The organism is Amycolatopsis sp. NPDC058340 (assembly GCF_042723975.1).
Taxonomy (GTDB): Bacteria; Actinomycetota; Actinomycetes; order Mycobacteriales; family Pseudonocardiaceae; genus Amycolatopsis.
In genome coordinates this window covers 1-56085 of sequence record NZ_JBHXIB010000040.1, presented here as the reverse complement: position 1 = coordinate 56085, position 56085 = coordinate 1, and the positions used below count along the sequence as shown (strand labels likewise).

Here is a 56085-nt window from a genome sequence, read left to right as displayed (position 1 = left end):
GAGACGGTCAGCGCTCCCTGGCGACGCGCGGTTTCGGTGACCTCGATGAGATCCGGGGAACCGCCGCTTTGGCTTACTGTGATGAAGAGAACGTCCCGCAGATCGGGACGGGCGCCGTACAAAGTCGCGGTGGAGGGTGAGACGAGACCGCAGGGGAGACCGAGGAGTACTTCGATCAGGTACTTCGCATACAGGGCGGCGTGGTCGCTGGAGCCGCGGGCGGCGAGGAGTGCGAACCTGGGCGGGCGCTTGGAGATGGCTTCGGCCACCTCGGCGATTTCGGCCTGTCGCTCCACGATTCCTGCCAGAATGGCGGGTTGCTGGGAGATCTCCGCGGCCATGTGCTCGCCGGGGCGCTGTTCGGTCATCTCGTTCCCTTCCACCGGGACGTACTTCGTCCCCCGAGTAGGTCTAGACCAATGCTAGCCCGAATGGACGTTTGTGGAGAAGGGTACGTTTCCTAGCGGGGACGGTGCGCGTTCGAGTGGGAAGGCTTAGGGAGTCGGTCATGTTGGAGACAACCACCGCGAGTGAGGCGGGCGCTACGGCAGGGATGCGCGGACAGCGCGAACCCAAGTACTGGGCGCTGAAACAGCATCTGCTCGATCTGCTCGACGCGCTGCCCCCGGGCTCGCCGATTCCGACGGAACGGGCACTGGCGGGGGAATTCACCGTTTCGCGCACCACCGTCCGGCAGGCGCTCGCCGACCTCACGGCCGAGGGCAGGCTCCACCGCGTGCAGGGCAAGGGCACCTTCGCCGCCGAGCCGAAACTCGCGCAGCGCCTGCAGTTGTCGTCCTACACCGAGGACATGCGCAAGCAGGGACTCAAGCCTTCTTCCAAGCTCCTGGAGATCGACGAACTGCCCGTCGAAGCCGATCTGGCGAAACTGCTCGGAATCCGGGTGGGTGCGAAGATTCTTCGCCTTCGCCGCCTCCGGCTCGCCGATTCGCAGCCGATGGCCCTCGAGACCACGCATCTCCCGCTCGGCCGGTTCCGCGGTTTGCGCAAACACGTTTCCGCAGGTGGCTCCCTGTACGCCGTGTTGAGGGAGCACTACGGCGTCGAGCTCGAAAGGGCCGAGGAAACCATCGAGACCGCCCTCGCCGGACCGCACGAGGCGGAGATGCTCGGCGCCGACGTCGGAATGCCGATGTTGCTCCTTTCGAGGCATTCCTTCGCCACCGACGGAAAACCGGTCGAGTTCGCGCGCGCGATCTACCGGGGCGACCGTTACAAGTTCGTCACCACGCTGCTTCCTTGAGCGCGCGCTGACGGAAACGTTTCGCAGGGCGCGGGCGCCCTGCAAAACGTTTCCGTGGCCTTCGGCCGAAAGAGGGCGCGCGCTGTGCGGACTCCCCTTCGCGCTGGCGCGCGTCGGAGAGTCAGGTCTCCCGGTTCCGTGGATTTGGTCGCCTTTTGCCTGACGCGTCAGGCAATTTGCTGTGGCTTGGTGCCGTTCGGCGTGATTCAGTCGTGGGGTGACTGATCTAGGGGCGGGGATTCGGTGGGGGACGCCGGTGGCGCGCGGCGTGCTCGCCACGACCATCGTCGGCTCGGGGATGGCGATGCTCGACGGGACGATCATCAACGTCGCGCTCCCGAGGATCGGCGAAGAACTCGAAGCGTCCGTCGCGGGCCTTCAATGGATCCTCGACGGCTACCTCCTCGCGCTCGCCGCGCTGATCCTCGTCGCCGGATCGCTCGGGGACCGCTACGGCCGCCGTCGCATGTTCGTCGTCGGCGTCGTCTGGTTCGGTGTCGCCTCCGGGCTGTGCGCCGCCGCGACGACGACCGAGATGCTCGTCGCGACCCGGATCCTCCAAGGGATCGGGGGAGCTTTGCTCACGCCGGGCTCCCTCGCGATCCTGCAAGCGTCCTTCGCCCACGACGACCGGGCCCGCGCGATCGGCGCCTGGTCCGGGCTCGGCGGTATCGCGGCGGCGATCGGCCCGCTGCTCGGCGGCGTCCTCGTGCAGGTGTGGTCGTGGCGGCTGGCGTTCCTGATCAACCTGCCGCTGGCCGCCGTCTGCGTCCTGCTCGCCCGGCGCTACGTGCCCGAGTCCCGTGACGAAGAGGCGACCGGGCATCCCGACTTCCTCGCCGCCGCCGTCGGCGCGATCGGTCTCGCCGGACTCACCGGCGCGCTGGTGGAGGCGCCGGGACGCGGCATCGGTGACGCCGTCGTCCTGGTGGCGATCGTGCTCGGCGTCGCGGGGCTGACGGCGTTCCTGGTGATCCAGCATCGCTCCGCCGATCCGCTGGTGCCGCCGAAACTGTTCCGCGACCGGACGTTCAGCCTCGCCAACGCGCTGACCTTCGTCGTCTACGCGGCCCTCGGCGGCGTGATGATGCTGATGGTCATGCAGCTTCAGGTGTCGCTGGGCTATTCGCCGACCGCGGCCGGTCTCGCCGGGCTGCCGATCACCGTCATCATGCTGCTGTTCTCCGGCCGGTCGGGTGCGCTCGCGCAGAAGATCGGGCCGCGTACGCAACTGGTCGCCGGCCCGATCCTGGTCGGCGCCGGCATGCTCCTGCTGATGCGCGTCGGGCCGGGATCTTCGTACTTGGGATCGGTGCTGCCCGCGGTCGTCGTGTTCGGCGCCGGGCTGGCGACGGTCGTCGCGCCGGTGACCGCGACGGTGCTGGCCGCCGCGCCCGACCGGTACGCCGGCGTCGCCTCCGGGGTCAACAACGCCATCGCCCGGTCGGGTGGCCTGCTCGCGATCGCCGTCCTGCCCGCCGTCGCCGGACTGTCCGGTGCCGCGTACACCGATCCGGTCGCGCTGACCGCGGGCTGGCGGACGGCGTTGCTGGTGTGCGCGGCACTGGCGATCGGCGGCGGCCTGATCGCGCTCGGCATCCACAACGGCGTTCTCGACACCCCTTCCGACGGCGACGCCGACGAGTCACCGCATCCGGGCGAATGTCTCCATTGCGGGGTCGACTCGCCCCCGACGCACGTCCGCCCCGGGCATCACACGTGATCAGACGGACGACACGCGTGACTGGGTGGACGTCACGCGTGTCGTCCTTCCAATCACGTGTGTCGTCCGTCTGGACACATGTGTCGTCCTAAGCGAGCAGGGAAGCCAGGGTCGCCGGGTCCAGGTTGCCGCCCGAAACGACCGAAACGACCTTGCCCGGCGGAAGTGCGTCACGGTGGGAGAGGAACGCGGCGGTCGCGGTGGCACCGCTCGGCTCGGCGACCAGCCGCGCGCGGTGCGCCAGCGTCCGGACGGCCTCCCGGATCTCCTCCTCCGAAACGGTGATGACGTCGTCGAGCACCGACTGGAGGTGGGCGAAGGTCAGGTCCGACGGCTGGGCGCGCAGGCCGTCGGCGCTGGTCCGCGCCCGCAGGTTCATCGGCCACTCGATCCGCCTGCCCGCGCGCAGGCCTTCGGCGGTGTCGGCCGCCAGCTCCGGCTCGACGCCGATGACCTTCGCGTCCGGCAGCAGCGCCTTGATCGCCGTGCCGACGCCCGAGGCCAGCCCGCCGCCGCTGAGCGGGACGAGGACGACGCCCGCGTCCGGCAGGTCTTCGGCGATCTCCAGGCCGACGGTGCCCTGTCCGGCGATGACGTCACGGTGGTCGAACGGCGGGATCATGGTCAGCCCCCGTTCCTCGGCGACGGCGAGCGCGGAGGATTCTTGGGCGTCGATCGGGACTTCGATGACTTCGGCGCCGAGCGCCTTGGTGGCTTCGACCTTGGCGCGCGGGGCGACGTCCGGAATGAGGATCACCGCCGGAATCCCGAATCGCTTCGCCGAGTAGGCGACCGCTTGCGCGTGGTTGCCACTGGAGAACGCGACGACGCCGCGGGCGCGCCGATCTTCGGTCAACGCGGCGATCGCGTTGTAGGCCCCGCGTACTTTGAAAGCGCCGATCGGCTGAAGGCTTTCCGGTTTGAGCCACAACGGCGCCCACCCCTGTGCCAGCAACGGTGTGCGCACCGCGACGCCTTTGACACGGCTCGCCGCGTCACGGATTTCCTCGATCGATACCAGATCCATACGTCCGATTATGTCAAGGAGTTGTGAACCGTGGACAGTCCTTTTTGGACGGACAGCGTGGCGCTCCTCACGTGCGGACAACGAAGGGAGCATCCCGTGCGCCTTACTCGTTAGGACGGGTGAGGACCGACTAGCAGCAGAACGGGATCATGACCAAGGAGAGCTCGGAGAAGACCGAAAAGACGGAAAAGCAGGGCCGGATCATCCAGGTGACGGCGGCGGCGATGGCCGCGATCACCGCGGCATTGCTGGGTTCCACGCTCGGCGTGGCCGGAACGGTGGCGGGTGCCGGGCTGGCGAGTGTGATCACGACGCTCGGCGGCGAGCTGTACCTGCGTTCGCTTCAGCGGACGAAGGACGCGGCGCTCAAGGCGCGAGTGGTGCTGACCGTGCCGGGACGGCGCCGGGTGCTCGACCCGGCGGAGCAGGAGACCGTCCGGTTGAAACCGTCCGAGGACGAAGAGGAACCCTCCGGCCGGAAGTTCAAACCACGCTGGGCGGTGATCGCCGGGGTCAGCGTGGTGGCGTTCGCGGTGGCGCTCGTCGCGATCACCGGCTTCGAGGGCGCGACCGGGAAGACCTTCGGTGGCGGGACCGGGACGACCATCGGGAAGATCATCGGCGGCGGCCAGGCCGAGGAGCGGCACGACAAGCACGACGCCCCGCCCGCGACGTCCCCATCGGAACCGAAGGACGACAAGCCGGAGACGACGCCGACGAACACTCCGACCCCCTCGACGACGCCGACGGCTCCCACGACCACACAGGCTCCTCCGACGACGCCGTCCACCACGCCTTCGACCTCGAAGGTGCCCTCGACGACGCCGTCGGCTCCTCCCGCCTCGAACACCCCCGCGCCCTGACCGCGTTTCGTCCTCTGGATGCGGTAGTTCGCGCTGCCGACTACCGCGTTCAGAGGACGAAACGCACGGGGTCAGGAGAGGGCGGAGCGAAGGGTGCGAGCGGCCGCTTCGGGGTCTTCGGCCTCGGTGATCGCCCGGACGACGACGATCCGCGACGCCCCCGCGTCCAGCACCTCGGGCAGCCGCTCGGTGTCGATCCCGCCGATGGCGAACCACGGCCGCGTCGTCCCGGACGCGGCCGTCGAGCGCACCAGGTCGAGCCCCGGCGCGGACCGGCCGGGTTTGGTCGGGGTCGGCCAGCACGGGCCGGTGCAGAAGTAGTCCACGCCGGGCTCGCCGTCGGCGGCCGCGGCCTGTTCGGCCGAATGGGTGGACCGGCCGATCACCACGTCGTCCCCGAGCACGCGGCGCGCGAGCGACACCGGGATGTCGTCCTGACCCAGGTGCAGCACGTGCGCGCCGACGCCGAGCGCGACGTCCGCGCGGTCGTTCACCGCCAGCAGTTTGTCGTGCTTCTCGCACGCCTCGGCCAGCACTTCCAGTGCGGCGATCTCGTGTTTCGCCTCGATCGGCGTACCGCCGGTCTTGTCCCTCAGCTGGATGATGTCGACGCCGCCGGCCAGCGCCGCGTCGGCGAACTCGGCGAGATCGCCGCGGTCGCGGCGGGCGTCGGTGCAGAGGTACAGGCGGGCGTCCGCGAGCCGGGCGCGGATCAGCGAACCAGACAGGGTGGGCATGGCGGCGACGGTACTCGCGCGCTACGGTGGGGTGGTCCGCACGGGAGCCCGAGGACGGGCTGAGAGGGAGCCGAGACCGCTCCGACCGTGGAACCTGATCCGGGTCATGCCGGCGCAGGGAGCGTGATTCGTATGGCAGAACTTTCGGTTGTCGGCGGCGGGGTCATCGGCCTCTCGGTCGCTTGGCGCGCGTCCGCGCGCGGTCATCGCGTCACCGTGTACGACCCCGATCCGGGGCGCGGCGCGTCTTGGCTCGCGGGCGGCATGCTCGCGCCGGTCACCGAGGCATGGCCCGGCGAGGAGGACGTCCTCGCGCTCGGTGAAGCGTCGCTGCGGCGCTGGCCGGATTTCGCCCGTGACCTGGCCGGAGAGGGCGTCGATCCGGGCCTTTCCCCGCATGGCACGCTCGTTGTCGCGCTGGACAGCGCCGACGCGGGCAATCTCGAAATGCTCGCCGCGTATCTCACCGAACTCGGTCGCGAGGTCGGGCGGCTGACCGGCCGCGAAGCCCGCCGCGCCGAACCCGGCCTCGCCGGATCCGTCCGAAGTGGACTCCTGGTGCCCGGGGATCTGGCCGTGGACAACAGAAGGCTGCTGCACGCGCTCAGACACGCTTGCGACGAGCGCGGCGTCGAGTTCCGCCAAGAGACCGTCACGGACCTCAGTGGATTGGGCGACGTCGTCCTTGCCGCGGGTGCCTGGACCGGACGTCTGCACCCCGCGCTGGACGGCGCCGTCCGGCCGCTCAAGGGCGAGATCCTCCGCCTGCGTCCGCGAAGGGGCTGCCTGCCGCCGCCGAAGCGGACCGTCCGCGCGATGGTCGAGGGCCGCCCGATCTACCTCGTCCCCCGCGAAGACGGTCAGCTCGTGCTCGGCGCGACCCAGTACGAGGCCGGTTTCGACGAGACCGTCACCGTCCGAGGCGTACGTGAGCTGCTCGAAGGCGCGGAACGCGTCTTCCCCGGCCTCACCGAATACGAACTCGTCGAGACCGCCGCCGGGCTTCGCGCGGCGAGTATCGACACGATGCCCTTCATCGGTGAGCTGGGCGAAGGCGTCTTCGCCGCTACAGGCCACCATCGCAACGGTCTCCTGATGGCCCCGGTCACCGCGGACGCCGCGGTCGCCTGGCTGGACGGACGGCCGTTGCCGGACGAGGTCGCGGCGGCAACGCCGTCGCGGCGAAGCGAGGAGCGGGTGTGATGGAGATCCAGGTCAACGGCCAGTGGCGCGAATTCCCCGACGGGACCACCGTCGAGGGCGTGCTGGAGGCGCTGGGAACGGCGACACAGGGTGTCGCGGTCGCGGTGGACGGCGTGGTCGTCCGGCGCGGCGAATGGCCGGAAGCGGTGGTGCGCAAGGGCGCCAGCGTCGACATCCTGACCGCTGTGCAAGGAGGCTGACATGAACGGTGACGAACTCGTCATCGGCGAGCACAAGCTCTCGTCGCGGCTGATCATCGGCACCGGTGGCGCGGGCAACCTCGCCGTGCTGGAACGCGCGCTCGTGGCGTCCGGCACGGAACTGACGACCGTCGCGATGCGCAAGGCCGACGCCGAAGGCGGCTCCGGCGTCCTCGAACTGCTGCGCCGCCTCGGCATCCGCCTGCTGCCCAACACCGCCGGCTGCCGGACGGCCGCCGAAGCGGTCCTCACCGCGCAGCTCGCCCGCGAAGCGCTCGAAACCGACCTCGTCAAGCTGGAGGTCCACGCCGACGACCGCACGCTGCTTCCCGACCCGTTCGAGACCCTCGAAGCGGCCGAACAGCTCGCCGCGGACGGCTTCACCGTGCTCGCGTACACCAACGACGACCCGGTGCTGGCGCTGCGGCTGGAGGAGGCGGGCTGTGCGGCGGTGATGCCGCTCGGCGCGCCCATCGGTACCGGTCTCGGCATCCGGAACCCGCACAACATCGAGCTGATCGTGTCGCGCGCGGGGGTGCCGGTGATCCTCGACGCCGGGATCGGCACGGCCTCCGACGCGACCCTGGCGATGGAGCTCGGCTGCGACGCCGTCCTGCTCTCCACCGCCGTGACCAGGGCCGCGGACCCGGAACGGATGGCGTCGGCGATGCGGGCCGCCGTCACCGCCGGACGGCTGGCCGCCGGCGCGGGCCGGATCCCGCAGCGGTTCTGGGCGCACGCCTCGAGCCCGCCTCGATAACCCTTTTGTACGGTTCACGGCCTTAACAGCGAGTACGCACCCGGAGCCCGTATGGTTGACGGCACTTTCCGGAGGCGCACCCGCCGCCGTGTACCCAGAGGAGCCAGTCGTGACCACGTCAACGGTCCAGGACGTTTCGGGCAGGTTGTTCCTGGCGGTGGGCAGGCTGTCCCGGTCACTGCGCCAGGCAGGCGTGCCAGGGCCCGGCCACGGCGCGATTTCGGCGCTGGCCACGCTCGTGCACTACGGCCAGCTCCGCCTGGGTGATCTCGCGGCGAAGGAAGGCGTCGCCGCGGCCACCATGTCGAGGATCGTCGCTTCGCTGGTCGAAGCGGGCTACGTCAGCCGTGAATCGGACCCGGTCGACAGGCGCGCCTGGCTCGCGGAGGCCACCGAAGAGGGCGAGAGGCTGGTTTCCGGCGTCCGGTCGACGCGGGTGAACGAACTCGGCAAACGCCTCGAACGGCTGAGCCCGGAGCACCAGGCGGCCCTCGCGGCGGCCCTTCCCGCGCTCGAAGCGCTTATTGCCGACGAAGAGCGCTGACTTCGGCCCGAAGCGCGCGGATCTCGTCGAGGATCTCCTTGTTCGCCACAGCCTGGGTGGCGGCCTGCTTCGCCTCTTCCTCGCGGATGTCCTGGCGAAGTTCGTCCTCCATCCCGCTGACCACGACGGCGATGAAGAGGTTCAGCACCGCGAAGCTGGACACGAGGATGTAGACCACGAAGAACACCCAGGCCATGGGCGCTTCCTTCATGATCTCCTTCGCGATGTCCGGCCAGGCCTCGCCCGTCATCACCTGGAACAGCGTGAACAGCGAGGTGCCGAGGTCACCGAAGTTCTCCGGCGAGATCGCGCCGAACAGTTTCGTCGCCATCACACCCGCGACGAAGATGATCAGCGCGAGGAGCGCGGCGATCGAAGCCATACCGGGGATCGACGCGAGCAGGCCGGTGACGACCTTCCGCATCGACGGCACGACCGAGATCAGCCGCAGCACGCGCAGGACCCGCAACGCCCGCAGCACCGCGAACGGCCCGGTCGTGGGGATCACCGCGATACCGACGACGATCAGGTCGAAGATGTTCCACGGATCGCGGAAGAACTTCGCACGGTAGGCGTAGAGCTTCGCGCCCAGTTCGAGGACGAAGATCCCGAGCGCGACGTAATCCACCGTGTGCAGCAACGGCCCGTACTCGGCGACCATTCTGGTCGAGGTCTCCAGGCCGAGGGTGACGGCGTTGACGACGATCACCGTGATGATGAAGTGCTGGAAGCGGCGGTCTTCGACGACCCTGGCCACCGTTTCGCGTCCGGTCACGGCGCAGATCGTAACCGGGCGAGTGCTCAGTGCTCCGGCGCAAGCCGCCAAAACGCCGAAACCGGACCGACCTTCGCGCCCATGGGATAAGCGTTTTCGACCGCGTGTGAGACGAACCACTTGCCGTAGCGGGCGGCCTCCACGACGGACATCCCCTTCGCGAGACCGGCTGTCAGCGCCGACGCCATCGTGTCCCCGGCGCCGTGCGTGTGCTGCGTCGCGTACCGCTCGCCCGGCAGCTCGACGAACGTGGAGCCGTCGAAGAGCACGTCGACGCATTCCGGGTCGGAGACGAGGTGGCCGCTCTTCACGAGCACGTATTTCGGCCCGAGCCGGTGCAGGACGACGGCCGCCTGGTGCATCTGCTCGCGGGTGGTGACGGTCATCCCGGTCAGCAGGCGGACCTCGTCGAGGTTCGGCGTGAGGACGGTCGCGCGCGGCAGGAGCTCGTCGCGCAGCGCCACCAGCCCGGCCTCGTCGAACAGCGGATGCCCGTGCATGGACGCCGCGACCGGGTCGACCACGAACGGCACCTTGCTGTCACGGCCGATCTCGGCCTTGTCGCAGGCCGCGGCGACGGCGTGGATGATCTCGGCGGAGGCGAGCATGCCGGTTTTGGCCGCGTTGACGCCCATGTCGGCCGCGACCGCCTCGATCTGCCCGGCGACGATCCGCGCCGGGATGTCGGTGCGGTCGTGCACGCCGAGGGTGTTCTGGACGGTCACGGCGGTGACCGCGACCAGACCGTGCACCCCGCAGGTGAGGAAAGTGCGCAGGTCGGCCTGAAGGCCGGCGGCGCCGCCGGAGTCGGACCCCGCGATGGTCAGCGCCGACGGCGGGCTCGGGTTCTCGCTCATGGGTTCATTTTCCCGGCTGGTCCTTTTGGCGCGACAGGGGTTCGGCCGCAGGCCACCACGGTGGCACAGCGCGTGAGTCATCGCACTCCGCGCGGTATCCCTCCAGTCACGCGAAACCCCTGCAGGGGCGAAGGGGCCCATCGCCGCATCGGACGCGGCGAAGGACGCTTTCGGCCCAGCCGGTTAGACCGTCAGGACGAGCTTCCCGGTCACCCTGCCGCCTTCGCCGACTTCGTGCGCCTTCGCGACGTCTTCCAGCGGGAAGGTCTGCTCGACGTGGACGCGCAATTCACCTTTCTCGATCAGGCCGGTCAACGCCAGGAGACCGATCTCGTCCGGTTCGGCGAGCATTCCCGACGTCCGCACGCCGAGCTTCTCCGCCTTCGCCACGACTGCCTCGCTCGGTCCGCCGGGGACCGCGATCAGCAGGCCGCCCGGTTTCACCGCGTCCAGCCAGCGCAGGTCGCTCTCCTCGCCGACCAGCCCGAACACGACGTCCACATCGGACACCATCGCGGCCTCGTCGCGGTAGTCGATCGGCTCGTCGACGCCGAGCTCGCGGAGGAAGTCGTGCTTCCCGGCGCTCGCCGTGCCCAGGACGTACGCCCCGCGCGCCTTCGCCACCTGGACGGCGAGGTGCCCGACCCCACCCGCGGCGGCGTCGATCAGCACCCGCTGCCCAGGCTGGACGGCGGCGATGTCCACGAGGCCCTGCCAGGCGGTGAGCCCGGCGAGCGGCAGCCCGGCGGCCTGCTCGTGGGTGAGGTTCGCGGGTTTGCGCACGAACTGGCGGGCGGGCGCCGTCACGTAGTCGCCGTAGCCGCCGGCCTGCCGTGGGAACCACGGGAAGCCGAGGACCTCGTCGCCGACGGCGAACCGCGTGGTGCCGACGCCGAGCTCCTCCACCACCCCGGAAACGTCCCAGCCGAGGACGAACGGCGGCTCGCCCATGAAGACGCCGTAGGCCCGGGTCTTCCAGTCGACCGGGTTGATCCCGGCCGCGCGCACGCGCACGAGCACCTCGGTCGGGGCGGGGGACGGCCGATCGGTTTCGGTCACCTCCAGCACTTCCGGGCCACCAAGCCGCTGCTGGGTCACGACGCGCATCGAAAGCTCCTTCGTTGTTGGTGCTTCCATGCTCGGGCGCTTGCTCTCTTTTCGCTAGAAGGCACTTGTAGGTAAACTAGGTACCTGATGGAAACCACCTGTGAAGTGCCGGAATCCCCGTGGGACATCTACCTGCGGAACTGCCCGTGCCGAGACGTCCTCGATCTGCTCGCCAACAAGTGGACCGCGCTCGTGCTCGGCGCGCTGTCGCGGCGGCCGCACCGGTTCGGTGAGCTGCGCCGCGCTGTCGGCGGGATCAGCCAGAAGATGCTGACGCAGAACCTGCGCGCCTTCGAACGCGACGGCCTGGTCACGCGCACGGTCTTCCCGACGACGCCGCCGACCGTCGAGTACGCGCTGACCGAGCGAGGGGCGAGCGCGGGCACGCTGCTCATGGCGGTCAGCGAATGGTCGGTCGCCAACTTCGACGGGATCCTCGAATCGCGCAAGGAGTACGACTCGCGGGTGATGGAGCCCGTCGGCTGAAGTCCTCCGCGGCGGCACGCGGACTTCATCGGGAAGACAGTTCGGCGCACTAACTTGACGAACAATTGGTTCGAACAAGTTATCCGGAGGCTTTCGTGCGCAGAACGCTTTCCCTCCTGTCGGTTTTGGTGGCCGTCGCCGCATTGACCCCCGGCGTCGCCGCCGCCGCGGCCAAGACGCCGAAGGTGCTGGTCATCGGCCTGGACGGGGCCCGGTTCGACAAGCTGATGGCCGCCGACACCCCGAACGTCCACGCGCTGGTGGAGCGCGGCTACGCCTCGCGCAGTTCGCTGTACGGCAGCGGGATGGCGCCGACGGTCAGCGGTCCCGGCTGGTCCACGATCCTCACCGGTGTCTGGCCGGACAAGCACAAGGTGAAGGACAACTCCTTCGCCGGCAACGATCTCGTCTCGCATCCGAGCTGGCTCGCCCGCGCCGAGACGGCGAACCCGGCGCTGGACACCTACGCCGCGGTCGACTGGACACCGATCAGCGACCGGATCCTGCGCGCAGGCCAGGACCGCAAGTTCGTCCTGAACGGCGACAGCGCCGGCTACGAGAAGACCGACGAGCAGGTCGCCGTCGACGCGGAGAAACACCTCAAGCAGGACAAGGCCGACGCGTCGTTCGTCTACTTCGGACAGACGGACATCGCGGGGCACGACCATGGCGCGGATTCCCCGGAGTACGAAGCGAGCCTGCGCACCGACGACGCGCTGATCGGCCGTCTGCTCGCCGCCGTCGACGCCCGCGCGGACCGCGCGAACGAAGACTGGCTGATCATGATCTCCTCCGACCACGGCCACACGCCCTCGGGCGGCCATGGCGGTGACACGCCCGAGGAGCGGATGACGTTCGTGATCGCCGCCGGTGGCGCGGTCCCGGCCGGGACTCCCACGGTGGCACCGAAGATCGTCGACATCGCGCCGACGGCGCTGCGGCATCTGGGCATCGCCGCTCCGGCGGTCTACGACGGCTACGCGCTCGGCGCCGCGCCCTCGGATGTCTTCGATTCGGCCGCTTTGAAGCCCCGGCAGGACGAAACCGGTGTCCCGGCGGGAGTCCTCGGCTGGACCCACGACGCGCCCGGCGGCTGGAGCGTGCGAAACGCGTCCGGCATGCCCGCCGGGGTGACGGAGTGGCAGGGCTGGTCCTTCACCACCGACGACTTCTGGACCCGCACCGCCCCCGGCCAGCAGCGCGAGGCGAACGCCCGCGCGCGTGGCGTGTTCGCGGTCGCGGACCCGGACGAGTGGGACGACAAGGGTTCGCCCTCTTCGCGCGGTACCTTCGACTCTTCCCTGGTGTCGCCTTCGCTCGACGTCTCCGGTAAGTCCACTGTGGACGTCTCGTTCGTCTCGCATTACCGGCAGGACGGGACGCAGCGGGGTGCGCTGACCGCGTCGTTCGACGGCGGTCCCGAGCAGAACGTGCTGGCCTACGGGCCGGAGTCCGGCACGGCGAACAAGGGTGGCGACGTGCTTTCGGTGCCGACGTCGGCTTCGGTGAAGGTGCCCGCGGGGGCTCGTTCGGTGAAGCTGACCTGGCGGCTCTACGCGGCGGGGAACAACTGGTATTGGGCGGTGGACGCTCCTCGCCTCAGCGCCCGCTAGGGCCTCGTGAGTGGTAAGGACGGTTAGAACCGTCCTTACCACTCACGAGCCCGATCGCTTACCGCAGCCTCCAGAACGGCGAAACGGGACCCACTCCGGCCCCCAGCGGATACGACTCCGCCACACAGCGCTCGATGAAGCGTTTCCCCTCGGCGACGGCGGTGGGCACGTCGGCCCCCTTCGCCAGCGAGGACGTGATCGCCGAAGCCATCGTGTCCCCGCCGCCGTGGGTGTTCCGGGTGTCGAACCGCGGACCGCTCAGCTCGACCCAGGATTCGCCGTCGGACAACAGGTCCACGCAATCCTGAGCCGCGTCGAGATGCCCGCCCTTCACCAGCACCCACTCCGAACCGAACTCCAGCAACGCTTCCGCCGCTTCCCGCTGGGTCGCGGGCCCGGTGACGTCGACGCCGGTCAGCAGCCGCACCTCGTCCAGGTTCGGCGTGATCAGCGTGGCCCGCGGGAAGAGCTCGGTGCGGATCGCCTCCAGCGCTTCCTCGCGCAGCAACGCGTGCCCGGTCATCGAAGCGGCGACCGGGTCGACGACGAACGGCGTGCCCGTCGAGCGTCCGATGTGGACTTCGTCGAGGGTTTTCGCGACGGCGTTGATGATCTCGGCCGTCGCCAGCATCCCGGTCTTCGCCGCGTCGACGCCCATGTCCGTGGCGACGGCCTTGATCTGTCCGGTGACGACGTCGACCGGGATCTCGCTGAACCCTTGCACGCCCAGCGAGTTCTGCACGGTGACCGCGGTGAGCGCGACCATCCCGTGCACCCCGTTGGCGAAGAAGGTGCGCAGGTCGGCCTGGATGCCCGCACCACCACCGGAATCCGATCCGGCGATGGTGAGGGCGGTCCGGGGCGCTGTGTTCACGGCGCCTCCGCGGGAGGGAGTACGTCGGCGCGTGTCACTGATTGACCACCGGGAGGTACACCTTGTTGCCCTGCTCGGCGAACTCGTTCGACTTCTCCTCCATGCCCGCCTCGATGGCTTCCACAGTGGACAGTCCGTGTTCTTCGGCGTACTTGCGGACGTCCTGCGTGATGCGCATCGAGCAGAACTTCGGCCCGCACATCGAGCAGAAGTGCGCCGTCTTCGCCGGTTCCGCGGGCAGCGTCTCGTCGTGGTACGCGCGGGCGGTGTCCGGGTCCAGCGACAGGTTGAACTGGTCGTTCCAGCGGAATTCGAAGCGGGCCTTGGAAAGCTCGTCGTCCCACTCCTGCGCGTACTGGTGCCCCTTGGCGAGGTCGGCGGCGTGCGCGGCGATCTTGTAGGTGATGACGCCGGTCTTGACGTCGTCGCGGTTCGGCAGGCCGAGGTGCTCCTTCGGCGTGACGTAGCAGAGCATCGCCGTGCCGTACCAGCCGATCTGCGCCGCGCCGATGGCCGAGGTGATGTGGTCGTACGCCGGTGCGATGTCGGTCGCGAGCGGGCCGAGGGTGTAGAACGGCGCCTCGCCGGTCAGCTTCTCCTCGAGTTCGACGTTCTCCTTGATCTTGTGCATCGGCACGTGGCCGGGGCCCTCGATCATCACCTGGACGTCGTGCTCGCGGGCGATATGCGTGAGCTCGCCCAGCGTCTCCAGTTCGGCGAACTGCGCGCGGTCGTTGGCGTCGGCGATCGAGCCGGGCCGCAGGCCGTCACCGAGCGAGAACGTGACGTCGTACTCGCGCAGGATCTCGCAGAGTTCGGCGAAATTGGTGTACAGGAACGATTCCTTGTGGTGCGCGAGGCACCACGCCGCCATGATCGAGCCGCCGCGCGAGACGATGCCGGTGACGCGGCGCGCGGTCAGCGGGATGTAGCGCAGTAGCACCCCGGCGTGCACGGTCACGTAGTCGACGCCCTGCTCGCACTGTTCGATGATCGTGTCGCGGTAGACCTCCCACGACAGCTTTTCCGGCTCCCCGTTGACCTTTTCGAGCGCCTGGTAGATCGGTACGGTACCGACCGGCACCGGCGAGTTGCGGATGATCCATTCACGGGTTTCGTGGATCCGCTTGCCGGTGGAGAGGTCCATGATCGTGTCGGCGCCCCAGCGGGTGGCCCACACCATCTTGTCGACCTCCTCCTCCACGGAGGACCAGACGGCCGAGTTGCCCATGTTGGCGTTGATCTTCACCAGGAAGTTCTTGCCGATGATCATCGGCTCGGTCTCCGGGTGCTTGCGGTTGGCGGGGATCACAGCGCGGCCGCGCGCGACCTCGTCCCGCACGAATTCCGGCGAGCAGCGCTCGCGTGCCGCGATGTACTCCATCTCGCGGGTGATGACGCCCTGTTTCGCCCAGCCGAGCTGGGTGTTGTGCTCACGACCGTCGGCCCAGCCGGCGCGCAGCCGATGGAGTCCACTGTGGACATCGATCTGCGCGTCGTCGTCGGTGTACGGGCCGGAGGTGTCGTAAACGTCGAAATGCTCGCCGTTCGAAAGGTCGATCCGCCTCGCGGGGACCCGGAGACCGGATTCCGTCTGGTGATAGACCTTGCGGGAACCGGTGATCGGCCCGGTGGTCACGGTCGGCGTGATGCCTTGGGCATTCTCAAGCGTCGTCAACGACGTTCACTCCCTACGCCGGCATTACCCGGTCAGGTTCATGCGGTCGGCGGCGCCGGGTCCCTGGAAAGACACCAGCCGCCCTCTCAGCCCGCCATGGCGCGAGCTCCCGCGGTTGTTTGGTTGTGCCCCGACCATGCCACGCCGGGGCGCGGACAATCAACCCTCCAAGGCGACGGTCACTCCGAAGCCGACCAGGACACCGCCGGACGTGCGCTCCAGCCACAGCTTGACGCGGTCGCGGCGCAGCCACTCACCCAGGCGTGTGACCAGCAAGGCGAGCGACGAGTACCAGACGATGTCGACGGCGATCCACACCGCGACGCACAGCAACAGCGACCACGGCCCGCCGTCGGCAGGCACGAACTGGGGGAGGAACGAGATGGCGAACACGCCGGCCTTCGGATTGGTCACGTTGATCAAGAAACCGGCCCGGAAGCCGCGTCCGGCGGGTTCGGCGGCGTCGGCGTCGCACTTGCGGAAGAAGAGCGCTTTGACGCCGAGATAGACCAGGAAGACCGCGCCCGCGATGCGCAAGACGTCGTAGGCGACCTGGGAGGCGATGAGGAGCGCGGTGAGACCGAACACCGCCGCGAGGCCCCAGAACGCGACACCCGCCTCGATGCCCGCGACGGTGGCGAACGCGTTCCGGCGAGAGCCCTTCGCCGACTGCTTGATCAGCATCACCGTCGCCGGACCGGGGACCATCGCCATGAGGAACGCGGCGGGGATGAACGCCAGCAGGTTCGGCATCACCCGATCGTCGGACACCGGGCCGCGGCGGGCAACGCAATTTCCCGGGCCGACATGTCGACAGCGTTAGCGGTTCACCGGTTTGGAGCATGTGCGCGCCGGGGATTCACGACAGAATCCCGGAGGTTCTGCACCGTTACAGAAGTCTGGGGTGGATATGCGGAAACTCGTGTTCCCGGCACTGGCAGGCGTGCTGATCGCGGGGCTGGTCCCGGCGGTGGCCGCGGCACAGGGCGGTGAGGCGCCCGGAGCGCCCGGCGCCCATCCGAGCTGGCTCCCGGCGGACAAGACCGGCTTCGGTACCGCCCGCGAACGGGCGAGCAACGTCTGGTTCACCCTCCAGGGTGGCCGGATGTCCGAGGTCTACTACCCGGATCTGTCCACGCCGAGCGTCCGGGCGCTCGACCTCGTCGTCACCGACGGGACGAGCTTCGCGACCGTCGACTCTTCGGCCAAGGCGCAGCAGGTGCGCCGCACCGGCGGCCTCACCTACGAACAGACCGTCACCGACGACCAGCGGCGCTGGAAGCTCCGCAAGACCTACGTCACCGATCCGGCGCGCACGAGCGTGCTGATCGACGTCGACTTCGTTTCGCTGACCGGCCGCCCGTATCAGGTGTACGCGGTCGCGGATCCCGATCTCACGAACGAGGGGTCCGACGACTCGGCGCGCACCGATGGGGTGAACGCGGTCGCGTCCGACGCGAAGACCTCGGCCGCGCTGGCGGCGGAACCGGCGTTCTCGCGTACCTCCGTGGGTTACGCGGGCGCTTCCGATGGCATCACGCAGCTGAAGAAATCCTTCACCCTCAATGAATACGCGACCGCGGCGAAGGGCAACGTGCTGATCACCGGGCAGACCTCCGCCGACGGTGTCCGCTCGCGGGATTTCACGCTTTCGCTGGGCATGGGCGCGAAAGACTCCGACGCGCTCGCCAACGCGAAAGCCTCTCTGCGGCGCGGATTCCCCGACGCCGCCCGCGCCTATGACCGGGGCTGGAAGCAGTACCTCCGCCGGCTGAAGGACGCGCCGTCGTCGCTCAAGACCAAGCGGGAACGGGACCTCTACCAGGCGTCCGTGCTCATGCTCGCGGCGAGCGAGGACAAGATCCACCAGGGCGCGCTCATCGCGTCACCGAGCATGCCGTGGCGATTCGGCAACAACGACCCGGAATGGTCGCCGTCCGGCACCTATCACCTGGTCTGGCCGCGTGACCTCTACCAGATCGCGACCGGGCTGCTCGCCGCCGGAGACCGCGACGCCGCGAACCGGTCGGTCGACTACATGTTCGGCACGCAGCAGCTGCCGGACGGGCATCTGCCGCAGAACAGCCACGTCGACGGCACGCCGTACTGGACGTCCATCCAGCTCGACGAGACGGCGCTGCCGATCGTGCTCGCGCAGCAGCTCGGCCGCACCGACGCCAAGACCTGGAAGGGTGTGCGCAAGGCGGCGGAATTCCTGTTGTCCTACAAGGCGGACAACGGGCACGCGTCGCCGTACAGCCAGCAGGAACGCTGGGAAGAACAGGACGGCTACTCGCCCTCGACGATCGCCGCGGTGATCGCCGGGCTGGTCTGCGCGGCCGACCTCGCCAAGGCGAACGGCGCCGCCGCCGACGCGAAGCGCTACCTCGACACCGCCGACGCGTTCAAGGCGAAACTCGCCCAGTGGACGGTGACCACGAACGGCCCGCTGTCGAAGGACCCGTACTTCGTCCGGCTGACCAAGGACGGCAACGCGGACAACGGCACGAAGTACAACCTGGGCAATTCCAGTGTGACCATGGACCAGCGTGCCGTGACCGACGCCGGATTCCTCGAACTGGTGAGGCTGGGCATCTACCGCGCCGACGATCCGGTGATCAGGAACAGCGTCAAGGTCACCGATGCCGACATCGCGTTCACCACCTCGACGGGGCAGTTCTGGCACCGCTACACGAAGGACGGGTACGGCGAGAAGGCCGACGGCTCGCCGTGGGACTACACGTTCCCGGCCGAAAGCCGGACCACTTTCGGGCGACTGTGGCCGCTTCTCGCGGGTGAACGCGGCGAGTACGACCTCGCCAACGGTGACCAGGGTACGGCCGCGAAGCGCCTTCGCGACCTAGGGCGCGTCAGCAGTTCCGGGGACACGATGCCGGAGCAGGTCTGGGACGAGAACGCGCCTTCGGGACAGCCGGGCTTCCCGGCGGGAACGCCGACCGCGTCCGCGACGCCGCTGGCGTGGACGCACGCCCAGTACCTCCGGCTCGCGTGGTCGGTGGCGGCGGGGAAGGTGATCGAACAGCCGCGGGTCGTGCGGTGCCACTTCCTGGGCTGCTGACTCTCACGTCTCGTGAGTGGTAAGGACGGTTCTAACCGTCCTTACCACTCACGAGGTCAGTCGTCCGAGGGCTGAGCCTCCGGCAGCCACGAGTTGCCCGGAACGCCCCACTTGTTCGCCTTGAGCATCTTCTTCGCCGCGCGGGCGTGGCGCCCGACCAGCCGGTCGAGGTAGATGAAGCCGTCCAGGTGATCGGTCTCGTGCTGCAGGCAGCGCGCGAGGTAGCCGGTGCCTTCGACCTCGATCGGATTGCCGTCGACGTCGAAGCCGGTGACCTTCGCCCACGAAGCGCGCCCTGTCGGGTACGACTCGCCGGGGGCGGACAGGCAGCCTTCCCAGTCGTCGTCCGGATCCGGCATCGTCTCCGGGATCTCCGACGTCTCGAGCTTCGGGTTCACCACGACGCCCTTGTGGCGCGTGCCCTCGTCGTCGGGGCAGTCGTAGACGAACACGCGCAGGTCGAGGCCGATCTGGTTGGCCGCGAGGCCCACCCCTTCGGCGGCGTACATGGTCTCGAACATGTCGTCGACGAGGGTGCGCAGCTTGTCGTCGAACTCGGTGATCTCCCGAGTCGGGTTGTGCAGCACGGGCTCGCCGGCGATCACGATGGGATGGACGGTCACGCGCGCAGTTTAGTCGGACCCTTCTGGTACACCCTTACCCGTGACGCGCCGACGCCGATACCGAGGCCGGGCGCCGCATCCGTGGTCTAATGGCGCCGCGGAATGACAAGCCTGTGGTTTCACGCCCGCCGAGCACTGACCTGATTGCGAGGAGTCGGATGGACGCCGCGGAGTCGATGGCTGAGCCCGACCAGCCGTCCCCGTCGGAGACCGTGAACGGCCTCAGCGAGCGCGAGCTCGACATGCTCGCGTTCGAACGTCAGTGGTGGAAGTACGCCGGCGCGAAGGAACAGGCCATCCGCGAACGCTTCTCTATGTCGTCGACTCGCTACTACCAGTTGCTGAACCGGCTGCTCGAGAAGACCGAAGCCATGCAGGCCGACCCGATGCTGGTGAAGCGCCTGCGAAAGACGCGAGCGGCCCGGCAGCGCAACCGCGCGGCCCGGCGACTGGGGATCGATCTCTCATGAGTCTGTTTTCGGGCCTGTCCCGGCCGATGAAGGCCGCCGGACTGGCCTTGGTCGGTGTCGCCGTGATCGCCGCCGTGATCGGCGGGATCACCCTGACCAGCGGCGGCGGTGACTCGGACACCGCGACGCCGCCCGGCACCACGCCGACGTCTTCGGACGGCGCGACGCAGCCTTCTTCTCCGGCGCCGGGTTCGCCTCCGGCCAGTACGCCGCCCGCGTCGTCGTCGGCGCCTCCGTCGAGCGCGCCCGCGAGCTCCGCGCCGCCGTCGAGCCAGCCGGGGCAGACCGGTCAGCCCGGCCAGCCCGGTGGCGACCAGCAGGCGTCGCACAAGTGGGTGACCGTGCGTGTCTACAACAACAGCACGATCCAGGGCCTCGCCGAGCAGGCCGCGAAGGATTTCCGCGCCTCCGGCTGGAACGTCTCCGAGGTCAAGGGCTACCCGGGCAGGCTCCCGGAGACGGTGGCCTACTACCGCCCGGGCACCGACGAGGAAGCGGCCGCGAAGGCGCTGGCGCTGGAGTTCGGTTTCCGCGCCGAGCCCAGGTTCAAGGAGATCGAGAACATCGGCCCCGGTGTGATCGTCATCCTCACCAAGGACTACAAGGCCAACGACAAAGACGGCTCCTAGCCCGTACGGAAAGGGCCCGCTTCCTCGCGAGGAAGCGGGCCCTTTCCGCGTTCTCAGACCTGGGTCTGTGCGTAGGCCTCCAGCGCCGCGAGCTGGGCCGGGTCGAGCGAAGGCCGCACGGCCTTGGCCGCCTGCGCCAGATGCGCGGCGGTGACCTCCTTGGCCTCCAGCGACTCCCGCATCGCGGTCAGCGCGGCCTCCCGGATCAGCGCCGCGCAGTCCGCCGCCGAGTAACCGTCCAAAGTGGCCGCATACGCCGCGAGGTCCACATCGGACGCCAGCGGGGTGTTCTTGGCGCTGGCGGCCAGGATCGCCTCACGGGCGTGCGCGTCCGGCGGCGGGACGTAGACGCGGCGTTCCAGCCGTCCCGGCCGCAGCAGGGCCGGGTCGACCAGCTCCGGCCGGTTCGTCGCGCCGAGGACGACGACCTCGCGCATCGGCTCGACACCGTCCAATTCGGTCAGCAGGGCCGCGACGACGCGGTCCGACACACCGGAATCCGAGGACTGACCGCGGCGCGGGGCGAGCGCGTCGATCTCGTCGAGGAAGATCAGCGACGGCGCGGCCTCGGCGGCACGGCGGAACAGTTCCCGCACCGCGCGTTCGGACTCGCCGACCCATTTGTCCATCAGTTCGGCACCCTTGACCGCGAAGACGTTCAGCGCGCCGGTGCCGGCGAGCGCGCGGACCAGGAACGTCTTGCCGCCGCCCGGCGGCCCGTACAGGAGCACGCCACGCGGCGGATCGACACCGAGGCGCGCGAACGAGTCCGGGTAGCGCAGCGGCCAGAGCACCGCCTCGGTGAGCGACTGCTTGACGTCGGTCATGTTGCCGACGTCGTCCAGCGTCAGCCCACCGGTGGCCAGATTGTCCGAAGTGGACATCGAGATGGGGCGGACGGTGGTCAGCGCGTCGAGCAGATCCTGCTGGGAGATCCGAGGTTCGTCGACGTCACGCTGCCGCAGCGCGGCGCGGAGAGCGGCGTCGCGACGGAGCGCGATGAGGTCCGCGGCCACGAAGCCGGGGGTGCGCTCGGCGATCGGGCCGACGTCGACGCCGGACTCCAGCGGGGCTTCGCGCAGGAGCACACGCAGCAGTTCCGTGCGGGTCTTCGAGTCCGGGAGCGGCAGGCCGAGTTCGCGGTCGAGCAGGTCGGCGGCGCGCAGCCTCGGATCGGTGGACTCGGCCCGGCCGGTGGTGGCGACCACGGCGAAACCCTTGTTGCGCAAGGCTTTGCGCAGGTCGTCGAGGACGACCGTCGCGAGCGGCGGCGGCTGGGAGGCGGGCAGCAACGCGTCGATGTCGGTGATCAGCAGGACGGCGGGGTCTTCGTCGCGGGTGGCCTGCTCGATCGCCTCACGCAGGCGCGCGGCGGCGACGTTCGGTTCGAGGACGGCGATGTTCGGCGCCGCGAGCGACACCACCCGCACCTTCTCGGCCTGCGCCACCGCGCGGACGAGTGTCGCCTTCCCGACGCCTTCCGGCCCGGACAGCAGGACCCCGAGATGCGCCGACGTCCCGAGCTTCGCCAGTAGCTCCGGGCGGTGGAAGGCCAGGTCGAACCATTCGGCGAGCTTGCGCGCGGCCGCTTCGGAGCCGGCGAGGTCGGACAAGGGAGGCACGGATTCCTCGGCCACCTCGTCGTCGACGCGTTCGTCTTCGACGATCTCCGCGTCGATGAAATCCTCGTGCGGGGTGGCGGGCGTGCTGCGTACCAGCGTCGTCCCGGCGCGGGCCGGAGCGGCGGCGGGCGCGGCCTCGCCGGTGCGGGCGCCGCCGCGCCAGCTGACCACAGTGGACGGTCCGACGGCCACCGGTCCCGATGGCTCGGTGGCGGTGACGGTGAGCAGCTCGTTCGTCCACGTCATGCCGATGGCGCGGGAAAGCTGGCCGCGGACCGCGGAGACGTCGGAGCCCGGCGCGGGCGCGAGATCCTGGGGGAGCAGGGAAACGGCGTCGCCGACGGTCAGCACCTTGCCGATCAGGGCGAGCCGCAGGGTGTGCGGGGAGAGCGACACGCTCGCGATACGCGAGCCCGCCACGGTGACCGTTTTCGCGGCCGACACCTCCGCCGGCGCGACGACCACCTCCGAACCTTCGGTCACGCCGAGGTTCGACATCGTGACGTCGTCGAGGAGGATCACGCCCGGGATCCCCTCGGCGTCCGACGGGGCGGCCAGCGCGGAGCTGACCCGTGCGCCGGTGACGCGGACGGCGTCCCAGGCCATCAGACCCAGCGCGTCGAGGACTTCGGGGTGCAGCCGGACGACGCCGCGGCGGGAGTCCAACGCGGACGGGGTGTGCCGGACGGTCAGCGTGATCTGGGGTGCGCTCACCCCGCCACCCTATCTACGCGGACCGTTCCCAGCGGTCGAAGGACAGGATCTCCCCGGCGGGTCGCCGGGCGGCCGGGGAGAAGTCGCGCTGGGTCGTGTACGCGACGGCGAGCAGGCTGATCTGCGCGACGTCATCCGGGATTCCGAGCAGCTTCGCGACTTCGGCCTCCCGCGCCGGCAGGTGGTAGGCGCAGATCGAACTGCCGAGCCCCTTCGACCGCAGTGCGAGCTGGAAACTCCAGATCGCCGGGTACACCGAGCCGTAGTAGCCGTTCTGGACGACGGGATCCTCCGGCGGGCGGCCGACCATGCACGGAATCGCGAGGGCGGGGACGCGGCCGAGGTTGTCGACGAGGTGGCGGGCCGACCGCATGACGGCCTCGCTCGCCAGGTGGCCGTACTCCGCCATGGTCGGAATGGCTTCCGCCCGGACGATCTCCGCGATCTCTTCGCGCAGCTCCGGGTCGCGGACGATCACCCAGCGCTGGGCGTCGAGCAGCATCCCCGCGGCGGGCGCCTGCTGCGCGATGCGGACGCAGTCTTCGAGAACTCCTTCCCCGACCGGCCGTTCGAGGTCGAGTTTGCGGCGGACCGAGCGGGTGGTGGTGAGCAGCGTTTCGGTGTCCATTACCTATCCCTCCAGGTGGCTTACGGCGTAAGCATACGATGTAAGTACTTACGACGTAAGGGGGTGCCGGTAAACTGGGGGACATGGCGCTGAGCAGGGAGAAGGTGCTCGACGCCGCGTTGCGGCTGGCGGGCGAGCATGGGCTGGCCGGACTGTCGATGCGGAAGCTGGCCGCCGACGTCGGCGTGGAGGCGATGTCGCTCTACAACCACGTCGCGAACAAGGGCGACCTGCTCGACGGGCTGACGGCGAGGGTGTTCGAGAGTGTGCCGCTGCCCGGACCCGGACCTTGGGACGAGCGGCTGCGGGCGCTGACCCATGGGCTGTACACGGCCTTTTCGCGGCATCCGGTGGTGGTGCGGGCGCTGGCGACCGACGCGGCGAACCCGCGTTCGGCCGGCGCGCTGAAGTTCATCGACGCGATGTTCTCGGCGCTGCTGGACGCCGGGTTCGACGAACGCGGCGCCGCGCGGGGCTACCGGTCGCTGATCGGGCTGGTGTTCGGCGCGGTGCTGACCGAGACGGTGGGGCTTTCCGGTGTCCCGGACCCGTCGGAGCGGGCCGAGCCGGTGGTGGCGTGGTTCCAGCGATCGGTGACCGCGGACGGGCTGCCCTCGCTGCACCGGGCGCTGCCGTCACTGCTGGAGGGCGACTGCCTGCGGGACTTCGAGTTCCAGCTGGACCTGGTGATCGGCGGGCTGCGCGCTTCGGTTGCGTGACTTCGGCGCTGGGTTCGCCTGGCGGGGTCGCGAGGATGTCCATAAGGGACAGTCGAGGTGGTCGTGAGTGGTAAAGAGGGTTAGAACCACCCTTGCCACTCACGACCCCCCAACCGTCAGCGTTTCCGCAGGCCGATCCGCCGCCATGAGCGGCGCCGCGGGCCCCGGCCGTTGTCGCGGTCCTTGTCGGTGCTGATGGTGCGCGGAGCGCGCGCGACATGCTGTTCGCCCCGCTGCAGCCGGACGCGCTGAGCGGCACCCGCCACCACACGCCGCAGCGGCGGCCGCAGGCCGAGACGGCGGCGGCTCGAACGACGCCGGATCGCGCGCCGTTCCCGCGGGGGCGCCATCCACGCCTCCGGATGCTTCGCCAGCCAGCGGTGCCGGTACACCGAGTACGGGATGTGCGCCAGGTACAGCACCAGCGCGATCGCCAGCGCCACCAGCGGGAACTGGATGATCGCGGCGGCCAGCAGGCCGACCCCGACCAGAAGCGGCGCGATCGCCTTGGGCGGCGCCTTCACCGTCTTCAGCGAAAGCGTCGGGATCCGGCTGATCAGCAGCGCGGCGACGGCGATCGTCCACACCCACACCACGTACTGGTGCGACCACCAGCCCTGCCCGAACTGCAGCTCCAGGATCAGCGGCAGCATCGCCAGCAGGCCACCGGCGGGCGCGGGCACACCGACGAAGAACTCGCCCGCGTACGGCGGCTGCTCGGTGTCCTCGATCAGCGTGTTGAACCGCGCCAGCCGCAGGATCATGCAGACCGCGAAGATCAGCGACGCCACCCAGCCGATCCGCTCGCCCTCCGCGTGCCAGACGTACAGCACCAGCGCGGGCGCGACACCGAACGAGATGCCGTCGGACAGCGAGTCGAGTTCCTGCCCCATCTTCGACGTCGCGTCCAGCAGCCGCGCGATCCGGCCGTCGAGACTGTCGAGCACCGCGGCGATCCCGATCGACGCGATCGCCATCGGATAGTTGCCGATCAGCGCGAACTGCACCGACGACAGACCGGCGCACAGGGCGAGCACCGTGATGGCGTTCGGCAGCAGCCGCACGCCGGGAGTGGTCACGCGGACCATGGATCAGCCTTCCGGGTGCGGCGCCGTGGGCAGCTCGGCGATCGGCGTCTCGCCGCCGATCGTGCGCTGGCCCTTCGAGACGAGAACCTTGCTGCCCGGCGGCAGGTACAGGTCGACTCGCGAGCCGAAGCGGATGATGCCGTACGTCGCGCCGACGCCGACCTTGTCACCCTCGCGGATCTCGCAGAGGATGCGCCGGGCCACCAGGCCCGCGATCTGCACCACGACGAGCTCGTGACCGTCGTCGGTGCGCATGAGCACGGAGTTGCGCTCGTTGTCGTCGCTCGCCTTGTCCAGGTCCGCCGACAGGAACTTCCCCGGCCGGTACGCGACCCGCTCGATCACACCGGAAGCCGGGACCCGCTGGACGTGCACGTCGAACACCGACAGGAACACGCTCACCCGCATCCGCGGTTCGGCGGACAGCCCCAGCTCGGGCGGCGGCACGGCCTCTTCGATCAGCGAGACCAGACCGTCCGCCGACGCGACCGCGAGGCCGGGCTGAGCGGGCGGGACACGCTTGGGCTCACGGAAGAACGCGGCCGTGGCGGCCGTCGCGAGCGCGCCGACGACGCCGAGGCGCTTGGAGAACCTCCGCAGCACCAGCGTCGCGGCGAGACCGCCGAACACGAACGGCCTGCCGGCCGGGTGCATCGGCGGAACGGTCTCGCGGGCCAGCTTCACGGCGTGCGCGAGGGGATTACCAGTGGCTTCCGGCCGGTTGCCGCTCATTGGTCGGGTTCACCGCAGTTCGTGTCGGGGGGTCGGGACAGGAAGAGCCACCACGCTACCGCCCTGTCCGGAGCCGGGCCGTGGCCTCCCCCGGAAGGGTTTCCCCGCGCCGGGTGGGAGCGGCCACATCCCGGTAACGGAAGGTCGAAATACGCGATAACTCTAGGTAATTGACGCCGATCGCAGACCTTGAGGACTCTCGAATGCCCGCCAGCCCGGACCCCGCAGGCGAGCGACTCGCCGAGCTGTTCCGTGCCTGGAAGAGGGACATTTCGGCGGCGCCGATGCCTTCGCTCATCGACCCCGTGCGCGCCGTCTCGGTCATCGCCGAGGCACGCGCGTCCGGGCGCATATGCCCCCCGACGGCACATGCGACCGGACGCGGGCACTGGAACCGATCGAACATCCCACTCTAGTTCGCCGCGCGCCGATGATCACCGGTCGCGAGAAAACCGTTACCAACGGTTACTCCGTTGATCACCGCCGATACGAATCGCGCCGCCCGGAGCCGCGCACCAGCCGCAGCAGGGCGAGCAGCACGATCGAACCGAGAATGGCGACGCCGAAGCTGGGGAAGTCGAACTCGAAGGTCCGCTCGGTGCCGGTGGCGAGGCGGTAGATGAAACCGCCGAGGGCCGCGCCGAGCACGCCGATCAGGATGCTGAACAGGCAGCCGCCCCGCCGGTCCGGGCCGCCCACCACGACATTGGCCAGCCATCCCGCGATGGCGCCGAACACGATCCACGAGAAGAAACCCATGCCGTCGAGGCTACGTGGACTGCGTGGGTCGGCCCGGTGGCGCGTTGCACGACCACCCGGACCCACGCCTTCCCGGCGCCTTTCTGCTGGCCTTCACGTACTTGGAAAGGGACACCACACCCCGGGTGGCAGCACAAGAGGACTTGTACAAGAAGTCTTGTGCAACTACTGTTGTGCGTTATGGCAGATCGTGAAGTGCGTGAAGTCCACGATTCGAAGGTGCTCGCCGCGATGTCGCATCCGCTGCGGCGCCGTCTGCTCGACGTCCTCCGCCTCGACGGCCCGTGCACGGCTTCCGTGCTCGCCGAGCGGACCGGGCAGGCGGTCGGGAACGTCAGTCACCACCTGAAGGTGCTGGCCGCCGGCGATCTGGTCGAGGAAGCGCCGGAACTCGCCCGTGACCGCCGTGAGCGCTGGTGGCGCCGCGTGGGGTACGCGGTTTCCTGGTCGCCTTCGGACTTCCCCGACGACCCGGTCGCGGCCGCCGCCGAATCCCTCGCCCTCGAACGCCAGGTTTCCATGGCGCGCCAATGGTTCGCCGAACGCGACAGCTATCCGGAGGAATGGCATCGCGCCGCCTTCGCCACCGACAGCTGGGCGAAGATGTCGGTCGCCGAGCTGGCCGAGCTCGAAGAGAAGGTCAACGAGCTGATCAAGTCCTACAGTGGCCGTGAGACCCCGGACGACGGCCAGGAACGCCGTCCCGTCTTCATCTCCGCCCGCGCCGTCCCGGCCCGCCCGTGACCACCCGCGAACGCGGCGGTCTGCTGCGTTCAAGGGATTTCCGGCTCCTGTGGACCGGCGAGACGACCAGTGTGCTCGGCAGTTCCATCGCCGTCGTCGCGCTGCCGCTCGTCGCGGTGGTCACTCTGCAGGCGAGCACGTTCGCGGTCGGGCTGCTGACCGCGGCCGCCTGGCTGCCGTGGCTGCTGATCGGCCTTCCCGCCGGCGCCTGGGTCGACCGGCGGCCGAAACGCCCGGTCATGCTCGTGTGCAACGGCATTTCCATGCTGGTGTTCCTGAGCGTCCCGGTCGCGGCGTGGTCCGGCCTGCTCACGATGACGCAGCTGATCGTCGTCGCCTTGGCGGGCGGCGTGACGAAGGTGTTCTTCAACGTCGCGTATCGCGCGTACCTGCCTTCGCTGGTCGAGAAGGACCAACTGCAGGAAGCCAACGAGAAGCTGCAGGGCAGCGAATCCGCCGCGCAGATCGGCGGGCCGGGGCTGGCCGGGCTGCTGGCGCACTGGTTCGGCGCCGTCGCCGGGGTGTTCGCCGACGCCGTCAGCTTCGGGATCTCCGTGCTGTGCCTGCGATCCATCCGGCACCGGGAACCCGAACGCCCGGCGAAGACGCGGTCACGGCTGCGGGACGAGATCCGCGACGGCCTCGTTTTCCTCGTCCACGACCCGTATCTGCGCGTCCTGGCGGTCTTCGGCGCGATCTCGAACGTCGCGCTCATGGGGTACCAGTCGATCGAGGTCGTGTTCCTCGTCCGCGATCTCGGCGTCGGAGAGGGCGCCGCGGGGCTGGTGCTCGCACTCGTCGGCGCGGGAGGCGTTTTCGGCGCCGCGCTGTCCGGCAAACTCGCCGCGCGCATCGGCACCGCGCGGGCCTTCGTGCTCTGTGAGGCCTTCGGCGCGCTGATGATGCTGCTCGGCCCGCTGGCGAACGGCGGCTGGGGGCTCGCCTTCTTCGTCGCCGCCGGGTTCTCGGTCAGCGCGGGCGTCGTCGGCTCGAACGTCCTCAACGCCACCTTCAAACAGCGCTACGTCCCGGCGGCGATGTTCGGCCGGGTCACCGCCAGCTCGTCGGTGCTCAGCTTCGGCGCGATCGCGCTCGGCGGCCTGCTCGGCGGGATCCTCGGTGAGACGGCAGGCGTGCGGCAGACGCTGGGCCTGATGGCCGGGCTGGAGGTCGTCGCCGTCTTCGTCCTGCTGTTCACGCCCGTCGGCCGGTGCCGCGATTTCCCGGCGGATCGCGTTTAGCCCGCTAAACGCGGGTCAGAGCAGGAGGACGTCCACCTCGTCGCCCTGCTCGACCGAATCCACGTCCTCCGGCAGCACGATCAGGCAGTTCGCCTGCGTGAACGACGCCAGCAGATGCGATCCCGGGCCGCCGCGCGGACCGACGATCCCGGTGACCTCGCCCTCGGAATGCGTGTAGAAGCCCCGCCGGAACTGGCGCCGTCCGGCGGGGGAGGTCATCGCCTCGGTCAGCCGTGCCCGCACCTTCTGCCGATCGACCCCGGTGTGCCCCATCGCCGCGAGCAAGGCCGGCCGCAGGAACGCTTCGAAGGACACGAGCACGCTCACCGGATTGCCCGGCAGCGTCACCACCGGCACGCCGTTCCAGCGCCCGCAGCCCTGCGGGCCGCCCGGCTGCATCGCGACCTTCCGGAACTCCACGCCCTGCCCGGTCAGCGCGTCCTTCACCACTTCGTACGCCCCCGCGCTCACCCCGCCCGAGGTCACCAGCAGATCGACGTCCGCCAGCCGAGGCTCGATCACCGAGCGGAATTCTTCGACGTCGTCGACCACACTGCGCACGACCTCGGCCTCGCAGCCGAGCGCGCGGATCGCGGACGCCAGCATGATGCTGTTCGACTCGTAGATCTGCCCGTGCCGCAACGGTTCCGGCGCGTCGACGAGTTCGGTCCCGGTCGACACCACGAGCACCTTCAACGGCCGGTACACGGGAACCTCGGCGAGCCCGACGGCCGCCGCGAGACCCAGCTGAGCCGGGCCCAGCACCGTCCCCGCGGAAAGTGCCACCGTGCCCTCGACGACGTCTTCGCCCTGACGCCGGATATGCGCGCCTGGGACGGCTGTCCTGAGAATTCGGACGTCTGTCACACCGCCGTCCGTGTGCTCCACCATCACCACCGCGTCGGCGCCGGGCGGCAGCGGGGCGCCGGTCATGATCCGGTGCGCGGTGCCCGGCTCCAGCTTCGTGCTGTCGACCCGGCCCGCGGGGATGTCTTCGGCGACAGGGAGCGTCACCGGCGCTTCGGCGACGTCGGCCGCGCGGACGGCGTAACCGTCCATCGCGGAATTGTCGAACGGCGGCAGCGAAACCCCCGCGCGCACGTCCTCGGCGAGCACGAGCCCGGCGGCGGAGGCGAGCGGTAGGCGGATGACGGGGGCGTTTCCGAGCAGGCCGGTGACGGTCTCACGGTGGGCGTCGACGGAGATCACGCGGACCATCCTCCCGCCTCGGGCCCCGCATGCAAGACTCTGCGCGTCACAACGACCATCCGGGGAGAAGAAGACATGCAGGTTCAGATCCGTCACCAGCCATCGTTCGCGGTGGCGAGGCTCATGCTCGCCCCGGGGGAACCGGCGCAGGTCGAGTCGGGCGCGATGATGGCGACGAGTTACGGCGTGCAGGTCCAGTCCCAGGCGCAGGGCGGCATCATGAAGGGCCTCGGCCGCGCCTTCCTCTCCGGCGAGTCCTTCTTCATCTCCACGTACACCGCGCCGCAGAACGGCGGCTGGGTCGACGTCGCCGCGAACCTGCCCGGCGACATGCAGATCATCAACCTCGACGGCCGCACCGGCTGGTGCGTCACCCGCGGTTCGTGGCTCGCGTCGTCGCACGGCGTGCAGACCGAGACCAAATGGGGCGGGCTCAAGAACCTCGTCGGCGGCGAGGGCGGTTTCCTGACGCACGCGACGGGACAGGGCCCGCTCGTCGTGGCCTGCTACGGCGCGCTGGAGACGGTCACCCTGCAGCAGGGCGAGGTGATCACCATCGACACCGGGCACGTCGTCGCGTTCGCCGACACCGTGCAGTACCAGATCCGCAAGGTCGCCACCGGCGTCATCCAGTCGATGAAGAGCGGTGAAGGCCTCGTCTTCGACTTCGCCGGGCCTGGCCAGCTGCTCACCCAGACCCGCAACCCGTCGGCGCTGTCCGCCTGGGTGATCGCCCAGGTCCCCTCCCGCTGACCGCATGCGGGTCCAGACGAGGCACACCCCGAACTTCGGGGTCGCACGCGTGCTGCTGTCCCCCGGCGAGGCCGTCCAGGCCGCCGGGGACACCATGCTGGCCAGCAGTTTCGGCATCACCGAAACCGTGCCGTCCCGCGGTGGTTCGCGGGCGGGCAAGGCCGCCCCGTCGGTGTTCAACGCGCCGGAGGGCGGCGGCTGGATCGACTTCGCGCCGCTGGCCGCGGGCGACGTCTACCCGCTGGAGTTCACCGGCGGCGGAGGCTGGTGCGTGAGCCGGGACGCGATCCTCGCGCGGCCGGCCACCGTCCGGCACGACCCCGGCTGGGCGCCGCTGCAGAAGCTCTTCGGCGCCGATTCCGGTTTCCTGGAGCACTACAGCGGAAGCGGCCCGCTCGTACTGGCCGCGCAGGGCCCGGTCGACGCCTTCGAACTCACCGCGGGCGAACTCGTCACCGTGCGGCCGGACTTCCTGCTGGCCTACCCGGACACCGTGCAGTGCCGTCTCCGCGCGGTCGACCAGTCCGGTCCGCAGTCGGTCCGCACCGGCGAAGGGCTCGCGCTGGACTTCGCGGGACCAGGACGCGTCCTCGTGCAAGCGCGCAATAGGCGGCTTTCCCGCGGATGACCTTCGGACGAATTGAGCATTGCCGACGCCGGTAATTCGGGTAGCGTGAACTGCACTCGAAACCGCCGGCCGGGGCAGAGAAGGCCGACGGATCCTGTGCTGAGGGAGTGCGCCGTGGCAGTCGGCACCGTCAAGTGGTTCAACTCGGAAAAGGGCTACGGATTCATCGAATCCACCGAAGGGCCCGATGTCTTCGTCCACTACTCGGCCATTCAGGCCGACGGATTCCGGACGCTCGACGAGGGTGATCGGGTGGAATTCGAAGTCCAGTCCGGCCGTGACGGGCGGAGTCAGGCCGCGGACGTACGCAAGGTCTCCTAGGAAGACTTCGGGCGACCCCCGGCGGCGCCCGGAACTGGCGCGTTAGGCTTCGCTGCGTGACAGGCGATGAGTCGGGGGACCTGACGGGTCGCCGGCTGGGCAACTACCGCATCGACGGCGTGCTCGGCAAGGGCGGCATGAGCGTGACCTACAAGGCCACGGACGTGCGGCTCGGACGCAAGGTGGCACTGAAGGTCATCGGTGACCACCTAGGGGCCGACGCCGAATTCCGCGAACGCTTCGTCGACGAGGCGCGGAACACGTCCGCGATCGACCATGCCAACGTCGTGCCCTTGTACGACTTCGGCGAGCTCGAAGGCATGCTCTACATCGCCATGCGGATGGTCGACGGCGGCGACCTCGCCGGGCTGATCTCCGGCGGCCCGATCGCGCCCGCCCGCGCGCTGAACATGCTCGACCAGGTCGCCGACGCGCTCGACACCCTGCACAACCGGGGTCTCGTGCACCTCGACGTCAAACCGGCGAACGTACTGGTCACCAGCAAGGAGACCTCGCGCGAGCACGTCTACGTCGCCGACTTCGGCCTGACCCGCCGCGGCGCCACCGGGCATCGGACCCGAGGTGGCGACTTCCTCGGCTCGCCGACGTACGCGGCGCCCGAGCACCTGCGCGGCGAGCCGCTCGACGGCCGCACCGACCAGTACGCGCTCACCTGCGTCCTCTACGCCTGCCTGACCGGCAGCCCGCCCTTCAAGGGCGACGTGCAGACGGTCATCAAGGGGCATCTGAACGGCGAGCCCCCGGCCATCTCGCGGATCGTCGGCCTGCCCGCCGGCATCGACGAGGTCGTCCGGAAGGGAATGGCGAAGAATCCCGCCGATCGCTACCCCAACTGTGTTGAGATGATCGCGGCCGCCAGGCGCGCGCTCGGTCCGCTCGCGACCTCGAACGAGCCTCCCGGCGCGCCCGGGCAGGCGGCGGCCGCGACCGTTCAGCAGCAGGCGCCACGGCAGAACACGCCGCCACAGGGAGAGGGGGGCCCCGTGCACCCGTACGGAGGACAGCAGCAGCCCGGCTACGGCCAGCAGGGACCCGGACCGCAGGGTCCCCCGCCGCAAGGCCCGCCCCAGCAGGGCCCGCCGCCCGGTTACGGCCCACCGCCGCAGCAGGGTGGCTTCCAGCAAGGCGGTTTCCAGCAGGGTCCGCCCCCGGGTTACGGCCCGCCGCCGCAGCAGCAGCAGGGTTTCCAGCAGGGTGGGTTCCAGCAGGGTCCGCCTCCGGGCTACGGGCCACCGCCGCAGCAGGGCGGTTTCCAGCAGCAGCCCAAGAAGGGCGGCGGCGCCAAGTGGATCTGGATCGTCGTCGGCGCCCTCGTGGTCGCGGGCGCGATCGTCGCCGCCATCCTCATCTTCAGTGATTCGAGCGGCGGCAACGGCCCGCAGACCACCGCGCCGAACATCCCGGTCGGGCCCGGCGGCTCCCAGTCGCAGGCGCCCGGCTCGTCGCTGAAGCCTCCGCCGTCGTCGATCCCGATCAAGCCGAGCAACTGACGAGCTGAGCCGAAGGACGCTTTCACCGCATGAGACGTGGCGAAAGCGTCCTTCGCCGCGTCTTATGCGGGCATGGTCCCCTTCGGCCACGCCACCGCGCTGACCTGCGGTTCTTGCACTCTCCCCTGGGGAGTGCTAAACACGACATTGGCACTCGACGCCGTCGAGTGCCAGGCAGAGCGGTCACCGACCGCTCGCCTGAAGGTCGGGACGGTGAGGCCGCACCCTTGATCGGGTGGGTCGTCCGTCGCGGGCACCGAGCCTGGCCGAGGAAGAGTCCTGCCGCCGCGCTGTAGTAGGCGTGCGGCGGCGCCCAATACCGGAGGACCACACCGCAATGGCCAAACTGATCGCGTTCGACGAGGACGCCCGCCGCGGTCTTGAGCGCGGCTTGAACACCCTCGCCGAAGCCGTCAAGGTGACCCTCGGCCCGCGGGGCCGGAACGTCGTGCTCGAAAAGAAGTGGGGCGCGCCGACGATCACCAACGACGGTGTCTCCATCGCCAAGGAGATCGAGCTCGAGGACCCGTGGGAGAAGATCGGGGCCGAGCTCGTCAAGGAAGTTGCCAAGAAGACCGACGACGTCGCGGGTGACGGCACCACCACCGCCACCGTGCTCGCCCAGGCTCTCGTCCGCGAGGGTCTGCGCAACGTCGCCGCCGGGGCCGACCCCATCAGCCTGAAGCGCGGCATCGAGGCGGCCGTCGAGGCCATCACCGAGCAGCTGCACAAGGCCGCCGTCCAGATCGAGACCAAGGAGCAGATCGCCGCCACCGCGTCGATCTCCGCCGCGGACCGCACCATCGGTGAGCTCATCGCCGAGGCGCTGGACAAGGTCGGCAAGGAAGGCGTCGTCACCGTCGAGGAGAGCAACACCTTCGGCCTCGAGCTCGAGCTCACCGAGGGTATGCGCTTCGACAAGGGCTACATCTCCGGTTACTTCGTGACCGACCCGGAGCGTCAGGAAGCCGAGCTCGAGGACCCGTACGTCCTCCTCTTCGGTTCCAAGATCTCCACCGTCAAGGACGTCCTGCCGCTGCTGGAGAAGGTCATCCAGTCCGGCAAGCCGCTGCTGATCATCGCCGAGGACGTCGAGGGCGAGGCCCTGGCCACCCTCATCGTCAACAAGATGCGTGGCACCTTCAAGTCCGTCGCCGTCAAGGCCCCGGGCTTCGGTGACCGCCGCAAGGCGATCCTGCAGGACATCGCGATCCTGACCGGTGGCCAGGTCATCTCCGAGGACGTCGGCCTCAAGCTGGAGAACGCGGACCTTTCCCTGCTGGGCAAGGCGCGCAAGGCCGTCATCACCAAGGACGAGACCACCATCGTCGAGGGTGCGGGCGACGCCGACCAGATCCAGGGTCGCGTCAACCAGATCCGCGCCGAGATCGACAACTCGGACTCGGACTACGACCGCGAGAAGCTCCAGGAGCGGCTGGCGAAGCTGGCCGGCGGCGTGGCCGTCATCAAGGCCGGTGCCGCCACCGAGGTCGAGCTGAAGGAGCGCAAGCACCGCATCGAGGACGCGGTGCGCAACGCCAAGGCCGCCGTCGAAGAGGGCATCGTCGCCGGTGGTGGCGTCGCTCTCATCCAGGCCGCCGAGGCCGCCTTCGCCGGTCTGAAGCTCGAGGGCGACGAGGCCACTGGTGCCAACATCGTCAAGGTCGCCGTCGAGGCGCCGCTCAAGCAGATCGCGATCAACGCCGGCCTCGAAGGCGGCGTCGTGGCGGAGAAGGTCAAGTCCCTCCCGCAGGGCCACGGCCTCAACGCCGCCACGGGCGAGTACGAAGACCTGCTCGCGGCCGGCGTGCCGGACCCGACGAAGGTCACCCGCTCCGCGCTGCAGAACGCCGCTTCCATCGCGGCGCTGTTCCTGACCACCGAAGCCGTCGTGGCGGACAAGCCGGAGAAGGCCTCGGCCGCTCCCGCCGACCCGTCCGGTGGCATGGGCGGCATGGACTTCTGAGTTCGAGCCTGTAGCACCACCGGAAAGCCCGGACGCGCCTCGCGCGTCCGGGCTTTTCCTTTGCCGTGGGCGGCGGTGGCGTTTCCGGCCGACCGGTATTCGCCGCCCGCTCGGCTGCGAAACGGGTCGTACAAGCTTGATCAACGATCACGCTTCGAGACCGAGCGTCCCCTCGACGATGTGGGAATCGGGACACTCAACGTCCCGATTCCCGCATCGTCGACCCGGCACGCTAAACCTCACGCCGTGCTGGTGCACCTTGCCCGAAGTCCGTGAGGGCCTCCTTCACTACCTTCAGGGTAGGCAAGGAGGCCCTCACGGACTTCGGGCAAGACACTCTTGCCTCGCCCGAGGCGGCGCTCACGACCCCGGTGAGTGCCGAGCCCTACGACTGCCCGTCCACCGCGTACTTGCGGCCTTGCCGCTGACGGTCCGTCTCGTACGGGTCGGTGGAGTTCGGCTCCGCGGGCTTCCTCGGTTCGAGGCCCGTCCGGTCGGTGCCGCCCGCCTCCTTGCCCGGGCTTTCCCTTTCGACCGTCTCGGGGTTGGGGTCGATCTTCACCCGGTCCTTGTTGGCGCTTTCCCAGGCGTCGAACAGCTTCCGGAGGTCGTCCGAGAGCTCGCCGTCGACTCTCGCGTAGGCTTCGGCCGCCTTCCTGAGCTGCTCGCCGGCGACAAGGAACCGGGCACAGCTCGTCCTCATGAACTGCTCGACGGCGTCACGGATCTCCAAAGTCGTGTCGTCGCCCGTGCAGGTCTGCTGATCGCGGCCAGCGAGGTGCCGGTCGGCGACGTCGGCGTCGGACAGGATCCGCAGTTGCGCCGAATAGGCTTCGGCGGCTTCGAAGCAGGTCTGCGCCACGCGGAGCAGGAAGTGGACCTCGACCCTGATCCCTTTGTACTTCGCGCGGTCGGTCTGGTTCGGCAGCGTGTTCGCGGTGAGGTCGTAGAGCTCCAGCTCGTAGCTGTGCACCCCCGCGATCGCCTTCTGCAGGGCCAGCACGTTCGAGCCGAAGTCGGCTTCGAGACCGGACAAGGCGTTGTGCTCGTCTTGGATCGAGGTGGTGAGCTTCTGCAGGATGTCCTGGAGGGACATGGCGTCCTGTTCGACGGTGAGTCCCTTGATGATCCCGCCGGCGAAAACGGCCAGGTCGAGGACGGCGCCGACCGGCCCGAGGACCTTCCCGCCCGCCTCGTCGACGGTTTTCACGACCTTGCTGAGTTTCGCCCCCGCGGACAGCAGATTGGTCGCGATCCCGTGGAGCGTTTTCGCCCCGTCGACCTTCTCCAGGATCGCGTCCGCGGTGAAGACCTTGAGGGTGACCTTCTCGTCCAGCTTCTTGGTGGCCCAGTTGAGCCGTTTGACGATGTTGAGCCGGGTCGCCTGGATCGTCGCGGCGCGGGCGGAGTAGAGCGTGGACAGGCTGGCGAGGATGAGCGACTGGTGCGCCATGGTCGGCGCGATCGAGGCGAAGAACCCTTCACGGAAGGCCTTGGCGGCGAGTCCGGTCCACTCGATGAACCATTCCTCGTTCGCGCTGGTCGTACCGGCCAGCCATTCGACGTTGCGGACGACCGTGCCCTGACCGAGCAGCTCGGCCACCCGCCCGTTCTTGTCCTGGAAGCCGAGGTTGCCGGCGACGTTCAGGAACGTGTTGTGGGCGGCCTCCAGTTTCGCGAGGTCGGGTCCCTCCAGCTGCGGGACGAACTTGGCGACCTCCTGCCGCCGGTTCCAGGCCAGCCGTTCGATCTGCGCGAGGTTCCGTTCGACATGGCACTCGACGTACTTCTGGGTCTGCGGGTTCCAGCCGTCGCAGTGGACGTCCTTGTAGTGGCCGTGCCTGCCGTCCATGACCCAGGTCAGGTATCCGCAGAAGTCGTCGGCGCCCGAGAGGTGGCCGTAGGATTCGGCTGGCCACTGCCAGGCCCAGGGCTCCGCCGAGCACGGGACGGCGGGCGAGAGGTGCGTCATCGCGTCGACGGCGTCTTCCATCCAGCGCTTGGTGAGCGCCTCGCAGAAGTCGTCCAGCGCGCCGTCGAGCATTCTCTTGTACTCGCTGAGGCTCAGATACCCGGCCATGGAGGCCCCCGCTTCCCACTCCCTGTGACAAAGTCAGAGGAAGTGTAACGGGATGGCCGTGATCCCGCGTGCGAAAAGCGGAAAAGGGCCCGGACATCCCCGTGTCCGGGCCCTTCTTCTCCCCAGGCGGATCGCGTTTAGCGGGCTAAACGCGATCCGGCGGACGCCGGGCCCCCTGCGCACGGCGTCCGCCCCGATCAGGATTCGCCCGGCTGTTCCGGAGTCAAAAGCCACGCGGCGGCGTACAGCGGGATCGCGAAGCCGGCGGTGAAGAAGACGCCAGCCACGAGGGCGATGCGCAGGATCGCGGCGTCGATGCCGAGGTAGGCGGCCCAGCCGCCGGCGACGCCCGCGAGCATCTTGTCGGTGCGGCTGCGGTAGAGCTTCTTGGTGGCCTGGGGGGTGTACACGCTGTTCGTCATGGCTCCATGTTCGCGCCGGAACGACCCCCGGCACATCGGGGAACGGCCCCGGCCCGACCCTGGAATCCGACCCTGAGGGGCCGGAAAACCGGATGCCCGCCGCCCCGGCCCGCGGGTATGACTTGTCCGGTGAAACACGACAGCCCCGAATTCGCCGCCATCGCCGAGCAGGGCACGATCCTGCGCTGCCAGGTCGGGTCCGGGCTGCACGGCACCGCCGTGTCCGGCCAGGACGACCGGGACGAGCTCGGCATCTGCGTCGAGCCGCCGGACCACGTGATCGGCCTGAAGCGGTTCGAGCAGTACATCTTCCGCACGCAGCCCGAAGGCGTCCGATCCGGCCCCGGTGACCTCGATCTGACCGTCTACTCGCTGCGCAAGTGGCTGCGGCTAGCGCTCAACGGGAACCCGACCGTCCTGCTGCCCTTGTTCGTACCCGAGTCCGAGATCGTGGTGATCGACGAGCTCGGCGCCGAACTGCGCGAGCACGCGCACCGGATCGTCTCGCGCCGGGCCGGGCTGCGGTTCCTCGGCTACTCCCGCGCCCAGCGCGAGCGGATGCTGGGCCTGCGGGGCAAGGCGGGACGGCCGGAGCTGATCGAGAAGTACGGCTTCGACACGAAGTTCGCCATGCACATGGTGCGGCTCGGCGTGCAGGGCGTGGAGCTGCTGGAGACCGGCCGGATCACGCTGCCGGTCCCCGAACCGTGGCTCGGCTGGCTCCGGGATCTGAGGCAGGGCAAGAAAACCCGCGAGGAAGCACTCGAAGCGGCCGAGTCGCTGGAGCACCGTCTCGACGAGCTGGTGCGCGGGGCGTCGCCGCTGCCGGAGGAGCCGGACGCGGATTGGGCCGACGCTTGGCTGGTGCGGGCTTACCTCAGGGCGTGGAAGATGCCTTGATGACCATCAAGGCGAAAGCGCTCACGTTCGGGGTCGCGGTGCTGACCGTGCTGGGAATCGGCACGGCCAGTGCCGCGCCTGAAAGCCAAGGCGCGCGAAGCAGACTGGACGTCGTTCAGGCCCGTGGCGAGATCCGCGTGTGTTCGACGGGGGACTATCGGCCGTTCACCTATCGGGACGCCGCGGGTGCGTGGAGCGGGATCGACATCGATCTCGCGGGCGACCTCGCCCGGCGGCTCGGCGTCCGGCTCCAGTTGGTCCAGACCACCTGGAAGGCGATCGCCGACGACGTCGGGCGGAAATGCGATCTGGCGATGGGCGGGGTTTCGGTGACCCTGGACCGCGCGAAGAAGGGTTTCTACACGGTTCCCTATCTTCGCGACGGCAAGACACCGATCACCTTGTGCGAGAACGAAAAGCGGTTCCAGACCCTGGAACAGATCGACCAGCCGGGGGTGCGGGCGATCGTGAATCCGGGCGGTACCAACGAACAGTTCGCCGACGCCAACCTGAAGCAGGCGACCATCGTGCGGCATCCGGACAACAACACGATCTTCGCCGAAATCCTGGCGGGCCGGGCCGACCTGATGATCACCGACGCCACCGAGACCCGTTGGCAGGCGAAGCAGAATCCGCGGTTGTGCGCCGTGCATCCCGACGAGCCGTTCACCTTCTCGGAGAAGGCGTACCTCCTGCCGCGCGACGTCGTGTTCAAGGAGTGGACCGACCAATGGCTGCATCTCGCGCTGAACGACGGCACCTACGCGCGTATCGCGAAACCCTGGCTCGGCTGAAATCGGTTTGAACCACTTTCGTTATCCGGCCGTATCCCTGGATGTGGGTGAGGAGGAACCAGACCGGAGGAAGACACCGATGATGAACAGCGCCGGGAAACACCGCAAACGCGCGACGATCGGCATCGCGTCCGTGCTCGGGGTGGCCGCCATCGCCGCGGCGATGTTCGCGATCAGCACTCCGGACGGGCAGGCCGCGGAAAACTGCCAGGGACTCGACACCGCCCTCCGCAACAACCTCACCTTCATCGCGGGCCAGCGGGCGGAGCCGGATGCGCAGTCCGAGGCGCGGATCGCGAACAGGCAGGCCGTCGTCGACCTCATCCAGCAACGCCGCGAAGCCGCCGGGTGCACCGAAGAAGTGCTGGCCGACGGCGGGAATCAGGCCGCGGACGACGCCATGGCGGTCGAGGACGAGGCGGCTCCGAAGGACGAGGCGGCTCCGCGGGAAGAGGCGGTCGCCGGGGAGGGCGAGGTCGTCTGCCCTGGCTCCACGGTGACGCTGTCCGGCGAGGGCGGTGCTCCCGCGGCGTCCAGCAGCGAGTTCCCGGCGGGCACCAAGCTGAAGGTGACGAACCTGGACAACGACAAGTCCACGACCGTCGAGGTCACCGGCGTTTCCGGCAGTTGCGCGCTGCTGAACAACGCGGCCTTCGAGCAGGTCCGCGAGCCGGGCAAGTTCCTGATCCGCCGCGCCACCATCGAGCGGGTCGGCTGAGGCACCCGCGCCGGGACGGGGAAGACGCGGACGGTCCCGGTGCGGAGGCGGCACGAGTCCTCCTGGTCCCCTCGGCCAGGAGGGCTCGTGGTCGTTTGTATCTCGCTTGTACGCCCTTTCGGGACGCTTCTCGCGAAACGCCGAGAAAGGACATCCGATGAGATTCAGACGAGTGCTCACGGCGGCCGCGACCGCCTTGCTGGGCATGGCCGGGCTGGCGATCACCGCGACATCGGCCGAGGCCGCCGTCGGGCCGCGTCCCAACTTCCAGCTCCCGTTCCCCTGCAACCAGGTGTGGAACGGCGACAACGACAACAGCAGCGCGCACCGGGCCTACGAGATCGACTTCAACCGGGGCGGCTCCGCGGACGCGGACCTCGGCGACACCGTGGTCGCGGCGGCGGCGGGCAAGGTCGTCATCTCGGCGCACCAGGGTTCGGCGAACGGGTTCGGCAACCTGGTGAAGATCGACCACGGTGGGGGATGGTCGACCTACTACGCGCATCTGAAGGTCCGTTCGGTCGCGCTCAACGCGCAGGTCGCGCAGGGGCAGAAGATCGGTGAGGTCGGCAACACCTCCAAGCCGGGCAACAACATCAGCCCGCACCTGCACTACGAAGTCCGCACCAACGACTCCTCGTGGCCGAGCAACATCAAGCCCGCGTACTTCAACGGCGTGAAGTTCGGCTACCCCAACGCCAACGTGACCTCCAAGAACACCTGCAGCGGCAACGGGAACCCGAACCCGTACGACGCCGTCGAGGTGTGCGGCGACGGCTACAAGGTGATCGACTCGCAGGCGGTCGGCAGCGCCGCGACCGCGTACCTGCTGTACAACGCCACGAACAAGAACAACTGCGTCACCACCATCAAGTCCACCTCGGTCGGCACGGGCAGCGCGGTCTCGGCCTTCCTCGAAGTGCAGGGGTCGGCGCGGAAGACCGACTCCGGCAGCTTCGAGTACTACGCGGGCCCGGTGAGCGCGGCCGCCGGCGCGAAATGCGTCCGGTGGGGCGGCTCCGCGGGGTCCGCCAGCTACGAATCGCCTTTCGAGCACTGCAGCTGAACACCATGAAGGTCCCTTCCTCGCGAAAATCGCGAGGAAGGGACCTTTCATCGCGTCGGGAGGTGGGTGCGGACGCGGGTGAGGCGGGCTTCCCAGGCCGCCCGGACGTCCGGGCCTGCTGCGTGGGCGGAGAACAGATCGGGAGCGGGAGCCTGCCGCGGCACCGGCAGTCGTCCGTCCACAGGGGACAGTGAGTCGCCGCAGACGTCTCCCGTGAGCAACGACATCGTGCCCAGCCCGCACGCGAAGTCCAAAGTGGGCAGTGCGCCCGCGAGCGCCAGCCCGGCGGCGAGCCCGACGCTCGTCTCGACGGCGGACGAAACCACGCACGGCAGGCCGCAGGCTTCGGCGACCTCCAGTGCGCGCCGCACCCCGCCCAGCGGTGCGACCTTCAGCACGGCGACGTCGGCCGCCCCCGCGACGGCCACCTTGAGCGGATCTTCGGCCCGGCGGATCGACTCGTCCGCGGCGATCCGCACCCCGACCCGGCGCCGGACGGCGGCCAGTTCGTCGATCGAAGGGCAGGGCTGCTCGACGTACTCGAGCCCGCCGGCCGCGCGGTCCAGCTCGCCGATGGCCTTGACCGCGGTGTCCACGTCCCAGGCCGTGTTCGCGTCGACGCGGACCGCGCCCCGCGGGCCCAGCGCGGCCCGTACCGCCTCCACCCGGGCGCAATCCTCGGCGAGGCTCACCCGAGGGTCGGCGACCTTCACCTTCGCCGTGCGGCAGCCCGAAGCGGACACGAGTTCGTACGCCTGCTCCGGGGACACCACCGGCACGGTCGCGTTCACCTCGACACTGTCCCGCACCGGCGACGGCCAGCCGCGTTCGCTCGCCTCCAGCGCGGACGCGAGCCATGGCGCGCTCTCGGCGTCTGAGTAGTCGGAGAACGGGCAGAACTCGCCCCAGCCGGCTTCGCCGCGCATCAGCAGCCCTTCGCGGACCGTGATACCTCGGAACCGCGTGCGCAGGGGGATAGCGTAGACGTCCATCGGCACCGATCATGCCACCGCGGGAATCGCGTGCCGTTTCCGTCGGTTCCGGACAGAATGAGCGACGTGGCACTCGACTTTCGCGTGCTGGGGCCCACCGAGGTCACGGCGGACGGGCTGCCGGTGCCCTTGGGCGGCAGCAGGCCGCTCATCGTGCTGGCAGGCCTGTTGCTGCGCGCGAACACGGTGGTGCCGGTCGGGGAACTGGGCCGCTGGCTGTGGCCGGACGACCGGCGGCGGTCGAAGGGGGCGCTGCAGACCTACGTCCTGCGGGTCCGCCGCGCGCTCGGCGACGAGGTCACCATCCGCACCGAACGGGGCGGCTACCTGCTCGAACTCGACGAAAACCGGCTCGACCTCGCCCGCTTCCGCGCACACGCCGCGGCCGGAGCGGAGGCCGCGCGTGACGGCGACCTTCGCGGAGCCGCGGGCCGGTTCGCCGCGGCGTTGTCCGAATGGCGAGGCCCGGCGCTGCAGAACGTCCACTCCGAAGCGCTGCTTCGGGACGAAGCCGACCAGCTGGGCGAAGAGCGGTTGCGGGTGTGTGAGCAATGGGCCGACGCACTCATCGCGCTCGGCGAGCACAACGTCGTCGTTCCCGAGCTGACCAGGCTGTGCCGCGACAACCCGCTGCGGGAGCGGCTGCACGAACAGCTGATGATCGCGCTCTACCGGTCCGGCAGGCAGGCCGAGGCGCTGAACGTCTACCGCCGGATCGGCGCGGTGCTGGCCGAAGAGCTCGGCCTGGACCCCGGCGCGTCGCTGCAGCGGGCGCACCAGGCGATCTTGACCGGCGAAGAGTCCGTCGAGACCACATTGGACTCCGAACTGACGCGGTACCGGCTCGGCGCCGAACCGCTGATCCCGCGCCAGCTCCCCGCCGATCTGCGGGTGTTCTCCGGCCGCCAACGCGACCTCAAGGCTTTGCACGGGCTCGTCCCGGAGGCGCTGGACACCGAGCGGTCGACGTCCATCGCCTCGATCGAGGGAATGGGCGGTATCGGCAAGACGACGCTCGCCGTCCACTTCGCGCACGAGGTCGGCGACCGTTTCCCCGGCGGGCAGGTGTATCTCAACCTGCGCGGTTACGGCCCCGGCGAACCGGTCGAAGCGGCGGCCGCGCTCGAAACCATGCTCGTCTCCGTCGGTGTCCCCGCCGACCGGATCCCCGCCGACGTCGACGGGCGCGCGGCCACCTGGCGCACGTACAGCGCGGGCCGCCGGATGCTGATCCTGCTCGACAACGCGGGGAGCACCGAGCAGATCCGGCCGCTGCTGCCCGGACCCGGCTGCCTGGTGCTGGTGACCAGCCGATGGCAGCTCCACGCGCTGGTCGCGACCCACGGCGCGCGGCGCCTCGCGCTGGAGGAACTGCCGGACGAGGACGCGATCGCCCTCCTCGCCTCGACGATCGGGCTGGACCGGGTCGCCGAGGACCCCGAGGCCACCGAACGGTTCATCCGGTACTGCGGCGGGCTGCCGCTGGCCATCCGGATCCTCGCGGTGCGGGCGGCGCAGTTCCCGGATCTCGCGCTGGGCGAGTTCGTCCGGCTGCTGGAAGCCGAACAGGACAGGCTGGGTTCGTTCGACCTCGCCGACGGCGACGAGACGAACATCCGGGCCGTCTTCTCGTACTCGTACCGGGCGCTCGACCAGCGGGCCGCCCGGATGCTGCGGCTGCTCGGCCTGCCGACCGGCGGCGACTTCAGCGTGCCCGCGGCCGCGGCGGTGGCCGGTGTCGACATCGCGGAAGCACACGAGGATCTGGCGAAACTCGCTTCCGCGCATCTGATCGCCCGGTCCAAACCGGGCCGGTACCAGTTCCACGACCTGATCCGCGCATACGCGGCCGAGCTCTCGGCGAAGCTCGACGGGCCCGAGGAGCGGACGGCCGTGCTGGACAGGCTGCTCCACGCGTCGCTCGCCTCCGCGCTGAACGCGTCGAGGCTCTTGCGCTCGGAACGGCACTACCGGCTCGTCCAGCCGGAGCGGTTCGACGGCGCGGGGCTGAAGTTCGGGCACTACGAACAGGCTCTCGACTGGTTCGACGAGGAGGCCGGGAACCTCATCGCCGCGGTGAACATCGCGTACCGGGAGCGGCGGTACCGGGAATGCTGGCAGCTGGCGTGGCTGCTGCAGTCCTACTTCATCGTGCGGGCCCGGCTGGAGGACTGGCGTTCGGTGTTCGGCGTCGCGCTCCGCGCGGCCCGCGACCTCGGAGACCGGTCGGGCGAGGCCGCCATCCTCAGCGGACTCGGCGTGGCCTGCGGCGTCGCCCGCCAATACGAGGACAGCATCGCCTACCTCAAGCAGGTCGTCGAGTTGCAGCGGCAGGTCGGGGACCGGCAGGGCGAGGCGCGGGCCCTCTACAACCTCACGCTGGCCAGCCAGGACCCCGACACCGGATGGGATTACGGGACGCGCGCGTTGCGGCTCATCCGGGAGAGCGGCGTCGGCGCCGGCATGGAGGCCAGCGCGCTGCAGGCCCTCGGCGACATCTGCACCCAGGCCGGCCGCTTCGAGCAGGCACTCGACTTCGCCGACCAGGCCTTGGCGCTGGAGGCGCACGCGCTCCCCGACGAAGCCCGCTTCACCCTGCACACCAAGGGAACCGCGCTGGTCGGGCTGGGCCGCGGCGACGAGGGCATCGCCTGCATGCGGCGCGCCGTCGAGATGTTCTTCGCCCATGGCGAGCTCTACGAGGCGGCCGACGTGCTGGCCCAGCTCGGCGGAATCCATCTGCGGCTCGGTGACCCCTCGTCGGCGCGTGAGTGCTGGCTGCGTTCGGTGCGGGTGCTGACCGAGCTTTCGCATCCCGACGCCGAGGACGTCCGCACCAAGCTGGCCTCGCTCGTCGGCGAAACGGTCAAGGCTGAGTGAGGCACGGGCGCCCGGCGTGCCGACCCCCAGGCACAGCACGCGAGTACGCCCGTGACCTCAAACGCCACTAAACCGGACACCGCTCACTGTGCGCTGACTGCGCAGCTCGCGCGGGTCAAGCCAGGAGTTCCGCGAGGGCGATCGCGTTCTTCGGCGCCTCGACCTTGACGTCGTTGTCGAAGTAGACGTACGTGTCGCGGCCCCAGCCCTTGATCTTCCGTGCCCACTTCTCGAGGGCCTTGTCGCTGTATCCACTGACGTACAGCTCCTCGTCGCCGTGCAGGCGGACGTACGCGAAGTCTTCGCTCGTCATCTCTTCGACGTACGGGAACTTGCCCGCGGTGTCGGCGACCACGAGCGCGATGCCGTGTTTCCGGAACAGGTCCAGGCTTTCGGGTTCGGCGAAGCTCGGATGCCGTACCTCGACGGCGTGCCGGAGCTTCCGGCGAGGGCTCGGATCGGTGTGCGGTCCGGCTTTCAGCTTGTCGTCGTGTCGCTTCGCGAGCTTGGCGGCGGCGTGGCTGGTGCGCGGCAACAGCTTGAAGAACGCCTCGACGCGCTCGGCGTCGAACGCCAGCCGCGGCGGCAGCTGCCAGAGGAACGGCCCCAGTTTCCGGCCGAGCGCCAGCACGCCGGAGGCGAAGAAGTTCGCCAGTGGCGTCTCGACATCGCGCAGTTGCTTCAGATGCGTGATGAAGCGGCCGCCCTTGACGGCGAAGACGAAGTCGTCCGGTGTCTCCTCGGCCCACGCGCGGTACCGCTCGGGACGCTGCAGCGAGTAGAACGAGCCGTTGATCTCGGCCGAGTTCATCCGGGACGACAGGTATTCCAGCTCGCGCCGCTGCACCAGGCCGCGGGGGTAGAAATCCCCGCGCCACGGTGGGTAGCACCAGCCCGAAGTGCCGATCCTCAGCTCCGCGACGTCGATCACCGCCTTCCCGTGTCGCCCTGATTCCCCCTCTCTTCTCGGGATAAACGCCCGCTCACGCCCACGAGAACCGCCACCGGCGGGTCTGCACCAGGCCGGACGCGAACTCGCGCAGATTGCCCGGCTGACCGGCGAACGACGGCAGGCAGAACGAGCGGTGCTCGGCGGCGACCGTGAGCGCGCGGCCCTGGGTCCGCGGCGGCGCGGCCACCGACAGCTCCATCGAATCGAAGCCCAGCACCGTGAGCGTCGCACCGAAGCGGTCTTCCCAGCTGCGCAGGACGGCGGACAGCTCGTGGACCTGATCGGTCGCCTTGATCATGCCGGTCCAGCCGAGGATCGCCGGGATGTCGGCCGGGCGCTCCGTCTGCACCAGCGCCAGCCGGTGCTGCCCGCGGGCGGCCAGGATCGACCCGGTGTTACCCGCCTCGGCCAGCGGATCCGCCCGGCGCGACGGACGGCGGGCGAGACCGGGGAACTTCGCGCCGAACGGGCGCAGGCAGGCGCCGTCGCAGCACGACGTGTCCCACCAGCGGGCCAGCACCTCGGCCGGATCCACCGAGCCGATCCGGTGATCGGCGGGGGCGAGCCTGCCGCGGTCGTCGATCCAGTCCTCGCCGTTGGCCGCGAAACGCTGGTCGTGCGGGATCAGCACCGGCCACAGGCCGGACCGATCGAATTCGGCGACGCAGCCGGTGTAGCGCTCCGGCCTGGCCAACGGCAGGTCGGAAACCCAGATCCGGCCGTGCCAGCGGCCGGGCGGCAGGGTCTGGACTGGTGGTGTACCCGGTCGGAACGGTGCGATGGTCATCGGCTTCCCCTCGAACTGGTGTTCGGTCAACTCTACCGAACACTAGTTCGAAGCACCGACAGTTTTCGATACCCCGTTTGCGGGATCCGGGGACGGTCGCCTCAGGCGTCGCTTGAGTCACATGGGCACCATGGTCCGTCCACTGTGGACGCTCGGTGGTGCTTTTGGCGACCGGGGAGGGCACCGAGTGGTAGCAAAGGTCCCTTGCTCTCTTCCTGCTGGTCAGGGGGGTGATCGGAGGTCCTGAAGGTCGCCTAGTGCGCGCCGACCCGATCAATCGCCTAGATGATGAAGAACACCGCCCCCCCCAAGAACATGCCAAAGTAATAAAATCCCGATAACGGCGGCGCTAGCCAGTCGTATGAGTGCTGGTCGTGTCGCTGTTCGCGATCCGGACCAGCCCGCCGGTGTTCCCAATGTCGCATCAGAGACGCTCAGCGTCACAGATGCGACATTGGGGACACCACAATCGGGGTCACGCGCCGCCCCGGCCCGTCCGACCGCCGGTCATCTGACTGGGCCGGCAGATGGAGGGAGCCTTCTCCTGCCGAAGCGAAACCCTAAAGAGGGCGCAGCAGGTCGTCCGCGTCCACGATCCGGTACGCGTACCCCTGTTCCGCCAGGAACCGCTGCCGGTGCGCCGCGTACTCCGTGTCGACGGTGTCCCGCGAGACGACCGAGTAGAAATGCGCCTGCCGTCCGTCGCCCTTGGGCCGCAACAGCCTTCCGAGCCGTTGCGCCTCCTCCTGCCGCGAGCCGAACGTCCCGGAGATCTGGATCGCGACCGACGCCTCGGGCAGGTCGATCGAGAAGTTCGCGACCTTCGAAACGACCAGCGTCCTGATCTCGCCGCGCCGGAACGCGTCGAACAGTTCCTCGCGTTCCTTGTTCCGTGTCGCGCCCTGGATCACCGGCGCGTCGAGTTCGTCGCCGATCATCTCCAGCTGGTCGAGGTAGGCGCCGATGACCAGCGTCGGCTCGCCGGGATGCCGGTCGACCAGCGATTTGATCACCTTGGTCTTGGTGTCCGCGGTCGCCGCCAGTTTGTACCGCTCCTCGGCCTCGGCCGTCGCGTATGCGAGCCTCTCGGCGTCCGTCAGCGTCACCCGGACCTCGGTGCATTCCGCTGGCGCGATCCAGCCCTGCGCCTCGATGTCGCGCCACGGGACGTCGTACCGCTTCGGGCCGATCAGGGAGAACACGTCGCCTTCGCGCCCGTCCTCGCGCACGAGGGTCGCGGTGAGCCCGAGCCGCCGCCGGGACTGCAGGTCCGCGGTCATCCGGAAGACCGGCGCGGGCAGCAGGTGGACCTCGTCGTAGACCACCAGGCCCCAGTCCCGCGAATCGAACAGGTCCAGATGCTTGTACTCGCCCTTGGTCTTGCGCGTGACCACCTGGTACGTGGCGATGGTGACCGGCCGGATCTCCTTCTTCTCCCCGGAGTACTCGCCGATCTCCTCCTCGGTGAGCGAGGTCCGCGCGACCAGCTCCCGCTTCCACTGCCGTCCGGCGACGGTGTTCGTCACCAGGATCAGCGTGGTCGCCTTCGCGTGCGCCATCGCCGCGGCGCCGACCAGGGTCTTGCCCGCGCCGCACGGCAGCACGACGACGCCGGATCCGCCCGCCCAGAACGCCTCGGCGGCCTTGCGCTGGTAGTCGCGCAGCTCCCAGTCGACCTCGGCCAGCTCGATCGGGTGTGCTTCGCCGTCGACGTAACCGGCGAGGTCCTCCGCGGGCCAGCCGACCTTCAGCAGCGCCTGCTTGAGCCTTCCGCGTTCGGACGGGTGCACGACGACGGTGTCCTCGTCGATCCGCGCGCCCAGCATCGGGCTGATCTTCTTGTGCCGGAGGATCTCCTCCAGCACCGCGCGGTCGATGGTCGACATGACCAGGCCGTGCGCCGGGTGGTTGGCGATCTGCAGCCGCCCGAAGCGGCCCATCGTGTCCACGATGTCGATGAGCAGCGGCTGGGGCACGGGGAACCGCGAGTACGTGGTCAGCGCGTCGACGACCTGTTCGGCGTCGTGGCCTGCGGCGCGGGCGTTCCACAACGCGAGCGGCGTGATCCGGTAGGTGTGGACGTGCTCGGGAGCGCGTTCCAGTTCGGCGAACGGCGCGATGGCGATCCGCGCGTCGTCGGCCTGGCTGTTGTCGACCTCGAGGAGCACGGTCTTGTCGGATTGGACGATCAGCGGGCCATCGGTCACATCCTCCTTTATACGTTCCGGCCACACCGGCTCCCGTCGCGGCACCGCTGGTGGAAGGATGTGCGGAAGGTGACTGGAGGGGACCTTGACGACTACACCGACCGGCGGGACACCCGAGTACGACCCGTTCAACGCGCCCGCGCCCCTGCCCCCGATGCCCGAGGTGGGACCGCCGACGCCGTTCCCGAAGCCGGCGCCGCTGAGCGTCCTGGCCAGGGTCTCGATCGTGCTGGGTGTGGTCCTCGCGCTGGGCCTGGGGAGCCTGGCCGCCTGGGGGATCTCGCAGTCGAGCAGGTTCGCCACGGTCGAGGCGGGGAAATGCCTGTACCTGACCGACGAGGCGGGCGGCAACCAGAGCTACACGACGGCCAGTTGCAGTTCGAACCGCGCGACCTTCCGCGTCGACGAGGTGAGGACGGGTTCGTCCGACTGCCGCGACGCGGACTACATCCAGTTCGAGGTGTACGGGACTTCGTCCAGCCGCACGGCCAAGAAGACGCTCTGTCTCGCGCTGAACGTCGAGACCGGGGACTGCCTGCGCGACGTCGTGCACGAGACGCGGATCGCGAAGGTCCGCTGCACCGACATCAGCGCGGAGGCGCGGGCGGTCGTCACGCGGGGATCGTCGGAGACCGCCTGTTCCTCGGAAGACACCGCCCTGCACTACACCGGGCCGCCCGAGCGCACCGTGTGCCTCAGGCCGACCGGGGAGAACATCTAGGGTCCGCTCGTACGACCCGGTTCGCAGCCGAATCGGCTCCACCACGGCGGCAAGTGCCGGTCCACTCGGCGCGCCCGGTGATGTTCAGGGCCGCGCCACCATCGACTGCACGTCGAGCCGGGCGCCGAGGATGCCCGAGTTGTGCATCAGGTCGGCGACGCGCTGCAGCCGGATGCCGTTGAGGGAGACCGGGTAAGTCCCGAGCGAGATCAGCGAAGCCGTCGTCCGGTCGATGTCGGAGAACGACGGCAGCGCGTCGCGGACGACGGCGGGGTCGGCCGCCCGCACCTGCGCCTCGCCGAGCACCTTCCGGAACACGGCGAGCGTGCGGGCGTTGGCCTGGCCGAACGCTCCCATCGAAACGTAGGACGACATCGGGAAGTCCAGGGTCGCGCCGCGGGCGCCGTCGGCGAGGATGCTCGCCCCGAGTTCCTTCTCGGCCCTGGTGATGTACGGCTCGACCATCCACGCGGCGTCGACCTCGCCCGCCTGCAACGCCTGCGGCATCCGGTCGAACGGGTTCTGCTTGAACTGGATCCGGTTCACGTCGATGCCCGCGGTCCCCAGTACCGACCTGGCCGCCAGCACGCCGACGTCGTCGAGCATGTTCACCGCGATCTTCGGTGACTTCTTGAGTGTCGGTTCGGTGTAGTCCGAGCCGGGGAGTGTGACGAGCGCCATGGTGTTGCGGCCGGCGGTGTAGGCCTCGCCCTGCAGCTGCAGCGCCGTCCCGCCGGCGGCTGCGCGGAAGATCGACACGTCGCTCGCGAACGCCAGGTCGACCTCGCCGGCGGTGAGCTTGCCGATCGCCTGGTCGGCGGGAACTTCGACGAGGGTCACGGAAAGGCCTGCCGCGGTGAACTTCCCGTCGGCGACGGCGACCCGCAAGGGCGCCGTGTCGATGGGGCTTCCGACGCCGATGCGCAGTTCCGTCCGTTCGAGTGGTGCGTCGGTACTTGCGTCACCACCGGAAAACACTCCGCAACCGGTGGTCGCCAGCAGAGCCGCTACCAGCGGAATCGCCAAGACACGCATCTTCGTCACCGCTCACCTACCGAGAGAATGTGCTCCTCCTTCTGGATCGTATGGTCCGTGCCCCATACGATCGCGTGCGGGAGACGCCGGATGGCGCGGCTTTCGATCGTTCTCGAACCTTGTTACTCTACAGTAGGTTCGGGCTCTCGTCCCCGATGTCAGCCATGGGAAAGGGTCCCGTGGTGGGAAAAGGAAACCAGGTGGCCCGTCGCGACAAGCGTCCCCGTGGGGGCGACGCGGCGGAACGGCATCCCCGTGTCGGCGGCCGCTGGCGGCTGCGGAACTGGCACCTGCGTACCAAACTCTTCGTGGTACTCCTGATTCCCGCGCTCGCGGTGGTCGCCCTCGTCGGGCTCCGGGTCAACTCGGATCTGCGGGACGCGCGGCAGCTGGCCGAATTCGCCACCCGCGGCCGGGTCGACAGCACCGTCGCCGAAGCGGTGCACCAGCTTCAGCGCGAACGCGACCTCACCGTCCGGTTCGTCGCGGGCGACCGCAAGGGCGATCTGTCCGAATTGACCGAGCAGCGCAAGCGCGCCGACGAGGCCATCGGCACGTTCGACCGCACACTCGGCGAGAGCAAGAGCAGGCTCGGCGGCAAGGCCGCGACGAGCCTGCAGCAGACCAGCGACCGCCTGCGCGTGCTGACCGGGCTCCGGTTTTCCGCGGAACACTCCGCTTTTCCCGCCGACGCGGTGCTGCGGTCCTACAGCGAGCTGATCTCCGGTCTGCTCGACATCAGTGATGCCACCGCCGCCGACGTCTCCGACCCGGATCTGGGGAAGCTCCGCCTCGCGGGCAACGCGCTCGCGCGGGTCAAGGATCAGATGTCGGTCAAACGCGCGATCATGGCGGCCGCGCTCGCGCAGGGCGCGCTCAACCGGGACCGGACCCGCGCGCTGCTCGGCGCGGAGGCCGAACTCGCCGCCGCCCGCAGCGACTACCGCACCTTCGCGACGCCCGAACAGCAGCGCATGTACGACGACACGGTCATCGGCCTGATCGTCGACATCGGCAACGACATGGTGGAATCGGCGCTCATCCGCGCCGAGAACGATCAGGGGCTCGGCGGGCTGGACCCGAACCAGTGGGACACCTCGGCCACGTACACGGTCAACCTCGCCCATCAGGTGCAGCAGGCGCTGCTCGTCCAGCTCCAGGAACGCACCGACGCCCTCGCGGCACGCGCGAGGACGTCCGCGATCTGGGACGGGGGCATCGTGCTCGCCGTGCTGATGGTCGCCGGTGTGCTCTCGGTGATCATCGCGCGGTCGCTGCTGCGGCCGTTGCGGATCCTGCGCCGCAGCGCGCTCCAGGTCGCCGAGCACCAGCTCCCGGCGGCCGTCGAAGGACTGCTCAGCGATCCCGAACCGCAGCCGGAGAACCTGCGGCGGCGGCTGGCCGTCGCGCCGGTCCCGGTGTTCAGCCGCGAGGAACTCGGCCAGGTGGCGCGGGCCTTCGACGCGGTGCACGGCGAGGCCGTCCGGCTCGCGGGCGAACAGGCCATGCTGCGGGAGAACATCAACGCGATGTTCGTGAACCTGTCGCAGCGGAGCCAGGATCTCGTCGAGCGGCAGCTGTCCGTCCTGGACCGCATGGAGGCCGACGAACAGGATCCCGACACCCTCGCCGGCCTTTTCGAACTCGACCATCTCGCCACCCGGATGCGCCGCAACAGCGAGAACCTGCTGGTGCTGTCGGGAACCGACGTCGTCCGTGAAGACGGCGGCGCCGTGGTCGCCGACGAGATCATCGGCGCCGCGCTCTCGGAGGTCGAGCACTACCAGCGGATCGAACTCGGTGCGGCGCCGCGGATCGCGGTACGCGGCGAGGCTGTCAACGACCTCGTGCACGTGGTCTCCGAGCTGCTGGAGAACGCGACCCGCTATTCGGATCAGAGCACGATGGTGCAGGTCGAGGGGCACGAGACCGACCGCGGCGAATGGCAGATCGAGATCACCGACCACGGTGCCGGCATGCCGCAGGCGGAGATCGACCGGACCAACACGCGGCTGGCGAACCCGCCGGAGGTCGACGTCGAGGTGTCCCGGCGGATGGGCCTGTTCGTGGTCGCGACGCTGGCCGTCCGGCATCACATCGACGTCCGCCTGCGGTCCGCCGACGGGGGCGGGATCACTGCGGTGGTCGTCGTGCCCGCCGAGCTCATCGTCGAAGCGCCCCGGCCGGCCCCGCTGCCGGAACCCCCGCCCGTCACCGTCGTCGTGCCGGAGCCGGAACCCGAACCGCCGCTGGAAGTCCCGCCGCTGCCCGAACCCCAGGAGAGCGCCGAGGAGTCGCGGTTCGCGCCCGTGCTGGATCCCGGGCCGTTGCGGCGTGCCCCGGTCGTCGAGCGTGAGACCACGCCGGAGTGGCCGTCTTCGGACGACGACGCCGTCGACCATCTCGAACTCGACGCGCCGACCGAGCGGATGCCCAAGTACCAGAGCGTGCTTTCGCAGTGGTTCGACCACGGAGGCCCGCGCGAAGGGCCCTCGCCCGCCGAACCCGGCCCGCCCTCCTTGCCGTCGTTCGAACCGGTGAAGAACGCCGTGCCCGAGAAACCCGAGCCGGATCCGGACGAGCCGACCGAGCCGACGCTGAAGCCGGTGGAGCCGAAGGAAAAGGAACCGGAACCGGCGTGGCCGACGCCAGCCGAGCTGGAACAGGAGGACGGGGCGGAGGAGACCTGGCCGGTGCTGCCCGCCGTCGTCCCCGAGGCCCGGTCGCAGGACGACAGGCCGGAGAAACCGCGAGGGGAGAGGCCGATACTCTCACTTTCCCCCGAAGCGGTCCGCGAACGGATGACCAGCCTGCAAGGCGGTTTCCGGCGCGGTCGCCACGCCAGGGGTGACGACAACCCCTCGGTATAAGCGAATTGGAAGGTCCATGAGCCCGAAAACCGGCCTGCTGGAAGTGATCGCGCTGACCGCGGTGGACGCGGAGCGCGCACAGGAGGGCGGGGCCGATCGCCTCGAACTGGTCAGCGACATGGCCAGCGACGGTCTCACGCCGTCGGTCGAGACGCTGCGCGACGTACTCGCCGCCACCGATCTCCCGGTGCGGGTGATGCTGCGCGACAACATGTCCTTCGCCGCCGGCGACCTCGACGGGCTGCGCGCGGACGCCTGCCGCCTGATCGACGCGGGCGCGCGAGAGTTCGTCTTCGGTTTCCTCGACCTGGAAAGCGAAGTCGACATGGACGCCTGCGAGACGCTGGTCAAGGAACTCGACGGCCTGCCGTGGACCTTCCACCGCGCCATCGACCGCGCGCGGGATCCGTTGCGCGCCTACGACCAGCTGATCGCCCTCGGCTGCGACACGGTGCTCGCGGCCGGACATCCGCACGGCGTGGCGCACGGGCTTTCGGTGCTGCAGCGGCTCGCCCGGCGTGAGGACGGGCCGCGGCTGCTGGTCGGCGGGGGCCTGCGGGCGCAGCAGGTGCACCTGCTGCGGGCGGGCGGCGTCGGCGCGTTCCACGTCGGGAGCGCGGTCCGGCCGGGTGGCTGGGAGTCTGATGTGGACGTCGCGGCCGTGCGCGAATGGGCGGCGCTGGTCAAGGAGTAGTTGCGCGGGCAACTACCGCATTCAGAGGACGAAATGCGGGGCGTTGCCGTACGCATCGGGTCAGGTCCAGACCACACACGGTGATACGAGGTTGCATCTTCAACTATCCGGTGCCGACCAGATAGCGTGTGCCCATGGCTACCCGCACCGTACGTGACGCGACCAGGGAACTGCTGCGCGATCTGGGCCTGACCACCGTTTTCGGCAATCCCGGAACGACCGAGATCGCCTTCCTCACGGAGTGGCCGGACGACTTCACCTACGTGCTCGCGCTCCACGAGGCGTCCGTCGTCGCGATGGCCGACGGGTACGCCCGCGCGAGCAGGCGGGCGGCGCTGGTGAACCTGCATTCCGCCGGCGGGGTCGGGCACGCGCTCGGGCATGTCTTCACCGCGTACCGCAACAACGCCCCGCTGATCATCCTGGCCGGCCAGCAGACCAGGTCGCTGCTGCCGGACGATCCCTTCCTCGGCGCCGTCGAAGCGGCGAACTTCCCCAAGCCGTACGTGAAGTGGAGCTGCGAGCCCGCCAGGGCGGAAGACGTCCCGGCGGCGCTGGCGCGGGCGTATCACATCGCGACGCAGGCACCCATGGGTCCGGTGTTCGTCTCGGTGCCCGTGGACGACTGGGACGTCGAGACGTCGAAGCCGATCGTCTCCCGGCCGCCGATCCGCGGTTTCGCGCCCGATCCGTCCGCTTTGGACGAACTGGTGTCGGCGCTGGACGCCGCCGAGCATCCGGCGATCGTGGTCGGCCCCGGTATCGACGGTGAAGGCGCCGTGCCGGACGTGGTCGAGCTGGCCGAGAAGGTCGGCGCCGGGGTCTGGGCGCCGCCGATGGGGGCGCGCTGCTCCTTCCCCGAGGACCATCCTCAGTTCTTCGGATTCCTTCAGCCGGAACGGAAAGCGCTCGCGAGCGCGCTGGCGGACCACGATCTCGTGGTCGTCATCGGCGCACCGGCGTTCACCTACCACGTGTACCGGGGCGAGTCGGAAACCGCGCTGCCGCCGCTGTTCCTGGTCAGCGACGACGAACAGATCCTCGCCAGGGCCGCGGAAGGCACCGGGATCCGCGCGACGCCGATGCTCACCATCCGCGCGCTGCTGGACCGGGCCGCGCCGCGAGAGGCGCCGAAACCCCGCACCCGGCTGGAAAAGCCCGTCGCGGTCACGCCGATCACGCCCGGTTTCGCCTACTCGGTGATCTCGGAAGTCCTGCCGGACGACGCGATCGTCGTCGAGGAGACACCGAGCCACCGCAACGAACTGCACGACCACCTGCCGATCAAGTCCACCGACACCGGCTTCCTGACCGTCGCCAGCGGCACCCTCGGCTACGGTCTCCCGGCCGCCGTCGGTGCCGCGCTGGCCCGGCCGGACCGCAAGGTCGTCGCGATCCTCGGCGACGGGTCGAGCATGTACTGCGTCCAGGCACTGTGGACGGCGGCGCAGCACAATCTGCCGGTGACGTTCGTGATCTTCGACAACTCGCAGTACGCCGCCGTGCGCATCCTCGGCGAGGCGGCGGGCGGCGAGAAGGTGCCGGGCGTCGACCTCGGCGGCATCGATTTCCCCGCGCTGGCGAAGAGCATGGGGCTGAACACGTCGGTCGTCGAGAAGGCCGAGGACCTCAAGCCGGCGCTGGAGGCCGCGCTGCCGGACGAGCGGCCGCATCTGGTGCACGTCCGCATCGACGCGAACCCGCGCACGCTGTACTGAGAGCGCTGAAGGGGGGGGGGCCCCCCAGCGCAGAGGGGGCACCCCCCCGACCCAAGACACGGGGGGGTGGGTACCCAGGGGATAGATGTGGGGTGGCCGAAA

52 protein-coding genes and 2 riboswitches (1 of these 54 only partly in view) are annotated in these 56085 nt (G+C 69.4%); of the genes, 29 read left to right on the top strand and 23 right to left on the bottom strand.

What is annotated here, in order from left to right; all coding sequences use genetic code 11:
* Window positions 1-368, bottom strand: partial view of an SIS domain-containing protein gene (locus ACFWIW_RS31710; RefSeq protein WP_037336305.1) — the beginning only. It extends 676 nt beyond the left edge of the window; 368 of the gene's 1044 nt are visible here — the first part of the coding sequence; its start codon is at window positions 366-368; its stop codon lies beyond the left edge, outside the window.
* Window positions 369-508: 140 nt separating this feature from the next.
* On the opposite strand from ACFWIW_RS31710, the gene ACFWIW_RS31705 reads away from it, so the two are divergent.
* On the top strand, window positions 509-1264 hold the full coding sequence (locus tag ACFWIW_RS31705) for a GntR family transcriptional regulator (RefSeq protein WP_005160527.1): 756 nt from the start codon (window positions 509-511) through the stop codon (window positions 1262-1264).
* A gap of 217 nt (window positions 1265-1481) precedes the next feature.
* Window positions 1482-2987 (top strand): MFS transporter, encoded by a 1506-nt coding sequence (locus ACFWIW_RS31700; RefSeq protein ID WP_378371844.1) that lies wholly within the window; start codon window positions 1482-1484, stop codon window positions 2985-2987.
* Between the two features lie 88 nt (window positions 2988-3075).
* Here the strand turns inward: ACFWIW_RS31700 and ACFWIW_RS31695 are convergent, their stop codons facing one another.
* The gene (locus ACFWIW_RS31695) at window positions 3076-4014 is read right to left on the bottom strand and encodes a threonine/serine dehydratase (protein WP_378371843.1); all 939 of its coding nucleotides are present in this window, start codon (window positions 4012-4014) and stop codon (window positions 3076-3078) included.
* A gap of 149 nt (window positions 4015-4163) precedes the next feature.
* On the opposite strand from ACFWIW_RS31695, the gene ACFWIW_RS31690 reads away from it, so the two are divergent.
* A complete protein-coding gene (locus ACFWIW_RS31690; protein ID WP_378371842.1) occupies window positions 4164-4877 on the top strand; it encodes a hypothetical protein in 714 nt (237 codons plus the stop codon).
* Between the two features lie 71 nt (window positions 4878-4948).
* Here ACFWIW_RS31690 and thiE read toward each other — a convergent pair whose 3' ends face one another.
* The gene (gene thiE / locus ACFWIW_RS31685) at window positions 4949-5614 is read right to left on the bottom strand and encodes a thiamine phosphate synthase (RefSeq protein ID WP_378371841.1); all 666 of its coding nucleotides are present in this window, start codon (window positions 5612-5614) and stop codon (window positions 4949-4951) included.
* Between the two features lie 30 nt (window positions 5615-5644).
* Window positions 5645-5752, top strand: a riboswitch (TPP riboswitch).
* Between thiE and thiO the strand changes: the two genes are divergently transcribed.
* The 4 genes from thiO (at window position 5747) to ACFWIW_RS31665 (ending at window position 8321) form a co-directional block, all read left to right on the top strand.
* On the top strand, window positions 5747-6817 hold the full coding sequence (gene thiO, locus ACFWIW_RS31680; protein ID WP_378371840.1) for a glycine oxidase ThiO: 1071 nt from the start codon (window positions 5747-5749) through the stop codon (window positions 6815-6817). It overlaps the preceding riboswitch by 6 nt.
* Complete coding sequence (thiS, locus tag ACFWIW_RS31675; protein ID WP_007033436.1) at window positions 6817-7017, top strand: sulfur carrier protein ThiS; 201 nt, start codon at window positions 6817-6819, stop codon at window positions 7015-7017. The genes thiO and thiS overlap by 1 nt, the downstream gene beginning before the upstream one ends.
* Window position 7018: 1 nt before the next feature.
* Window positions 7019-7777 carry a thiazole synthase gene (locus ACFWIW_RS31670; protein ID WP_378371839.1) on the top strand — a complete coding sequence of 253 codons (759 nt, stop codon included), beginning with the start codon at window positions 7019-7021 and terminating at the stop codon, window positions 7775-7777.
* Between the two features lie 109 nt (window positions 7778-7886).
* On the top strand, window positions 7887-8321 hold the full coding sequence (locus tag ACFWIW_RS31665; RefSeq protein WP_378371838.1) for a MarR family winged helix-turn-helix transcriptional regulator: 435 nt from the start codon (window positions 7887-7889) through the stop codon (window positions 8319-8321).
* Here the strand turns inward: ACFWIW_RS31665 and ACFWIW_RS31660 are convergent.
* From ACFWIW_RS31660 to ACFWIW_RS31650, 3 genes are all read right to left on the bottom strand, one after another.
* Window positions 8299-9096, bottom strand: coding sequence for an ion transporter (locus tag ACFWIW_RS31660; protein WP_378371837.1), 798 nt, complete (start codon window positions 9094-9096; stop codon window positions 8299-8301). The two genes, ACFWIW_RS31665 and ACFWIW_RS31660, sit on opposite strands and share 23 nt — an antisense overlap.
* A 26-nt stretch (window positions 9097-9122) precedes the next feature.
* Window positions 9123-9953 carry a bifunctional hydroxymethylpyrimidine kinase/phosphomethylpyrimidine kinase gene (thiD, locus tag ACFWIW_RS31655; protein WP_125733297.1) on the bottom strand — a complete coding sequence of 277 codons (831 nt, stop codon included), beginning with the start codon at window positions 9951-9953 and terminating at the stop codon, window positions 9123-9125.
* Window positions 9954-10136: 183 nt separating this feature from the next.
* Entirely contained in the window at window positions 10137-11060 is a 924-nt protein-coding gene (locus ACFWIW_RS31650) for an NADP-dependent oxidoreductase (RefSeq protein ID WP_378371836.1), read from the bottom strand.
* 87 nt (window positions 11061-11147) lie between these two features.
* Here ACFWIW_RS31650 and ACFWIW_RS31645 point away from each other — a divergent pair, with 87 nt between their 5' ends.
* Both ACFWIW_RS31645 and ACFWIW_RS31640 read left to right on the top strand, forming a co-directional pair.
* Window positions 11148-11546, top strand: a complete 399-nt coding sequence (locus ACFWIW_RS31645; protein ID WP_172843557.1) for a helix-turn-helix domain-containing protein — start codon at window positions 11148-11150, stop codon at window positions 11544-11546.
* 95 nt (window positions 11547-11641) lie between these two features.
* Window positions 11642-13159, top strand: coding sequence for an alkaline phosphatase family protein (locus ACFWIW_RS31640; RefSeq protein WP_378371835.1), 1518 nt, complete (start codon window positions 11642-11644; stop codon window positions 13157-13159).
* 58 nt (window positions 13160-13217) lie between these two features.
* Here ACFWIW_RS31640 and thiD (ACFWIW_RS31635) read toward each other — a convergent pair whose 3' ends face one another.
* From thiD (ACFWIW_RS31635) to ACFWIW_RS31625, 3 genes are all read right to left on the bottom strand, one after another.
* Complete coding sequence (thiD, locus tag ACFWIW_RS31635; protein ID WP_378371834.1) at window positions 13218-14033, bottom strand: bifunctional hydroxymethylpyrimidine kinase/phosphomethylpyrimidine kinase; 816 nt, start codon at window positions 14031-14033, stop codon at window positions 13218-13220.
* 34 nt (window positions 14034-14067) lie between these two features.
* Window positions 14068-15711, bottom strand: coding sequence for a phosphomethylpyrimidine synthase ThiC (gene thiC, locus ACFWIW_RS31630; RefSeq protein ID WP_378371833.1), 1644 nt, complete (start codon window positions 15709-15711; stop codon window positions 14068-14070).
* Window positions 15705-15834: riboswitch (TPP riboswitch) on the bottom strand. It overlaps the preceding gene by 7 nt.
* Before the next feature lie 36 nt (window positions 15835-15870).
* A complete protein-coding gene (locus ACFWIW_RS31625; protein ID WP_378371832.1) occupies window positions 15871-16464 on the bottom strand; it encodes a LysE family translocator in 594 nt (197 codons plus the stop codon).
* A gap of 157 nt (window positions 16465-16621) precedes the next feature.
* On the opposite strand from ACFWIW_RS31625, the gene ACFWIW_RS31620 reads away from it, so the two are divergent.
* Window positions 16622-18790, top strand: coding sequence for a glycoside hydrolase family 15 protein (locus ACFWIW_RS31620; protein ID WP_378371831.1), 2169 nt, complete (start codon window positions 16622-16624; stop codon window positions 18788-18790).
* Between the two features lie 56 nt (window positions 18791-18846).
* On the opposite strand, the gene ACFWIW_RS31615 is transcribed toward ACFWIW_RS31620, so the two are convergent.
* A complete protein-coding gene (locus ACFWIW_RS31615) occupies window positions 18847-19413 on the bottom strand; it encodes a peptide deformylase (protein ID WP_378371830.1) in 567 nt (188 codons plus the stop codon).
* A gap of 158 nt (window positions 19414-19571) precedes the next feature.
* Here ACFWIW_RS31615 and ACFWIW_RS31610 point away from each other — a divergent pair, with 158 nt between their 5' ends.
* Both ACFWIW_RS31610 and ACFWIW_RS31605 read left to right on the top strand, forming a co-directional pair.
* Entirely contained in the window at window positions 19572-19883 is a 312-nt protein-coding gene (locus ACFWIW_RS31610; protein ID WP_005160574.1) for a DUF3263 domain-containing protein, read from the top strand.
* The gene (locus ACFWIW_RS31605; RefSeq protein WP_378371829.1) at window positions 19880-20512 is read left to right on the top strand and encodes a LytR C-terminal domain-containing protein; all 633 of its coding nucleotides are present in this window, start codon (window positions 19880-19882) and stop codon (window positions 20510-20512) included. The genes ACFWIW_RS31610 and ACFWIW_RS31605 overlap by 4 nt, the downstream gene beginning before the upstream one ends.
* Window positions 20513-20565: 53 nt before the next feature.
* Here ACFWIW_RS31605 and ACFWIW_RS31600 read toward each other — a convergent pair whose 3' ends face one another.
* Together ACFWIW_RS31600 and ACFWIW_RS31595 are read right to left on the bottom strand one after the other, a co-directional pair.
* The gene (locus ACFWIW_RS31600) at window positions 20566-22848 is read right to left on the bottom strand and encodes an AAA family ATPase (RefSeq protein WP_378371828.1); all 2283 of its coding nucleotides are present in this window, start codon (window positions 22846-22848) and stop codon (window positions 20566-20568) included.
* A 13-nt stretch (window positions 22849-22861) separates the two neighbouring features.
* Window positions 22862-23476, bottom strand: coding sequence for a nitroreductase family protein (locus tag ACFWIW_RS31595; RefSeq protein ID WP_378371827.1), 615 nt, complete (start codon window positions 23474-23476; stop codon window positions 22862-22864).
* 83 nt (window positions 23477-23559) lie between these two features.
* Here ACFWIW_RS31595 and ACFWIW_RS31590 point away from each other — a divergent pair, with 83 nt between their 5' ends.
* On the top strand, window positions 23560-24195 hold the full coding sequence (locus tag ACFWIW_RS31590) for a TetR/AcrR family transcriptional regulator C-terminal domain-containing protein (RefSeq protein WP_378371826.1): 636 nt from the start codon (window positions 23560-23562) through the stop codon (window positions 24193-24195).
* 116 nt (window positions 24196-24311) lie between these two features.
* Here ACFWIW_RS31590 and pssA read toward each other — a convergent pair whose 3' ends face one another.
* The 3 genes from pssA to ACFWIW_RS31575 all read right to left on the bottom strand — a co-directional run bounded on the left by pssA (window position 24312) and on the right by ACFWIW_RS31575 (window position 26774).
* Complete coding sequence (pssA, locus tag ACFWIW_RS31585; RefSeq protein ID WP_378371825.1) at window positions 24312-25283, bottom strand: CDP-diacylglycerol--serine O-phosphatidyltransferase; 972 nt, start codon at window positions 25281-25283, stop codon at window positions 24312-24314.
* 3 nt (window positions 25284-25286) lie between these two features.
* The gene (locus ACFWIW_RS31580; RefSeq protein ID WP_378371824.1) at window positions 25287-26015 is read right to left on the bottom strand and encodes a phosphatidylserine decarboxylase; all 729 of its coding nucleotides are present in this window, start codon (window positions 26013-26015) and stop codon (window positions 25287-25289) included.
* Window positions 26016-26492: 477 nt separating this feature from the next.
* Entirely contained in the window at window positions 26493-26774 is a 282-nt protein-coding gene (locus tag ACFWIW_RS31575) for a GlsB/YeaQ/YmgE family stress response membrane protein (RefSeq protein ID WP_378371823.1), read from the bottom strand.
* Window positions 26775-26954: 180 nt separating this feature from the next.
* Between ACFWIW_RS31575 and ACFWIW_RS31570 the strand changes: the two genes are divergently transcribed.
* The gene (locus ACFWIW_RS31570) at window positions 26955-27518 is read left to right on the top strand and encodes an ArsR/SmtB family transcription factor (protein ID WP_378371822.1); all 564 of its coding nucleotides are present in this window, start codon (window positions 26955-26957) and stop codon (window positions 27516-27518) included.
* Complete coding sequence (locus tag ACFWIW_RS31565) at window positions 27515-28759, top strand: MFS transporter (protein WP_378371821.1); 1245 nt, start codon at window positions 27515-27517, stop codon at window positions 28757-28759. The genes ACFWIW_RS31570 and ACFWIW_RS31565 overlap by 4 nt, the downstream gene beginning before the upstream one ends.
* A 15-nt stretch (window positions 28760-28774) precedes the next feature.
* Here ACFWIW_RS31565 and glp read toward each other — a convergent pair whose 3' ends face one another.
* Window positions 28775-29968, bottom strand: a complete 1194-nt coding sequence (glp, locus tag ACFWIW_RS31560; RefSeq protein WP_378371820.1) for a gephyrin-like molybdotransferase Glp — start codon at window positions 29966-29968, stop codon at window positions 28775-28777.
* A gap of 75 nt (window positions 29969-30043) precedes the next feature.
* On the opposite strand from glp, the gene ACFWIW_RS31555 reads away from it, so the two are divergent.
* The 5 genes from ACFWIW_RS31555 (at window position 30044) to groL (ending at window position 35147) form a co-directional block, all read left to right on the top strand.
* Window positions 30044-30721 carry a TIGR00266 family protein gene (locus ACFWIW_RS31555; RefSeq protein WP_061985035.1) on the top strand — a complete coding sequence of 226 codons (678 nt, stop codon included), beginning with the start codon at window positions 30044-30046 and terminating at the stop codon, window positions 30719-30721.
* Window positions 30722-30725: 4 nt separating this feature from the next.
* Complete coding sequence (locus tag ACFWIW_RS31550) at window positions 30726-31349, top strand: AIM24 family protein (RefSeq protein WP_016337605.1); 624 nt, start codon at window positions 30726-30728, stop codon at window positions 31347-31349.
* A 114-nt stretch (window positions 31350-31463) separates the two neighbouring features.
* Window positions 31464-31670, top strand: a complete 207-nt coding sequence (locus ACFWIW_RS31545) for a cold-shock protein (RefSeq protein ID WP_005164266.1) — start codon at window positions 31464-31466, stop codon at window positions 31668-31670.
* A gap of 56 nt (window positions 31671-31726) precedes the next feature.
* On the top strand, window positions 31727-33181 hold the full coding sequence (locus tag ACFWIW_RS31540; protein ID WP_378371819.1) for a serine/threonine-protein kinase: 1455 nt from the start codon (window positions 31727-31729) through the stop codon (window positions 33179-33181).
* A gap of 337 nt (window positions 33182-33518) precedes the next feature.
* Window positions 33519-35147: a chaperonin GroEL gene (groL, locus tag ACFWIW_RS31535; RefSeq protein WP_037335595.1), complete on the top strand. Its 1629-nt coding sequence runs from the start codon at window positions 33519-33521 to the stop codon at window positions 35145-35147.
* Window positions 35148-35532: 385 nt separating this feature from the next.
* On the opposite strand, the gene ACFWIW_RS31530 is transcribed toward groL, so the two are convergent.
* Window positions 35533-37227, bottom strand: a complete 1695-nt coding sequence (locus ACFWIW_RS31530) for a hypothetical protein (protein WP_378371818.1) — start codon at window positions 37225-37227, stop codon at window positions 35533-35535.
* Between the two features lie 197 nt (window positions 37228-37424).
* Window positions 37425-37649 carry a PspC domain-containing protein gene (locus tag ACFWIW_RS31525; protein WP_378371817.1) on the bottom strand — a complete coding sequence of 75 codons (225 nt, stop codon included), beginning with the start codon at window positions 37647-37649 and terminating at the stop codon, window positions 37425-37427.
* Window positions 37650-37778: 129 nt separating this feature from the next.
* Here ACFWIW_RS31525 and ACFWIW_RS31520 point away from each other — a divergent pair, with 129 nt between their 5' ends.
* The 4 genes from ACFWIW_RS31520 (at window position 37779) to ACFWIW_RS31505 (ending at window position 41127) form a co-directional block, all read left to right on the top strand.
* A complete protein-coding gene (locus tag ACFWIW_RS31520) occupies window positions 37779-38549 on the top strand; it encodes a DNA polymerase beta superfamily protein (RefSeq protein WP_378371816.1) in 771 nt (256 codons plus the stop codon).
* A complete protein-coding gene (locus ACFWIW_RS31515; RefSeq protein WP_378371815.1) occupies window positions 38549-39343 on the top strand; it encodes a transporter substrate-binding domain-containing protein in 795 nt (264 codons plus the stop codon). Before ACFWIW_RS31520 ends, ACFWIW_RS31515 begins: the two co-directional genes overlap by 1 nt.
* A gap of 79 nt (window positions 39344-39422) precedes the next feature.
* Complete coding sequence (locus tag ACFWIW_RS31510) at window positions 39423-40061, top strand: hypothetical protein (RefSeq protein WP_378371814.1); 639 nt, start codon at window positions 39423-39425, stop codon at window positions 40059-40061.
* Between the two features lie 157 nt (window positions 40062-40218).
* The gene (locus tag ACFWIW_RS31505; RefSeq protein ID WP_378371813.1) at window positions 40219-41127 is read left to right on the top strand and encodes a M23 family metallopeptidase; all 909 of its coding nucleotides are present in this window, start codon (window positions 40219-40221) and stop codon (window positions 41125-41127) included.
* Window positions 41128-41174: 47 nt separating this feature from the next.
* On the opposite strand, the gene ACFWIW_RS31500 is transcribed toward ACFWIW_RS31505, so the two are convergent.
* Entirely contained in the window at window positions 41175-42119 is a 945-nt protein-coding gene (locus ACFWIW_RS31500; RefSeq protein ID WP_378371812.1) for an o-succinylbenzoate synthase, read from the bottom strand.
* A gap of 57 nt (window positions 42120-42176) precedes the next feature.
* Between ACFWIW_RS31500 and ACFWIW_RS31495 the strand changes: the two genes are divergently transcribed.
* Window positions 42177-44999 carry a BTAD domain-containing putative transcriptional regulator gene (locus tag ACFWIW_RS31495; RefSeq protein ID WP_378371811.1) on the top strand — a complete coding sequence of 941 codons (2823 nt, stop codon included), beginning with the start codon at window positions 42177-42179 and terminating at the stop codon, window positions 44997-44999.
* A gap of 115 nt (window positions 45000-45114) precedes the next feature.
* Here the strand turns inward: ACFWIW_RS31495 and ACFWIW_RS31490 are convergent, their stop codons facing one another.
* The 3 genes from ACFWIW_RS31490 to ACFWIW_RS31480 all read right to left on the bottom strand — a co-directional run bounded on the left by ACFWIW_RS31490 (window position 45115) and on the right by ACFWIW_RS31480 (window position 48945).
* Complete coding sequence (locus ACFWIW_RS31490; RefSeq protein ID WP_378371810.1) at window positions 45115-45930, bottom strand: DUF72 domain-containing protein; 816 nt, start codon at window positions 45928-45930, stop codon at window positions 45115-45117.
* Between the two features lie 52 nt (window positions 45931-45982).
* Window positions 45983-46738 carry a DUF4253 domain-containing protein gene (locus ACFWIW_RS31485; RefSeq protein ID WP_378371809.1) on the bottom strand — a complete coding sequence of 252 codons (756 nt, stop codon included), beginning with the start codon at window positions 46736-46738 and terminating at the stop codon, window positions 45983-45985.
* A 560-nt stretch (window positions 46739-47298) separates the two neighbouring features.
* The gene (locus ACFWIW_RS31480) at window positions 47299-48945 is read right to left on the bottom strand and encodes a DNA repair helicase XPB (protein WP_378371808.1); all 1647 of its coding nucleotides are present in this window, start codon (window positions 48943-48945) and stop codon (window positions 47299-47301) included.
* An 85-nt stretch (window positions 48946-49030) separates the two neighbouring features.
* Between ACFWIW_RS31480 and ACFWIW_RS31475 the strand changes: the two genes are divergently transcribed.
* A complete protein-coding gene (locus ACFWIW_RS31475; RefSeq protein WP_378371807.1) occupies window positions 49031-49666 on the top strand; it encodes a hypothetical protein in 636 nt (211 codons plus the stop codon).
* 84 nt (window positions 49667-49750) lie between these two features.
* On the opposite strand, the gene ACFWIW_RS31470 is transcribed toward ACFWIW_RS31475, so the two are convergent.
* A complete protein-coding gene (locus ACFWIW_RS31470; RefSeq protein ID WP_378371806.1) occupies window positions 49751-50710 on the bottom strand; it encodes an ABC transporter substrate-binding protein in 960 nt (319 codons plus the stop codon).
* Window positions 50711-50901: 191 nt separating this feature from the next.
* On the opposite strand from ACFWIW_RS31470, the gene ACFWIW_RS31465 reads away from it, so the two are divergent.
* From ACFWIW_RS31465 to mdlC, 3 genes are all read left to right on the top strand, one after another.
* Window positions 50902-53571, top strand: a complete 2670-nt coding sequence (locus tag ACFWIW_RS31465; RefSeq protein ID WP_378371805.1) for a nitrate- and nitrite sensing domain-containing protein — start codon at window positions 50902-50904, stop codon at window positions 53569-53571.
* A gap of 16 nt (window positions 53572-53587) precedes the next feature.
* Window positions 53588-54265: a copper homeostasis protein CutC gene (locus ACFWIW_RS31460; protein ID WP_378371804.1), complete on the top strand. Its 678-nt coding sequence runs from the start codon at window positions 53588-53590 to the stop codon at window positions 54263-54265.
* Window positions 54266-54399: 134 nt separating this feature from the next.
* Complete coding sequence (mdlC, locus tag ACFWIW_RS31455) at window positions 54400-55983, top strand: benzoylformate decarboxylase (RefSeq protein ID WP_378371803.1); 1584 nt, start codon at window positions 54400-54402, stop codon at window positions 55981-55983.
* The last annotated feature ends 102 nt before the right edge of the window (window positions 55984-56085 follow it).

What these genes read in the sequence shown, in the direction of transcription:
- ACFWIW_RS31705 (WP_005160527.1), top strand. Translation starts at nt 509, where the DNA reads ATGTTGGAGACAACCACCGCGAGTGAGGCGGGCGCTACGGCAGGGATG.
- ACFWIW_RS31695 (WP_378371843.1), bottom strand. Translation starts at nt 4,014, where the DNA reads ATGGATCTGGTATCGATCGAGGAAATCCGTGACGCGGCGAGCCGTGTC.
- ACFWIW_RS31690 (WP_378371842.1), top strand. Translation starts at nt 4,164, where the DNA reads ATGACCAAGGAGAGCTCGGAGAAGACCGAAAAGACGGAAAAGCAGGGC.
- thiE (WP_378371841.1), bottom strand. Translation starts at nt 5,614, where the DNA reads ATGCCCACCCTGTCTGGTTCGCTGATCCGCGCCCGGCTCGCGGACGCC.
- thiO (WP_378371840.1), top strand. Translation starts at nt 5,747, where the DNA reads ATGGCAGAACTTTCGGTTGTCGGCGGCGGGGTCATCGGCCTCTCGGTC.
- thiS (WP_007033436.1), top strand. Translation starts at nt 6,817, where the DNA reads ATGGAGATCCAGGTCAACGGCCAGTGGCGCGAATTCCCCGACGGGACC.
- ACFWIW_RS31670 (WP_378371839.1), top strand. Translation starts at nt 7,019, where the DNA reads ATGAACGGTGACGAACTCGTCATCGGCGAGCACAAGCTCTCGTCGCGG.
- thiD (WP_125733297.1), bottom strand. Translation starts at nt 9,953, where the DNA reads ATGAGCGAGAACCCGAGCCCGCCGTCGGCGCTGACCATCGCGGGGTCC.
- ACFWIW_RS31650 (WP_378371836.1), bottom strand. Translation starts at nt 11,060, where the DNA reads ATGCGCGTCGTGACCCAGCAGCGGCTTGGTGGCCCGGAAGTGCTGGAG.
- ACFWIW_RS31645 (WP_172843557.1), top strand. Translation starts at nt 11,148, where the DNA reads ATGGAAACCACCTGTGAAGTGCCGGAATCCCCGTGGGACATCTACCTG.
- ACFWIW_RS31625 (WP_378371832.1), bottom strand. Translation starts at nt 16,464, where the DNA reads ATGCCGAACCTGCTGGCGTTCATCCCCGCCGCGTTCCTCATGGCGATG.
- ACFWIW_RS31620 (WP_378371831.1), top strand. Translation starts at nt 16,622, where the DNA reads ATGCGGAAACTCGTGTTCCCGGCACTGGCAGGCGTGCTGATCGCGGGG.
- ACFWIW_RS31610 (WP_005160574.1), top strand. Translation starts at nt 19,572, where the DNA reads ATGGACGCCGCGGAGTCGATGGCTGAGCCCGACCAGCCGTCCCCGTCG.
- ACFWIW_RS31605 (WP_378371829.1), top strand. Translation starts at nt 19,880, where the DNA reads ATGAGTCTGTTTTCGGGCCTGTCCCGGCCGATGAAGGCCGCCGGACTG.
- ACFWIW_RS31595 (WP_378371827.1), bottom strand. Translation starts at nt 23,476, where the DNA reads ATGGACACCGAAACGCTGCTCACCACCACCCGCTCGGTCCGCCGCAAA.
- ACFWIW_RS31590 (WP_378371826.1), top strand. Translation starts at nt 23,560, where the DNA reads ATGGCGCTGAGCAGGGAGAAGGTGCTCGACGCCGCGTTGCGGCTGGCG.
- pssA (WP_378371825.1), bottom strand. Translation starts at nt 25,283, where the DNA reads ATGGTCCGCGTGACCACTCCCGGCGTGCGGCTGCTGCCGAACGCCATC.
- ACFWIW_RS31580 (WP_378371824.1), bottom strand. Translation starts at nt 26,015, where the DNA reads ATGAGCGGCAACCGGCCGGAAGCCACTGGTAATCCCCTCGCGCACGCC.
- ACFWIW_RS31575 (WP_378371823.1), bottom strand. Translation starts at nt 26,774, where the DNA reads ATGGGTTTCTTCTCGTGGATCGTGTTCGGCGCCATCGCGGGATGGCTG.
- ACFWIW_RS31570 (WP_378371822.1), top strand. Translation starts at nt 26,955, where the DNA reads ATGGCAGATCGTGAAGTGCGTGAAGTCCACGATTCGAAGGTGCTCGCC.
- ACFWIW_RS31555 (WP_061985035.1), top strand. Translation starts at nt 30,044, where the DNA reads ATGCAGGTTCAGATCCGTCACCAGCCATCGTTCGCGGTGGCGAGGCTC.
- ACFWIW_RS31550 (WP_016337605.1), top strand. Translation starts at nt 30,726, where the DNA reads ATGCGGGTCCAGACGAGGCACACCCCGAACTTCGGGGTCGCACGCGTG.
- groL (WP_037335595.1), top strand. Translation starts at nt 33,519, where the DNA reads ATGGCCAAACTGATCGCGTTCGACGAGGACGCCCGCCGCGGTCTTGAG.
- ACFWIW_RS31530 (WP_378371818.1), bottom strand. Translation starts at nt 37,227, where the DNA reads ATGGCCGGGTATCTGAGCCTCAGCGAGTACAAGAGAATGCTCGACGGC.
- ACFWIW_RS31525 (WP_378371817.1), bottom strand. Translation starts at nt 37,649, where the DNA reads ATGACGAACAGCGTGTACACCCCCCAGGCCACCAAGAAGCTCTACCGC.
- ACFWIW_RS31515 (WP_378371815.1), top strand. Translation starts at nt 38,549, where the DNA reads ATGACCATCAAGGCGAAAGCGCTCACGTTCGGGGTCGCGGTGCTGACC.
- ACFWIW_RS31510 (WP_378371814.1), top strand. Translation starts at nt 39,423, where the DNA reads ATGATGAACAGCGCCGGGAAACACCGCAAACGCGCGACGATCGGCATC.
- ACFWIW_RS31505 (WP_378371813.1), top strand. Translation starts at nt 40,219, where the DNA reads ATGAGATTCAGACGAGTGCTCACGGCGGCCGCGACCGCCTTGCTGGGC.
- ACFWIW_RS31500 (WP_378371812.1), bottom strand. Translation starts at nt 42,119, where the DNA reads ATGGACGTCTACGCTATCCCCCTGCGCACGCGGTTCCGAGGTATCACG.
- ACFWIW_RS31495 (WP_378371811.1), top strand. Translation starts at nt 42,177, where the DNA reads ATGAGCGACGTGGCACTCGACTTTCGCGTGCTGGGGCCCACCGAGGTC.
- ACFWIW_RS31485 (WP_378371809.1), bottom strand. Translation starts at nt 46,738, where the DNA reads ATGACCATCGCACCGTTCCGACCGGGTACACCACCAGTCCAGACCCTG.
- ACFWIW_RS31460 (WP_378371804.1), top strand. Translation starts at nt 53,588, where the DNA reads ATGAGCCCGAAAACCGGCCTGCTGGAAGTGATCGCGCTGACCGCGGTG.
- mdlC (WP_378371803.1), top strand. Translation starts at nt 54,400, where the DNA reads ATGGCTACCCGCACCGTACGTGACGCGACCAGGGAACTGCTGCGCGAT.